Below are 54162 nucleotides of genomic sequence, written 5' to 3' on the forward strand. Positions count from 1 at the left end.
TTTCAGGCCGGGGGCTGACCGGGCTTTCCCGCGCGGGTCAGAACGTCCAGCACGAACAACCGGCAGGCGGTGCCAAGCCCGACGTCGGGCGGTCGTGCATGGTCGATTTCCGCGATCAGCGCCGCGCGGGTGGTGCCGCGCGCATGCGCCGCGCTGTCCAACGCCCGCCAGAATGCGGTTTCCAGACTGACCGAGGTGCGATGCCCGTCGATGGAAACCGACCGTTTGGCCGGCGCATCCATCGGCGGCAGATCAATCGTCACGCTTCACCCCGTCGAGATGTTTAGCCGCACGGTCGCGGTCGGCCTTCTCGGCCAGCTTCTGGGCCTTGCTGCGGCCGTGTTTCGCGGCATTGGCGTCGGCCTCGCGCCTGGCATCCGTGCGGGATTTCTGTTTGCGGAAACGGTTGAGGTTGGTGATTTGGGTCATTTGCGGGAAGGATAGCGAAAGTTGGCAGCGGCAGAAATGGCAGCAAAGCGGGAGGAAGTTTCCATTGGCTGTCTCGTTCCGAGTTAGAGCCTGATCTGCCTGACCGCGCCATCTGCATCACGTTCCCACTGCTGGACAAAATAAACAACCTCTTCAAGCGTTTCGCCCGGATGCGACGTCGTGCACAAAAACCGTGCATCGGAACTGCCATCGCCGACGACAATTTCATCAATAAGATCCTCGATTTTTTGGCAATCTGGTCCGACTATTGCCACAAGCGAGGCACCGTCCAGCAAGCAGCGTTCAACGAACGCCTCTAGACGTGAAGGGTCGGACAAGGGGCTGTGAAGAATATATTTAGGTGCACCCGGCATGGGCTGTAGCTTGGGGATATCCCGCTGAAGAAGCAAACTGAAAATGGGAGCAAGGCGGGCAGTTTCCTCGGATGGAGATCGCGCGGCGGCGCTGAACGGACCTTCGACGTGGCCGCGCCATACTGTGACCCAAGGAGGTGTCGGCAGCGGCTACCCACTGCCCTGAATTCAGCAAAAGGCGCGCCACAATGGGCGCGCCTTTTGGGGTTCGGTCAGATCAGTCTTCCGGCCCGATCATCAGCTCCGGGCGCACCACCTTGTCAAACGTCTCGCCATCGACGAAGCCGAGGTTGATCGCCTCTTCACGCAGCGTGGTGCCGTTCTTATGCGCGGTCTTGGCGACCTTGGTGGCATTGTCGTAACCGATGGTCGGCGCCAGCGCCGTGACCAGCATCAGCGATTCCTTCATCAGCTTGTCGATCCGCGCGATGTTCGCCTGCGTCCCTACGACCATATTGTCGGTAAAGGACCCCGCCGCGTCGCCCAGCAGTTGCATGCTCTGCAGCACGTTATAGGACATCATCGGGTTGTAGACGTTCAGCTCGAAATGCCCCTGCGAGCCGGCGATGGTCACCGCCGCATCATTGCCCATGACATGGGCGCAGACCATGGTCAGCGCCTCGGCCTGGGTCGGGTTGACCTTGCCCGGCATGATCGAGGAACCGGGCTCGTTTTCCGGCAGGATCAGCTCACCCAGACCCGAACGGGGACCCGAGCCGAGCAGGCGCAGGTCGTTCGCGATCTTGAACAGGCTCGCCGCGATGGTTTTCAGCGCGCCCGAAAAGAACACCATGGCGTCATGGGCGGCCAGCGCCTCGAACTTGTTCGGCGCGGTGACGAAGGGCAGGCCGGTGATCTTGGCGATCTCGGCGGCGATTTCCTTGTCCCAGCCCTTCTTGGTGTTCAGCCCGGTGCCGACGGCGGTGCCGCCCTGCGCCAGCTCGTAAATCTGCGGCAGGCACAGGTTTACCCGTTCGATCCCCATCCGCACCTGATGCGCATAGCCGGAAAATTCCTGCCCCAGGGTCAGCGGCGTCGCGTCCTGGGTATGGGTGCGGCCGATCTTGATGATGTCCTTGAACTCGGCCGATTTCGCCTCAAGCGCGGCGGCGAGCTTCTCGAGCCCCGGCAGCAGCACGTCGCGGGCCTGCATGCCGATGGCGACATGCATCGCGGTCGGGAAGGTGTCGTTCGAGGACTGGCCCATGTTCACGTGATCATTCGGGTGAACCGGCTTCTTGCTGCCCATCTCGCCGCCCAGAATCTCGATGGCGCGGTTCGAGACGACCTCGTTCGCGTTCATGTTCGACTGCGTGCCCGAGCCGGTCTGCCACACCACCAGCGGGAAATTGTCGTCGAACTTGCCCTCGAACACCTCGGTCGCGGCCTGCTCCATGGCCTGCCCGATCTTGGGGTCAAGCCGGCCTTCACGCATGTTCACCCGCGCGGCGGCCAGCTTGATCGCCCCCAGCGCCCGGATGATCGGGACCGGCTGACGTTCCCAGCCGATCGGAAAATTGATGATCGAGCGCTGAGTCTGCGCCCCCCAGTATTTGCTGGAATCGACCTCGAGCGGGCCAAAGCTGTCGGTTTCGGTGCGGGTGGATTTTGCCATGTCAGGACCCCTTCGGCGGATTTGCCGGTGTTCTAGACGCCGTGCCCGGGATTCGCAAACAGTATGCGAATGCATGCCGGCGACGCCGGCCCCTCCGCCCCCCGGTTCAGGCAGGTTCCTGACGAAAGATATAGACCCGCGCCGGCGGCAGGTTGTTCCAGATCCGGGGGCTTTTCACGTGGCGAAGCCCGAACTGTCGGCGCACGTTTTCAGATAGCGGAGCGACCGGGCTATAGGTGATCTGCACGAAGGGCGCGCCGGGCTTCATCATCCGCAGCGCGGCCCCGACGATCGCGGCCTGCAACGCATCGGGCATCGGCAGCGTCGGCACCCCCGAAATCACCGCATCCAGCGGCCCGCGCCCGACATTGACCATTTCCTGCGCCGGCAGGTTATGGACCCGGACGGTCGGGAACCGCTGCCGCAGACGTTCGCAGAAGGCCGCGTTCAGCTCGTAAAGCTCCAGCCGTTCGGGGGGCAGGTTACGGTCCAGAATCGCCTGGGTGATCGTGCCGGTGCCCGCGCCGATCTCGGCCACGGCCTGCATGGTCGGGATCACCACCCGCGCCATTTCGCGCGCGGTGGCGCGCCCGGTCGGCGCAATGGCGCGCACCTCTGACGGGCGACGCAGAAACTGGCGGATGAACAGCGACAGATCGGACAAGGCGGGTCTCCTGCAAAAGTGCCGAGACCGCCTTTATTGCCTGCAGGTGACAGGGTGATGACGGTTTATTTCCGCCACTTGTCCAGACTGACGACCTCGGCCCCGCTGCCGCCTTTCGGCTTGGTCGCGGGTTCCTCGACGGTGTCGTCTTCGTCAAAGCCGTCCTCGCCGTCCGGTTCGTCCTCATCCTCGTCCTCGACGTCTTGCGTTTCAAAGCGCAGGCCGAATTCGACCGAGGGATCGACAAAGGTGCGCAGCGCCGAGAAGGGAATCACCAGCGGCTCGGGCGAGTTGCCGAAGTTCAGCGTGATCGTGAACCCGTCCGGGTTCACGGTCAGGTTCGAGAACCAGTTCTGAATGACGATGGTCATTTCCTCGGGATAGCGGTCGCGCAGCCAGTCGGCGATCTCGACGCCATCTTCGCGGGTGTCGAAGGTGATGAAGAAATGATGCTCACCCGGCAGACCGTTTTCGGCCACACCCTGCAAAACCTCCGAGATCAGCCCCTGCATGGCGCGATGCATGAGGTTGCCATAGTCGATGGTTCGTGTCGGTGTGCGTGCCATTCGGCCCCCGTGTCTTTTGCCCGACCATAGGTCAGCCTCCCGGGGTTGGAAAGGCCTAAGGAACCGTTCCGGACATGACGAAGTACAGGATGCCGGTCAGGGCGGACAGCGCCAGAACCAGCGCCAGCGGCCAATGCAGGCGCAGCAGCAGGATCGCCGCGATCACCACCAGCGCCACCGCCGGCAGATCGACCGAGGCCAGATCGGGCAGCGCGAAGGGGCCAAGGCGCAGGCCGTTCGGCCGGGTGAAGATCACCTGAGCCGCGAACCAAAGCCCCAGCGAGGCGATCACGCCGACCGCCGCCGCGCTGATCCCGGCCAGCGCGGCGGACAGCCGCGGCAGGCTGGCCAACCGTTCGATATGCGGGGCGAATGCGATGATCCAGACCAGCGAGGGCACGAAGGTGACCCACAGGGTCAGCGCCGCCGCCGTCAGCGCCATGGCTGGCCCGCCCTGTGCGTGACCGGCCAGATAGGCGGCGAATTCGGTCACCAGAATCAACGGCCCCGGCGTGGTTTCGGCCAGCGCCAGCGCGTCGATCATCTGCGCCGTGGTGATCCAGCCAAGCGAATTGGCGATGGTCTGCACCATTGCCGCAAGTACCGTATAGGCACCCCCGAAGGTGACCAGCGCCAGACGGCTGAAATAAAGCCCGAGCGTGGTCAGGAATTCGCTTCCCGACAGCGCGACCAGCCCGACCGGCAGTATCCAGATCGCGGCGCCGATCATGAGAATGCCAAGACTGCGCCGGGCGTGTCCCTGCGCGGCCGGAACCTCGTCCGTGGCGGGGGCGGGGGGCAGGAAAACCACCCCCGCCACGGCCGCCATGATGACGACCAGCCAGAACGGGATCCCGGCGACCATCAGCGCGGCCAGCGCAGCCCCGGCGATGATCCGCTCGCGTCCGCCGGTCAGCGCCCGGCGCGACAGCCGCAACAGGGCCTCGGCCACGATGGCGACGACGGCGGCGCGCAGGCCCCAGAAGGCGGCGTCGACCAGCGGCAGGCTGCGATATTCGATGTAAAGCGCGGCCAGCGCCAGCACCACGGCCGCACCGGGCAGGATGAACAACCCGCCGCCGATCAGCGCCCCGCCGATACCGGCACGCCGCCAGCCGGCATAGGCGGCAAGCTGCGTCGCCTCGGGTCCCGGCAGGAACATGCAAAAGCTGAGCGCGCGCAGGAATGCCGGTTCGTCCAGCCAGCGCCGTTCCTCGACCAGTTCGCGGTGGATCAGCGCGATCTGCGCCGCCGGGCCGCCAAAGGACAGAAGTCCGATGCGACCGAACACTGACAACAATTCGCCATATCCGCCTGACATTTGCGCAGCATAACAGCGTGGGCTGAAGGATATGTAAATGAAACGGGGGAAAATGCAGGATTCTGTTGCCAGGCTCCTGCGGGCCCCGCCTTACGCTGCTAAGCGCAAGGAGTTAGGTTTCGGTTACTCGAACTGCTTACGCAGCCAGAGCGACCGGAGCACGGTTGTCGTTGGCAACTGTACTTTGCGCACCGATAACGGTGGTAGCTCACCGAGGCAAAGACATCCCCTTTACACGTTCGTCGATCCTGTTTCGGCCCCATGTTCCCCCAACGAGGGTGATTGGTGGAGCCGCCGGGTACCGCCCCCGGGTCCGATCCGCTTATTCCGAGCGCGTTTATGCCCATAGTCCGGGCGAACCCGGACCCACCGAATATAGGCGTGCGGGGAAGGGGCCGCAAGTGCCGCCGGGTCACGGGCAGATGTGCTGCCGCGCGGCCTCGGGCCCGGTCAGCTTCGCAGCTTCCGCCGCCAAGATGATCAGCCATCGTTGATACCGGGAAAGGTTTTCCGGGTGACATGGGCGCTCCGGTCCTCGGCCGAGACGGTAAAGGGCCGGACTTGCGGCAGGGCGATCAGGTCGGTCTCAGCCGTGCCGGGTGGGAAAGCTGCGGCGACGCGGCGGGCGAAGGTCTCGCTTGCGCCGGTCCGGGGCAGGTCACGGGCCAGTTCCGGCATCTCGGGCGGGGGCACAAAAAGCTGCGGCGCGATGGCAAAGCGCCACAGCGCCGTCAACACCAGCGGCGCCAGAAACAGGGCAACGGCGGCATTTCAGATCATGCCCTCGGACCCCGACTGCGGCGATTTCTGCGCTCAAGCGCCGCATGGTCTTGCGCCGCTCATCCTTCCGCGCTTTGCTTCGGGGATGAGCGACAGAACCATCCCCTCGACCGAGTCGCAACTGACCGACTCGCAGCTGGCCGCCGCCCTGCTGGGCGCCATCGAAAACCATGTGCTGCCGCTGACCCGGCAGGGCGTGGCCGCCGGCAACAAGATCTTCGGCGCCGCGTTGCTGCGCAAATCCGACGGCAGCGTGGTGCTGGCCGAGACGAATAACGAGACCGAAAATCCGCTCTGGCATGGCGAGGTGCATCTGCTGAAGCGCTATCGCGAGGTGGCGGGTCTGCCCCCGCCGGAACAGCTGATCTTCCTCAGCACGCATGAGCCGTGCAGCATGTGCCTGTCGGCGATCACATGGGCGGGCTTCGACAATTTCTTCGACTTCTTCACCCATGAGGACAGCCGCGACAGTTTCGCCATTCCGCATGACCTGAAGATCCTGAAAGAGGTTTTCACGCTCGATCCCGGCGGATACCGGCGCCAGAACGCCTATTGGACGGCGCGAAGCGTCGCCGAGGTGATCGACGGCGCCGATGCCGCGGCGCAGCCGGCCCTGCGCGCGCGGGTCAAGGCGATCCACGACGAATATGCGGCGCTGTCGGACAGCTATCAGGACGGCAAGGCGGGGAACGCGATTCCGCTGCGCTAGATGCATCATGCCCTGCTGACGGGTTATGTCAGGAGCGCCGTGCTAATTCCGGATCATGGTTTGATCGCAGGAGGGCACGATGTTCGTTCTGATCGGAGGGACGGGGCAGGTCGGCTCGGCGGCGGCGCGGGCGCTGCTGGCGAAAGGGCACAAGGTCACCGTCATCACCCGCAACCGCACGCACGGGGCCGGACTTGAAGCCGCCGGGGCGCGGGTCGCCGAAGTGGATATCCGCGACGTGGCCGCGTTGCGCGCGGTCCTGCAAACGGGCCGCCGCGCCTTCCTGCTGAACCCGCCGGCCGATCCCTCCGACGACACCGACCGGGAGGAGCGGCGGAATGTCGCGGCGATCATCGCGGCGCTGGACGGCTCGGGGTTGGAGAAAGTGGTCGCGCAATCGACCTATGGCGCGTTTCAGGGAACGGCCTGCGGCGACCTGACCGTGCTGCACGAGATGGAGGCGCGCCTGTCGGCCCAACCCATCCCGGTGGCGATCAATCGCTGCGGCTATTACATGAGCAACTGGGCCGCCATGGCCGATACCGTGCGCCATACCGGAATCCTGCCCAGCTTTTTCCCCGCCGATCTTGAACTGCCGATGGTCGCGCCCGAGGATCTGGGGCAAGCGGCGGCGGCGCGGCTGCTTTCCTCCTGCGAGGATGTCGGGCTGTGCCATGTCGAAGGCCCCGAACGCTATACGCCGCGTGATGTTGCAGATACCTTCGCCGCAGCCCTTGATCGGGTCGTCGCGGTCGAGGAAATTCCGCAGCCGGCGCTGGAAGCGACGTTCAGGTCATTTGGTTTTTCGAAGCCCGCTGCCGCTTCCTATGCCTGCATGACCCGGCGGTTGATCGATGGTCAGACCAAGGCCAGCACCCCGCCGCAGCGCGGGCGAACGAGCCTTGCCGCCTATATCCGCAGGTTGGTCGCGACCTAGCGATCCGGCGGGGTCCAGTCGGCGGGGGGCACCTTGCGGCGTTGCAGGCGCAGCGCAAGGCCGATGGCGACGCCCGCGCCGATGGCGATGGTCAGATCGGCGACGACGGTCAGCACCATGGTCATCAGCATCAGGAACTGGTCCGAGCGGCGTTCGGCCAGATAGGCGCGCCAGCGATGCGGCTCGGCCATGTTCCACGCGGTCAGGATCAGCAGGGCGGCCAGCGCCGGCAGCGCCAGCCGCCCGGCAAGCGGCGCCGCGACCAGCATCACGATCAGGATGGTCAGCGCATGGACGATCCCCGCGACGGGGGTCTTGCCACCGGCGCGCACGTTCGTCGCGGTGCGCGCGATGGCGCCGGTCGCCGGCAGCCCGCCGAACAGGGCCGAGCCGATATTGGCCCATCCCTGCGCCATGATTTCGGCATTGGGGCGGTAATTGCCGCCGATCATGCGGTCGGCGACCATGGCCGACAAAAGCGATTCGATCCCGGCCAGAAAGGCGATGATCAGCGCCGAGGGCAGCAGCTCGGCGATCAGGCTCAGGCTCATGGATGGCAGCGCGGGCATGGGCAGGCCGCGCGGCAGTTCGCCGAAACGGCTGGCGATGGTGTCGATCGGCAGGCTTGCCAGCGCCGCGACGGCCGAGGTCAGGCCGACCGCCACGATCAGCCCCGGGAAACGCGGCGCGGCGCGGCGCAGGATCACGATCAGCGCCACGGTCGCGACGCCGATCGCCAGCGATGTCAGTGACAGGGTGTCGCGGCCCTGCCACAGCGCGGCGACCTTGGGAAAGAAGGCGGCGGGCAGGTCGGCGATCTGCATGCCGAAGAAATCCTTCAACTGGCTGGTGGCGATGATGATGGCGATGCCGATGGTGAAGCCGTTGATCACCGGCTCGGGCACCAGACGGATCAAGTTTCCGGCCCGCAGCAGGGCCGCAACGATCAGGATCACCCCGGCCATAAGCGTCGCCAGAACCAGCCCGGCAAAGCCATGGGCGGCGATGACGCCATAGACCACCACGATAAAGGCCCCGGTCGGGCCGCCGATCTGGACCCGGCTGCCGCCAAGGGCGGAGATCAGGAACCCGGCCACCACCGCGGTGACGATGCCGGTCTGCGGCGCCGCCCCCGAGGCGATGGCGATGGCCAGACTCAGCGGCAACGCCACCATGGCCACCGTGACCCCGGCGATCAGGTCGGCCCGCAGCGTCGCGGCGTCATAGTCTTGCAATGTCGTCAGTATCTTGGGTTTCATTCCGGCCGCATCCGTTTGCCCGCACGCTGCGCCCCGCCGGGGGCGTTTTGCAAGCGAAAAGGCGGCCCCTGCGGACCGCCCTTAAGCATTGTGACATTTTGCCGTTGGGACATTTCACCGTCGGGCCCGGTCAGAACCCGGCTTTGATCTTCTCGAACTCGGCCAGTTGCTTTTCGCGCTGCGCGGGATCGTTCGGGGTCTGGGACAGCACGGGCGCGTTGATCGGACCCAGACCGGCGTCGACCAGCTCCTGCGGCGTGATCGAGGCCATTGCCTTCGGCACGGTCAGACCATAACCGATCGTGTCCAGAAGCCCGCGCGCGCCTTCGGGCGTCAGCCAGGCGTTGATGAAATCATAGGCCTTGTCTTCCTTGCCCGGGCCGTCCTTCAGGTTCACGAACCCGCAGAAGAAGTCGGACGAGCCTTCCTTGGCCTCGCGCTGGAACCCGACGGGATAGTCTTCCTGCTTCAAAAGCGTCGGGCCGTCGTTCCACGACCACGCCACATCCACCGCGCCCGAGGCCATCAGCTGGCTCATCTCGGCCGGGTCGGCCCAATAGGCCGAGACGTTCTTATGCGCCTCGCGCAGCCAGTCGGCGGCGGTCTTGAACTGTTCGTCGGTGACCTTGGTCCAGTCGGTCACGCCGGTCGCCAGATAGGCCAGCGCCCAGACGTCGTCGGCGCTGTCGGGCAGGCTGGTGCGACCCTGATAGGCGGGGTTGGTAAAGACCTGAAGCGTCGCCACATCCTCGGCCGGGACGTTTTCGGTGTTATAGGCGACGGCGGTGGCGCCCCAGTCGGTCGGGATGTACCAGACCCCGCCGTCATCCTTGAAAATCGGCGAGTTCAGGAATTTCGGGTCGATGTCCGCGAAGGCCGGGATCTTCGAGGTGTCCCAGGGCTCGATCAGGCCGGCGTCGCGGTATTTCGACACCATCTGCGAACAGGGGTGGGCGATGTCGGCCTTGAAGCCGGATGCGAGCTTTTGATAGGCCTCGTCGTCGTCGCCGTAAAAGGCGAATGTCGGGCTGTCGCCGTTCTTGTCGATATAGCCCTGGAAAATCACCGGCTCTTCAAACCCCGCCCAGTCGAAAACCGTAAGCTCAGGGTCGGCGGCGAATGCCGGGGCCGCGAGCAGGGCCAAGGCGGCGGTGGTACGAAACAATTTCATCGGCGCGTTCATGGACGGGATCATCGGCTGGGGCCTTTCATGCTGCTGGTCCCGGTCGACGCTAGCGGGCATCGCCGGTCCTATCAAGTAACCCTTGCATGGCGGATGCATTGCGGCCCAATTATGCGCGCGCCATCAGGGGATACCCATGCCATCCAACGTCTCGCCCGAACGGATCGCCGGTCATGACGTGCTGTTCGTCATGGCGGCAGAGGCCGAATACGGGCCGGCGCTGCGGGCGCGGATCAGCCCGTTGATGACCGGGGTGGGGCCGGTGGAATCGGCGGTCGTGCTGGCGGCTTATCTGGCGCGGATAAAAAACCTGCCGGATCTGGTCGTCAGCCTTGGCTCGGCCGGATCGGCGCGGCTGCCGCAAGGTGCGGTGTTTCAGGCCGGCTCGGTCGCCTATCGCGACATGGATGCGAGCGCCTTGGGCTTTCCCCGTGGCCAGACCCCGTTTCTGGACCTGCCGCCGGTGGTGCATCTGCCGCTGCGTCTGCCCGATGTGCCGGTCGCGAGCCTGTCGACCGGGGCCGATATCGTCAGCGGGCCGGCCGCCTATGCCCGGATCGCCGAGGATATGGTGGATATGGAAAGCTGGGCGGTGCTGCGGGCCTGCCAGCATTTCCGCCTGCCGATGATCGGTTTGCGGGGCATATCGGATGGCGCGGCCGAACTGTCGCATATCGGCGACTGGACGCAATATCTGCACCACATCGACCAGCGGCTGGCCGCGACGCTGGACGGGTTGGAGGATGGCTTGCGGGGCGGGATGCTCAGCGCATCCGCAACGCCCCGTCCAGCCTGATCACCTCGCCGTTCAGATAGCCGGTTTCGATGATGAAGCCGGCGGTGCGGGCGAATTCGACGGGATCGCCCAGCCGGCGGGGAAAGGTCACCTCGGCGGCAAGACTGTCCTGCACGTCCTGGGGCAGGCCGCGCAGCATCGGGGTGGCAAAGATGCCGGGCGCGATCGCGCAGACCCTGATGCCCACGCCGGCCAGATCGCGCGCCAGCGGCAGGGTCATGCCGGCAATCCCCGCCTTCGACGCGGCATAGGCCGCCTGACCCTTTTGGCCGTCAAAGGCCGCGACGCTGGCGGTGTTGATGATCACGCCACGCTCGGGCCCGTCGTTTTCCGCCATCGCGGCGGCGGCAAGACGCAGCACATTGAAACTTCCGATCAGGTTCACGTCGATGATGCGGCGAAAGCTGTCCAGCCGGTGCGGGCCATCACGGCCAAGCGTGCGTTCGCCGGCGACGATCCCGGCGCAGTTGACGCAGACCGAAATCCGCCCCATCGCGCCACGGGCCGCCGCGACCGCGCCCGCGACGCTCACCTCATCCGTCACATCGGTTTCGGTAAAGCCGGCACCGATGCTATCGGCGAACCGGGCGCCGGCCGGATCGCGGTCAAGGATATGGACGCTGGCGCCATGGCCGCGCAGATATTCGGCCGTCGCGCCGCCCAGACCCGAGGCGCCGCCGGTGACGATGGCATGGGCCTGATCAAGGTTCATCGCGCCCGTTCCTCGGCTGCCGGTTCGCCTGGCGGGTCACCATTTGCCCGAACTGCCCCCACCCGAGGAACTGCCGCCGCCAAACCCTCCGCCGCTGCTGCTGCTGCTACTGCTGCTGCTACTGCTACTGCGGCTGCTGCCGCTGCTGTAGCTGCCGAAACTGCTGCTGCCATAGCTTGCGGATCCATAGGCGGCGCCCCAGCGCACGCCGGAATAGCCAAGGCTGCTGACGCCGCTGACCGCCGTCGGTATCGCCTCTTTCACGCTCCAGCCGCAGACCGGGCAAGAGGTCGTGACGATCTTGCCGCCGGTCGCGACGCCGCCCGGCAGGGCGTCCGTTACCGCCTCGATATCCTGCCGGATCTGGTCGGATCCGCAATTCGGGCAAGTCTGAGGTTTCAGGCTGCCGCCGCTGGTGGCGCGACCGCGCCGGCGAAACCCGCGCAGAATCGACAAGGCGATGATGGCGAAAATGCCGAAGGGGGCGAAGGCAAGCACGCCGTTCAAAAAGCTGTCGAACGGTGATCTTGCCAGCGGGTTGGTGACGGCGGGCGCCGGGGCCGGTTGCCGTGGCGACGTGGGCGCCGGCATCGTGTCGGTGCCGCCGCCCTGGCCCGCCTTCGGCATGGCGATCTGGTCGATGACCGCCAAGGTGCCGTCGCGAATACCGCCCGAGATGTCGCCGGCGCGGAAAGCCGGCAGCATCACCGACTGCACGATCCGGCCGGCCATGTTGTCTTCTTCGCGCGGATAACCCGCGCCAAGCTGAATGCGGACCTCGCGGTCGCCGGCGCTGACCAGAACCATGAAGCCGTCGTTGCGTTCGGCGTTGCCGACGCCCCATTTGTTGAACAGGCGCAGCGCAAAGGGCGCGATGCCGTCCTGACCGCCGTAACGGGCAAGATCCTCGATGGTGACGACGGTGCCTTCGATCCCGGTCTGGTCGTGAAGCGCGATCAGCGCCTTGTCGATCGCCTCGACATCGGCGTTTTGCAGCAGGCCGGCGAAATCATTGATGCTGGTGAATTTCCAATCCGGCAGATCCTGCGCGGAAAGCGGCGCGAACAGCAGCAGCCAGAGGGCGATGGCCGCGACTGTGACGCGTCCGATCGCCCCCCGGCACCGCATCAGTAGGTCGCCACCGAGCCGCAGCCGCGCAGCGGGGCCTCGCCCTCGGCATAAAGGCTGACGCGGGCGTTGCCCGGACGGTTACCGGTGGAGCATTCGCCCCGGGTGATCTCGACAGTGACCGGCAACACGGCCGGGGTGGCGCGCATCTCGCCGCTCAGCACGGTCGTGCCGGAAGACGCATCGGCCGGCTGGGATTTGCCGTTCAGCATGCCGACCCATTGCTGGCTGCTGCCGGGCAGGGTCATCGTGGCGCTATACTTGTCTTTGCCGGTCGCGTTGAAATTCAGCGACCAGTTGTTGCCGCCGCCGGTGAATGCGGGAATCGCGCTGACCTCACCTTTTCCCTTGCCGGCCGGGCCGGTGGGCGCGTCGTCAAGATCGACGCAGCCGGTCATGGTGAAAAGCGCGGTTGCTGCCAGTACGGGCTTAAACAGAGAAAACATCTCAAATCCTTCGTTATTGAACAGTTGGTCAATTACTGACCGGAGTAGGGGCATGATCGCAGGGTGTCCACGTTCGCGCCCGTCACAATGGCGTCAGGACGGGGACCGTGGCAATCCCGCATCGCAGTCGTCCCTGTAGGGATTGGTCCAACGGGATCGGTCCAGCGGGATGAGGCCCGCGCGCGTCATCGCCGCTCAGCGCCAGTCGGGCAGCGTGTCGGGGCTGCCCGCGATCAGCGGATCGACCTTGCCGATGGCGTTTTCGTCCTTGCCGGCATAGTCGATGGCGCTCAGAACGGTCTGGATCGCCGCGATCCGCGCGCGTTTCTTGTCGTCCGAGCGGATCACCGTCCAGGGTGCGAATTTCTTGTGGCTGCGCTTCATGGTGTCGTTGATCGCGCGGGTGTATTCGTCCCACTTGCCCAGCCCGTCCACGTCGATCGACGACAGTTTCCACTGCTTCAACGGGTCTTTTTCGCGGTCCAGAAAACGCTGAAGCTGCTCGGCCCGGCCGACGTTCAGCCACAGCTTGACCAGATGGATCCCGTCCTCGACCAGCGATTTCTCGAAATCGGGAAGCTGGCGAAAGAACAGCTTGCGCTGATGCTCGGTGCTGAAGCCGAACACCCGTTCGACCAGTCCGCGATTGTACCAGCTACGGTCGAACAGGGCGATTTCGCCGGCCGCCGGCAGCCAGTCGACATAGCGCTGAAAATACCATTGCGTCGCCTCGCGTTCGGTCGGCTTCGGCAGCGCGACGATATAGGCGCTGCGCGGGTTCAGGTTTTCGCGCATCACCTCGATGGTGCCGCCCTTGCCGGCGGCGTCGCGGCCCTCGAACAGCACCACCAGCCGTTTGCCGGTGGTGGTCAGATCGCGCAGCATCTTGACCAGCTGGATCTGAAGCGGCTCGAGCAGCGCCTCGTATTCCTTGCCCTTCATCTGTTCCCGGTAGGGATAACCCGGGTCCAGAATCTCGTCCTTATGCGCGGTCTCGATGCGTTTGCGGACCCAGGCGGGGGCGCCATCCTCCAGATATTCGGTGATCGCGCCGACAAAGGGGATCGGGCTTGCAGCGGTTTTTTTGCTCATCATGTCCTCGGCTCTTTGCGGCCGAGTATGTGAGGGCGCGCGATGTTGGGCAAGCGGTTTACCGGACTGGGAATTTTGACCGCCTTGTCGACGATGCCGCAGGCGGCAGGGCCGCGGTGCATCTGTCCAAGTGGCGGGCGAGGCAACGGGCGGATGTTTCGCCAGTCATCGCAAGCCATGTCTCGCGCAATCCGGGCGCAGGAAGGCGCCGCGGGGAAAGGCGATGCCGGTGCGGCCGGGGCGGGTGATCTGGCGGTGTTCCGAAAGGATGATCGGGAACAGGTCAAGCGCATCGTCGCGATCCGGGGGCCGGCGCATAGCCGCACCCGAGGGCTGGACGGTCATCGACAGCCAACCCGCCGGCCGCAGATTGATCGGCCCGATCCCGCCCGAGGCGGGCCCGACTATCCAGCACGCGATATGGCGCCGGGCGGTCCGCCGGTTTCAGCCCCGAGAAGCAGGTTCCGCCCGGTCACGCCTTTGTCGCGGGCGATAACCGCGATAACGCGATGGACAGCGGGGCGACGGCCAGCCGGCTCGGCCGCGACCTAGCGTCCCACATCGTTCAGATCGAATGGCGTGGTCTGGTAGATCTCGTTCACCCAGTTGCCGTAAAGCAGATGCGCGTGGCTGCGCCAGCGGTTCATCGGCGCCCGCGCGGGATCGTCGTCGGGATAGTAGTTGGCCGGCACGTTGATCGGCTTTCCGGCGGCAACGTCGCGGTCATATTCCTCTTTCAGCGTGCCGGAATCATATTCCAGATGGTTGAAGATATAGAGCGCGCGGTGCCCCGTGTCCTCGACCAGACAGGGGCCGACATCGCCGCTGGCCAGCAGGGTTTTCAGTTCGGGCCGGGCGTCGACCTCATCCTGCCGCACTTCGGTCCAGCGGCTGACGGGGATCAGCATGTCGTCCGAAAAGCCGCGCAGATAAGGGCTGGCGGCGAACAGGTTGTCGTGGCGGAAACAGCCGAAAGCCTTGTGATCAAGGATATGCTTGGGAAGGCCGTGGAAATGCCAGGCCATCGCCATGCCGCCCCAGCAGACGCCGAATGTCGAATGGACATTGCTTTGGGTCCAGTCAAAGACCCGGCGCAACTCGTCCCAATAGGTCACCTCCTCGAAAGGCAGATGCTCGATCGGCGCGCCGGTGATGATCAGCCCGTCGAATTTCTCGCCCGATTCAGCGACCTCGGCGAAGGGGCGGTAGAAGGCGGCCATGTGGTCGGCGGCGGTGTTGCGGCTGTGGTGGTCCGACATGCGGATCAGCGACAGGTCGATCTGAAGGGGCGTGGCGCCGATCAGCCGGGCGAACTGGTTCTCGGTCTGTATCTTCTTCGGCATCAGGTTCAAAAGCGCGATGCGGATCGGACGGATGTCCTGCGTCGCGGCCCGCCCGGGCGACATGACCATGACGCCTTCGTTCGACAGGATGTCAAAGGCGGGCAGGTCCTCGGGCAGGGTGATCGGCATGGTGGTCTGGTCCTCAGTTTTGCGTCTTTGGTGACCGGTCGCGCTTGATCGCGCGGCCGATCAGGTCGTTGAAATCCTCGGGGCTCTGCACCTCGGCCACCTCTTCGGCGGTCACGGTGACGCCCCAGTTGCGGGCCATCGCGGCATAGCGAGGCTGGCGGTGGGCCAGCGCCCTTGCATATGTCCAGCGCACGAAGGCATCGGGATCCACCGAGTCGGGGCGCTGCCCGGTCTGGGTCAGATAGTCCTGCCAGGCCTTCGTCAGGAACGCGGGCTGGTAGTACATCGGCTTGGGCGCACGGTCGAAGCGGCGGATCAGGTCGGATGTATGTGCGTCCGAGCCCTTAATCCAGACCAGCAGCAGATTTGACGAAAGCGCCCGCAGAACCGGGTCATCGGGATCGTCCGGGTCCACCACCTCGCAGATCGACCCGCCCGAGTCGCAGACGAAATTCCCATAGCCGTAAAGGTCGCGCGCCCGGTCGATGAAGCGGGGCGTGTCCAGAAGCGCCGCGACCTCGGCCGCCATGTGCTCGCGCTGGCGGTGTTCGTATTCGGCGAAGGGCAGTCCGCCGCGCGCGGGATCGCCGGGCTTGCCCAGATAGGTCGACAGCGGCGCCAGATTGTCGAAGGTGATGTTCGAGGTGATATAGACCGAATCGGTCATCAGAAGATCGCGCAGGAACGGGTTCTTCATCGCCTCGCGCTTGAAATTGTCGGCGATCAGCTCGCCCATGTAGCGGGTGCCGATGCGGTAGTCGATCGAGTAGTGGAACCAGTCGCCCGACTGCCGCAGAAGGTTCGACAGATGGGTCTTGCCAAGCCCCGACATGCCGAACAGCAGCACACGCTTTTGACCGGCCGCTTGCCAGTCCGCGGCAGTATCGTAAATCATCGTCACCCCCGGTTTGCGACAGCCCTAGCGTCATCGCGCGCCGATATAAAGACCGCGATGAAAGCCGGGATGAAAGACCGCCGCGCGAAAGCCGGGACGCGAAAGACCGTTTGCATCGGCCCGGGCCTATTCGCGCCAGTAATCGGCGACCCATGTCGCGGGCATGAAATAATGCCGCAGATGGCGCGACACCCCTTCGCGGCGGCGGCCGTCGAAGGTCGCGGCCAGATGCTCGCGCGGGGTGTGTGCCGCGTCCTTGTCGCTCCACCGCCCGGCGATGGCGTCGGGCGGGTTCAGGCCGCCGGGGAAGATCACCACCTTGGTGCCGGACGGCAGGCGCGGCGGGCGCAGATAATTTAGCGGGAATGGCGGGATGCAGTGCCATTTGAAATGCGCGACCCAGCCCTTGGGCCAGAACTTGACCCCGCCCGGCGCGTTGCGGGTGACGAAACGCTGCTCGAACCTGAACTTGTCCGCCGCCGCCTGCGGATCGGCCTTGAAGATCCGTTGCAGGGGTTCCAGCTTGCCGACCGGCATCCGGTAGATCGAGGTCTGGCCCAGCTTTTCCAGCGGCGTGTTCGGGTTGCGCGCAAGGATCACGTCGGTGGGATCGCCATAGGTGAAGAAATCATCCATGTTGCCGGTGATGATCACATCAAGGTCGATGAACAGCACCACGCCCGTCACATCGCCCAGATCGCCCCACAACCGCGACTTGGGCCATTTGCCCAGCGTGTTCTTCGGCGCCTCATACTCAAAGACCGGCAGCGGCCGGGGCTCGATCTCGGTGCGCAGGCCCTCGGTCGCGTCGGTGAAGCAGACCAGCCGGAAGGGCGGGGTCAGGTGCCGCGACAGCATGCCGTAAAGCCGGTTGACGTATTCGGGGCCGTATTTCGTGCCCCATTTGATGCATATCACCTGTTTCATGATCCGGTTTGTCGCAGGAGAGCGGCAGCAGGGCAAGCCCGCTTGACAGTGGCCGAATCCCGTCTATAAGCGCGCACTTCATTGGTGTTGGTGGACCCCGCAAGGGGGAGCCTGTCGTCACGCCCGGCACGCGCCGGTCGGGAAAAGGACAACGCCCTTTTGATACGACACACAAAAGGAGATCAGCGATGACAAAACGCACCGCTGCCAAGTACAAGATCGACCGCCGCATGGGCGAAAACATCTGGGGCCGCGCCAAATCCCCGGTGAACAAGCGTGAATACGGCCCCGGCCAGCACGGCCAGCGCCGCAAGAACAAGCTGTCGGACTTCGGCACCCAGCTGCGCGCCAAGCAGAAGCTCAAGGGCTACTACGGCGACCTGACCGAAAAGCAGTTCCGCCGCATCTACACCGAGGCCGAGCGTCTGCGCGGCGACACCGGCGAGATGCTGGTCGGTCTGCTGGAGCGTCGTCTGGACGCGGTGGTTTACCGCGCGAAATTCGTGCCGACCATCTTCGCCGCCCGTCAGTTCGTGAACCACGGCCATGTGACCGTGAACGGCAAGCGCGTGAACATCGCCAGCTACCGCGTCAAGGAAGGCGACGTGATCGCCGTCCGCGACAAGTCGCGCCAACTGGCCATCGTGCTGGAATCGGTCGCCCTGACCGAGCGCGACGTGCCGGATTATCTGGAAGTCGACCATAACAAGATGACCGCGACCTTCGTGCGCATGCCGGTTCTGGGCGATGTGCCCTATGCGGTTCAGATGGAACCGAACCTGGTCGTCGAATATTACGCGAAGAACTGATCCGGCGCCGCCGCGACAGGAGCTTCTTTATTGGGGCCGCCCGTCGGGGCGGCCCTTTTCGCATTCCGGGGGCGGTTATGTGCTTCGCCCCCGTGTCGATCACCGGCTTTCCAAAACCCTGCGCCTGCGGCTAGAAGGGTGCGTCAATCAGGTAGGTGCCTATGTCCATCACTCCCCAACCCGGCATCATGGATATCGCCCTTTATGTCAGCGGCGAAAGCACGCTGACCGGGCACGCCGCGCCTTTGAAACTGTCCTCGAACGAAAACCCGCTGGGGTGCAGCCCGGCCGCGCAGGCGGCGTTCGCGGCGGCCGCGCGGGATCTGAACCGCTATCCCTCGACCGATCATGCGGGCTTGCGCGGCGCGATCGGTCAGGTGAACGGCCTTGACCCCGACCGGATCATCTGCGGCGCGGGCTCGGACGAGGTGCTGCAATTCGTGGTCCATGCCTTTGCCGGGCCGGGGGATGAGATCATCACCACCGAGCACGGTTTTTCGATGTATCCGATCCTTGCCCGCATGGTCGGCGCGACCCCGGTCACGGTGCGCGAGGTCGCGCGGCGGATCGACGTCGACGCGATCCTTGCCGCCGTGACCGACCGTACCCGGATCGTGTTCATCGCCAACCCGGCGAACCCCACCGGCACCATGCTGGCCGAAAGCGAATTGCTGCGTCTGGCCCGGGGGTTGCCGCCCGATGTCATCCTTGTCCACGATGGTGCCTATACCGAGTTCGCCGAAGGGTTCGACGGCGGCGTCTCGCTGGTCGAGCAATTTCCGAATGTGGTGATGACGCGCACCTTCTCGAAGATCCACGGGCTGGGCGGGTTGCGGATCGGCTGGGGCTATGCGGCGCGCGAGATCATCGAGGTGCTGAACCGCATCCGCCAGCCCTTCAACCTGTCCAGCGCCCAGCTTGCCGCGGCCGAGGCCGCGATGCGCGACACCGCCTTCGTGGCCGATTGCGCCGCCGCCAACGCCGCAATGCGTCAGCGTCTGCGGGCGTCGCTGATTCAGTTGGGCATCGGCTGCGACGAAAGCCACGCGAATTTCGTGCTGGCCCGGTTCGGATCGGCCGAACAGGCGGATGCGGCCGACGCGGCCCTGCGCGATGCGGGCATTCTGGTGCGCAAGGTCGGCGGTTATGGCCTGCCCGACGCGCTGCGGATCACGGTCGGCGACGCGGCCGGGGTCACCCGGGTTCTGGAGACACTCGGCGCCTTTATGGCCGACCGTGAAGAGGCAGGCAGATGACGGTTAAATTCAAGCGTGTGGCGCTGATCGGGCTGGGGCTGATCGCCGGCTCCATGGCCCATGCCATCCGGGCCGCGGGGCTGGCGGATGAAATCACCGGCTATGCCCGCAGCGCCGAGACGCGCGAGATTGCGCGCCAGATCGGCCTGTGCGATCGCGTGCTCGACAGCGCGACCGAGGCGGTCGAGGGCGCCGATCTGGTGGTCCTGGCGGTTCCGGTGGGGGCGATGGGGCCGGTCGCGCAGGAAATCGCGCCACATCTGGCGTCGGGTGCGATCCTGACCGACGTGGGTTCGGTCAAGCAGGCGGTGATTGAGGCGGTCGGGCCGCATGTGCCGGCGGGGGTGCATTTCATCCCGGGCCACCCGCTGGCCGGGACCGAGCATTCCGGCCCGCGTTCCGGTTTTGCGACGCTGTTTCAGAACCGTTGGTGGCTTCTGACCCCGCCGCCCGATACCGACCCGGTGGCGGTTCAGCGGCTGACCGATCTGATCCGTGCCATGGGCGCCAATGTCGAGATCATGGAGCCCGCGCATCACGATCTGGTCCTTGCCGTGACCAGTCATGCGCCGCACCTCATCGCCTACACGATGGTGGGGGTCGCCGATCACCTGCGCCGGGTGACCGAGGGTGAGGTGATCAAATACTCGGCCGCCGGTTTTCGCGACTTTACCCGCATCGCCGCCAGTGACCCGACCATGTGGCGCGACGTGTTCCTGACCAACCGCGAGGCGACGCTGGATATTCTGGGCCGCTTCACGGAAGAGCTTTTCGCCCTGCAACGCGCCATCCGGATGGGCGACGGCCAGCAGTTGCACGATTATTTCACCCGCACCCGCGCCATCCGTCGCGGCATCGTCGAGGCCGGGCAGGACACCAGCGCCCCCGATTTCGGCCGCAGCCAACCGCCCGCCGACGCGGCAGGCCCGGCGCCGAACCCGCCGGCGCAGAAAGCCGGTGAAAAACCGGTCGCATAGCCGCGCCGGTGCAATCGCAGGTCGAACGGAACCGTTGGGCGGCCGCCGGCGCCCGCTCCGCACTGAGGGATGCGCCCTGCGCGAACCCACCGGGCGCGCACAAGCAACCGTAACGCGAACAAAACCTTCGGCTGGCCGCCGGCGCCCGCTTTGCATCGGAGGACATGCGGACCTGCGCCACCCCGCCGGGCGCCCCCTTGCAGCCGTAACTTGAACAAAACCTTTTGCCGGCCACCCGCGCCGGTTCCATCATTGGGGGCGCGTGCCTGAGCGAACCCACCGACCGCGCCCGCGCAGCCGTAACTCGAACAACACCCTTCGGCTGGCCGCCGGTGCCCGCTCCGCATCGGGGGACATGGGGGCTTGCGCCAACCCGCCGGGCGCCAGCCTTATCGGAACAGGACCGGGGCGGGGCCAAGCGGCAGCGGCCCCAGCCGGATCTGTCCGTCCTGAAAATGCAGGGGCAGGCGCAATTCGCCCTCGGCGGCGGCGGGGAAGGTCGGGGTGGTGTCGCGTTTGGGTTGCTGCAATCCGGTCGGAATATCGGCAAGCGCCGGGTTGGCATCCGGATCGGCCGGCGGCTTTTCGACCGGTTCGGACCCGGACGCCGCCAATGTCCGGACCGCCGTCATCGCAAGCGGCACCATGTTCTGCCGGATCAGACCGGCATCTGCCGCCGCCTGCACCAGCCGGTCGGCATCCTTGGTGTAGATCATCACCACGCCACTGGGGCGGCCGGTATCATCCCCGGTCACCCGGCCCATCACCCGGGCCGACAGGTCGCCCAGCGACAGCTGCGATTGTTCAAGATCAAGGCCGATCAGCCGGGGCGGGCGCAGCCCCTCGCTGAACAGATCGCGGGCGGGGGCGTGGTCCAGCCAGACATCCGCCTGCCCCTCAAAGGTCAGATTGCCGGGAACGGGCAGGGGCTGACCCGTCAGCACGACCGGATCCAGCCCGGTCAGGGTCAGCCGGCTGCGATAGGTCGCGCCCGCGCCCTTGGGCGCATCATAGCCGCCGGGCACAAGCTCGGCGTCGAGCCGCATCGCCTGCATCAGCGGCGCGCCGTCGACCGAAACCGGCCCGGTGCCGGCGGTCAGGTTCGATATGGCCATGCTCAGCGTCGGCGAAAACCGCACCGATCCCGCAGCGGCCTGCATCTGCACGGGCACCTGTCTGCCGGCCAGCGTCAGGGTCTGGTCATCCGACGGGCTGAAGGACAGCTGGTTCAAGGCCTTCGGCGACAGCCACAGCATGGCCGAGCTTGCCGCCCAGCCCTCTGCCTCGGTATCGCCCAGACGCGGTGCTGTCATCTGCACGCCGATCCGCGCGGGATCGCGCAGCATCCGGACCTGCTGGACCTCAAAACCCGGATCGGTTTCGGCCAGGTTGCGCAGGCGGTTGGCCATCAGCCATTCGGTGCCGGCCCAGGCCAGACCCAGCACCACGGCGATTGCCACCAGCACGATCAACAGTTTGCGCATTCTTCGGTCCTTTTTCCCGCGACCTGCCCCGGCGGGGTTGAGATTTTTGCGGTATCGTGGCGATACTGACCGCCGATGCAAGTCAATGCTGATTCAAATATTGCACATCCTTCCGCAATGACAGACCAGCCGGAACTCTGGATATTCGCCTATGGCTCGCTGATGTGGGATCCCGGCTTTGCGCCGCAGGAAACCGCCATCGCCCGGCTGGAGGGGTACAGCCGCGCCTTCAGCATGCGCTCGATCCAGTATCGCGGCACGGTCGAGACGCCGGGACTGGTTCTGGCGCTGGAACGCGCCCCGGGCGCGCATTGTCTGGGGCTGGCGCTGCGCGTCCCGGACGATCAGCGCCAGCAGGTGCTGGCCGATCTGCGCGAGCGTGAGCTGATCACCAACGCCTATATCGAAACGCCGCTGCCGGTCACGCTGGCCGATGGGCGGGTGCGCACGGCGCTGGCCTATGTGATCGACCCGGCGCATTGGCAATATTGCGGCGGGATGGATTACGATCAGCAGGCGCGGATCATCTCGACCGCGCATGGCGGCCGGGGGCCGAACGCGGATTATCTGTATAACACCGTCAGCCATCTGGCCGAACTCGGCCTTGACGATCCCACGCTCAAGGACCTTGTGCAGCGGGTCAGGCGGCTGACCGGACAAGGTTAATCGGCCCGTCACGCGCTGCTTTGGCTTGGCAAGAGGGTGCGGGATTTCTATGGTTCAGCAAATCCCAACCGTGAGCAGGTGAGCCTTGTGACCGACATCTCTGGCCCGGCGGACAAGCCCGCAAGACACCCCGGCGCAGACCCAGCGGGCGGCGGCGCGGGCAAGCCGGGGCGGGCGGGCCGGGTCCTTGCCGCGCAACGGGTGCACAAGACCCCCGCCACTCCGCCGCGCTTCAGCCAGCCCGTGCGGCAGGTGTTCCTGATGCTGGTGGTGCTTGGCGCGGTCATTGCCGGCGGCTGGTTCGCCTATGGCAAGATTTACCCGATCTTTCAGATAAATCCGTGGCTTAACGGGGTGATCCTCAGCGTCTTTGTCATCGGCGTTCTGGCCTGTTTCTGGCAGGTCGCGCAGTTGATCAACTCGGTAAGCTGGATCGAGCGTTTCGCGGCGCGGCGCAGTTCGGCCTCGGTGGCGGGCGTGGCCACGGTCAGCCCCGAGGAACTGGCCGGTCCCGGCCACGCGCCGCGTCTGCTGGCGCCGCTCGCGGCACTTCTGGGGCCGCGCGGGCCGGTCGGCGGGGTGATCTCGGCAAGCTCGGCCGGGTCCATCCTTGAATCGGTCGCGACCCGCGTCGAAGAGGCGCGTGACATCACCCGCTATATCTCGAACCTGCTGATATTCCTTGGCCTTCTGGGAACCTTCTATGGGCTGTCGAACACCGTCCCCGGCGTCGTCGACACCATCCGCGCGCTGGCCCCGCAGGATGGCGAGACCGGGGCGCAGGTGTTTGACAAGCTGATGACCGGACTGGAAACCCAGCTTGGCGGCATGGGCACGGCCTTTTCATCCTCGCTTCTGGGCTTGTTCGGATCGCTGGTGGTCGGGCTGTTGGAGCTGTTCGCCAACCACGGCCAGAACCGCTTTTACCGCGAGCTTGAAGAATGGCTGAGCAGCTTTACCCGGCTTGGCATCGCCGGCGACGGCGTGGACGGGCTGGATCAGGCATCGGTCGCAGGGGTGCTGGACCAGATGACCGCGCATCTGAACGTCATGGCCCAGCAGGCTGAGTTGCGCGACCGCGCCGCCGCCGAAGCCGACCAGCGCATGGCCGATATGGCCGCCGGGATCGAACTGATCGCGCGGGTGCAGGATGCCGCCCCGGTGGCCGCCGCCATCGACCGGGTCAGCGCCGGGCAAAGCCGGTTGATCGAGATTTCCGAGGCCCAGACCGAATCGGTGTCCGAGATGCTGCGCAAGGGCAGCTTCGATGATCCCGAAAGCCGGATGCGGTTGCGCTCGATCGACGTGCAGATGCTGCAATTGCTGGAGGAACTCACCGCGGCGCGACAGACGCGCGCCGGTGATGGCGGCGCCGATGTGGCCCGGCTGACCGAAGCGGTCGAACGGCTGACCGCGACGTTGAACGCGCTTACCGTCGAATCCGACGCGGGCAATTCCGACAGGACCGACGGCTGATGCGCGCCGGGGCTCTGGGACGTCGTGGCGGCGCCGCCGGGCGCATGTCCCATACCGTCTGGCCCGGTTTTGTCGACGCGATGACCGCGCTTTTGATGGTCATCATGTTCGTGTTGTCGATCTTCATGATCATCCAGTCGGTTCTGCGCGACCAGATCAAGGCGCAGGACACCGAGCTTGAGGCGCTTGGCCAGAAGGTGGCGGGGCTAAGCAGCGCGCTGTCGGCCTCGGAACAGCAATCCTCCTCGCTCGAGGATCAGCTTGCGGCGTCGCAGGCGGCGGCCGAGGCGCGGATCAGGGCGCTGACCGGCGATCTGGCGGCACGGGACCGCGATCTTGGTGCGGCACGCGGCCGGATTACCGATTTCGAGGCCGAGGTCGCGGCGCTTCTTGCCGCGCGCGCGGCGGACCGGCAGGCGGCCACGGATACGCAGGCGCGGCTGGCGGCGGAAACCGCAGCGCAACAGCAGCGCGCCTCGGCGGCGGAACTGGCGCTCGCCTCGGCCCGGGATGAGGTCGACGCGCAGGCCGAAGCCGCCCGGCTGGCCGCCGCGCGGCGTCAGGCGCTCGATGCGCTGGTCGCCGATCTGCGCCGGCAAAATCAGGGCGCCACCGATCAGGTGACGGCGAAATCGCAAGAGCTTGCCGATGTGCAGGCGGCGCTGGATACGGCCAATGGCAAGATCGCCGCGATGGCGACCCAGCTTGCCGCCGCCCGGGCCGATGCCGCCAAGGGCGAACAGGCGCTGGCCAAGGCCCTGACCGATGCCGAGGCCGCGCGGATCGCCGATGCCGCCGCGGCCGAGGCGCTGCGCAAGAAACTTGAGGATTCCGGCACCGAACTGACCGCGATGACGCTGTCGCTGGAAGAAAGCCGCCGCAAAGCCGAAGAGACCCTGACGCTTTTGGCGGCTGCCGAGGCGGCGCGCGACCAACTGTCGGCCGACGCGAAAACCCAGGCAGATGCGCAGGCGGCGCAACTCGCGGCCGCCAAGGCGGCCCGGGATCAGCTTGCGGCCAGCGCCAGAACCGAGGCGGAACGGCAGGCGGCGCTGCTGAAAACCGCCAATGACACCCTGTCGCAGCAGCAGGCCCTGACCGCCGAGGATCGCCGCCGGATCGCGCTTCTGAACGAACAGGTCGCGGGGCTGCAAGCGCAACTGGGGTCGTTGCAGGCGGTGCTGGACACCACCGGCGCCGGCAAGGCGCAGGCCGATCTTCAGGTCGAAAAGCTGGGCGAGCAGCTGAACACCGCGCTTGTCCGGGTGGCCGAGGAACAAAAGGCGCGCGCCGCGCTTGAGGCCGAGGCGCGGGCCAAGGCCGAACAGGATCGCCAGCGCGCCGAGGACGAGGCCAAGGATCTTGCCCGTTACCGGTCCGAATTCTTCGGCCGGTTGTCGCAGATTCTGGCCGGGCGGCAGGGGGTGACGGTGGTCGGCGACCGCTTTGCGCTGTCCTCCGAGGTTCTGTTCGCCCCCGGCGAGGCGGATCTGTCCGCAGAGGGCAAGGCCCAGGTTGCCCGCGTGGCGCAGCTTCTGGGTCAGGTCGCGGCCGAGATCCCGAAGGGCATCGACTGGATTCTGCGGGTCGACGGGCATACCGACGACCAGCCGCTCAGTGGGCTTGGCCGCTATCGCAACAACTGGGAACTCAGTCAGGCGCGGGCGCTGGCGGTCGTGCGCTATATGGTCGACGATCTGGGCTTTCCGCCGCAGCGGCTGGCCGCGACCGGGTTTGGCGAATATCAGCCCGTCAACACCGCCAACACGGCCGAAGCCCGCGCCCAGAACCGCCGGATCGAGCTGAAACTGACCGAGCGTTAGTTCGCGCGCCCGCCCTCACCCGTGATGCCCTCACCCGTGACGCCCTCCCGTGCGACCGCGTGGCGATCCAGCGCCAGCGGCCAGTCGGCGCGAAACTCGGCATAGGCCGCATCGAACGCCGGGACAAGCGCGGGATCGGGATCGAAGCTGCCGGCGATGGCGGGTGCTGTCAGGGCGGAAAGATCGGCCGCACCCACCGCCAGCATGCCCAGGCGCGCGGCGCCGAATGCGGCCCCGGTCTCGCCGCCCTCGGGCCGGTCGATGGGCAGGTTGAGCGTGGTCGCCAGCAGCGAAAGCCAGTAATCGGACCGGGCGCCCCCGCCCATCGCCAGCAACCTGTCGACCGCGCCGCCGGCCGCGCGCATCGCCTCCAGACTGTCGCGCAGGCCAAAGCTGACACCTTCCAGCACGGCTTGGGTCAGGGCGGCGCGATCGGTCGCCGCCGAAAGGCCGGACAGCAGGCCGCGCGCCGTGGGATCGTTATGGGGGGTGCGCTCGCCCGACAGATAGGGCAGGAAGCGGACCGCGCCGGGCGGGCGCAAACCCGCGCCAGGCGCCGCCGTCAGTTCCGCCGTCAGTTCCGCCGGTCTGGTGCCGGTGATGGCTGCTAGCCACTCCAGCGAGGCCGAGGCTGAAAGCATCACCCCCATCTGATGCCAGCGTTCGGGCAGGGCGTGGCAAAAGGCGTGGACCGCGCTTTCGGGCGCCGGCAGAAAGCGGTCGGTCGCGGCGAAGATCACCCCCGAGGTGCCCAGCGACACGAAACCCGTGCCCGGCCCGACGATCCCGGCGCCGATCGCGGTCGCCGCATTGTCGCCGGCGCCACCCGCGATTACCGGGCTGCCCGCGATCCCCCAGCGCCCCGCCAGTTCCGCCCGCAATCTGCCCGAGGGCTGCGAGCCCTCGACCAGCCGGGGCATCTGGTCCCGCGACAAGCCGGTCGCCGCCAGTAACCTGTCCGACCAGTCGCGCCGGGCCGGGTCGAACCATGCGGTGCCCGAGGCGTCCGACATATCGCCCGCCATCTCACCGCTCAGCCAAAGACGCAGGTAATCCTTGGGCAACAGGACCTTGGCCACGCGGGCGCGGATTTCGGGCTCATGCGCGGCCATCCAGACCAGTTTCGGCGCGGTGAAACCGGCGAACACGATATTGCCGGTAATGGCGCGAAAGGCAGGATCGGCGTCCAGCGCCGCGGCCTGTTCGGCGGCGCGGCCATCGTCCCACAGGATCGCGGGCCGCAGCACCTGATCCGCCGCATCCAGACAGACCGCGCCATGCATCTGGCCCGACAGTCCGATTCCCCGCAGCTTTGTCAGCGGATGCGCGGCGGCGATCTGGTCAAGCGCTGCCTCGGTCGCCGCGATCCAGTCGGCCGGGTTCTGTTCCGACCAGCCGGGCCGTGGGCGCATCACCGTCAGCCCGGAGTGGCCGGTCGCCAGTACCGTCTGATCGCCGTCGATCAGAACCGCCTTTACCCCCGAGGTGCCCAGATCAATGCCCAGAAACATGCGCGACTCACATCCGTTTTCGCCACAGTGGCGCGGGCGCGCGGCATGGTCCATCGGTTTTCACCGCAAGACGCGCCCGACCCTGAGGCGCCCCCCCAATGCGCCCCCGGGCCGACCCCGAGGCAACGCCGAGGCGATCCCGGCCCGACCCCTGCGCGGACCACGGGCCGCCCCGCCTCACGCCGCCGTGGCTTGACCTCGGGCGGCGGCGGGGGCAGGGTCCGCGCGCATTTCCATAAGGTTGCCGATGACGCCCCGACCGTTCTCCCGTTACGAATTCCTGATCGCATGGCGCTATCTGCGCGCCCGCCGCGCGGAGGGCGGGGTCAGCGTGATGACCTGGATCAGCCTGATCGGTGTGGCGCTTGGGGTCGCGGCGCTGATCGCGACCCTGGCGGTCCGGGCCGGGTTTCGGGCCGAATTCGTCGATACGATCCTTGGCGCCAATGCGCATACCACCGTCTATCAACTGCCCATGCAGATCGCCGACGGGGTGACCGCGCCGGGCGTGATCAGCGATTATGACGCGCTGGCGGCCAAGATCGCCGCGCTGCCGGGCGTCACCCGCGCCACCCCGGTGGTGCGAGGACAGGTGATGGTGACGAACAACGACCGCTCGAACGTGGCCGAGGTTTACGGCCTTACCCTTGACGCGCTGAAGGCGATCCCGCGGGTCAACGATCCCGCGGTTGCGCAGGGCAATATCGAGGATTTCGACAAGGGCATCGCCATCGGTTCCGGCATCGCGCGCGAGCTTGGGGTGAATCTTGGCGACCGGATCCGGCTGATCTCGCCCGATGGGGCGCAGACCCCGATGGGGGTGACGCCGCGCATCAACGCCTATGAGGTCACTTATATCTTCACCGCCGGGCGCTATGACATCGACCGGACCCGGATCTATATGCCGCTGGCCGAGGCGCAAAGCTATTTCAACCGCGAGGATGTGGCCGACGAGATCGAGGTTTATGTCGGCGATCCCGAGCGTATCGACGACTGGACGCTGCCCTTGTTGCAGGCGGCCGGTGACGGGGCGCAGGTCTGGACCTGGCGGGACAGTTCCGGGTCGTTCCTGCGCGCGCTGGATATCGAGGATGACGTGATGTTCGTCATCCTTGCGGTGCTGGTGCTGATCGCGACGATGAACATCACCTCGGGCCTGATCATGCTGGTCAAGAACAAGGGCCGCGACATCGGCATTCTGCGCACCATGGGCCTGACCGAGGGCGCGGTGATGCGGGTGTTCTTCCTGTGCGGCGCCTTCACCGGCATCATCGGCACGATCGCGGGCGTGGTGCTTGGGGTGCTGTTCGCGCTGAACGTGTCGTCGATCATGGCGTTCGTCAACTGGATCAGCGGCGGCGGCGCATGGGATCCCTCGATCCGGGGGATCTACGAGTTGCCGGCGAAATTGCAGGCGTGGGATCTGTTCCGGGCGGTGGCGCTGGCGCTGTTCCTGTCCTTCGTCGTCACCATCTTTCCGGCTCGCCGCGCGGCGCGCATGAACCCGGTCGAGGCGCTGCGCTATGAGTGATGTTCTGACGCTTTCCGATGTGACCAAGACCTATAATCTTGGCACGCCCGCCGCCGTCGAGGTGCTGCGCGGTGTCGATCTGAGCATCGCCCGGGGCGAGGTCGTGGCGCTGGTCGCCCCCTCGGGGGCGGGGAAATCCACGCTTCTGCATATCGCCGGGCTGCTCGACACGCCCGACAGCGGGCAGGTGCTGCTGAATGGCCGTGACATGACCGGGCTTGGCGACCGGGCGCGAACCACCGCGCGGCGGGCCGAGCTTGGCTTTGTCTATCAGTTCCATCACCTGCTGCCGGAATTCAGCGCGGCCGAAAACATCATCCTGCCGCAGCTTGCCAATGGCGTCGGACAACGGGCCGCCGCCGCCCGCGCCGCCGACCTGTTGGGTCGGGTCGGTCTGTCGCATCGCGCCGACCACCGCCCGGCCGAACTGTCGGGGGGCGAGCAGCAGCGCGTCGCCTTTTGCCGGGCGCTGGCCAATCAGCCGGCGCTGTTGCTGGCCGACGAACCGACCGGAAACCTGGACCCCGAAACCTCGGACAAGGTTTTCGAGGTGCTGATGGCGCTGGTCCGCGAAACCGGTCTTTCGGCGCTGATCGCCACGCATAACCATCAGCTTGCCGCGCGCATGGACCGGGTCATCGGTCTGGGCGGGTGATCTGCGCGCGATTGGCGGGATGCCGCCGATCCAGGGCGATGGCTGCCGGTCGGGCTATGCCATTCCGGGCGCCGGGGCGTAGATGCAGGAAATGCCGCCAAGTCGGTTACGATAGCAGTCGGGCATGATACCAGTCGGTTATGATAAAGGATGTTCCCCGTGAAAGCTCTGGCCGCGCTCTGTGCCGTTTCGCTTGCTGTCCCCGCTGCGGCCGATCCGCTGGAAAGCTTCGGCACGGCGATGAAATACGGCCTGCCGCTGGCCGCCGCGGTCTGCGCGCAAAAGCAGCACCGGCTGGAGGATTTCGCGGTACGCGGGTTGATCCAGACGGCGCTGGTCTGGGGGATGAAGGAATATTTCGACGGGCAGCCGATCTCGCGCCGCCCGTCGGGCGAGGGCAAGGGCTTCCCCTCGGGCCATACCGCCGCTGCGAGTTTCGGCGCCGCCGATCTGGCCGGCAAATGCTTTGACGATCAGCCCGCGGCGGGTCTTGCCGCCTATGGCGCGGCCGGTCTGACCGGTTTCAGCCGCATCAGCGCGGGCGAACATACGCCGGCGCAGGTGTTTTCGGGCGCGCTGATCGGGATCAGCTTCGGGGCGGCGAATTTCGGCATCGGCACCGACGGGGCAAGCTTCAGCGTCGGGATGAAATTCTGACCCGCCCGCGCCATGGATAGCGGCCACGGTCACCGGCCCTGACGGACATGCGGATTTGAAAGCAAGGATCGGAGTGAGCCGCCCCGGCGCGCCGCCTATCTTCGCTTGCATGTTGTCACAAGGACCGGAAAGGTTGACTTGCCATGGAACACGAAATCTCGGTCACGGAACGCGACCCGCGCTGGCAAAGCGTCGTCGATCGCGACCCTGCAGCGGACGGCGCCTTCGTCTATGCGGTGGTGACCACGGGCGTTTATTGCCGCCCGTCATGCCCGTCGCGCGGGGCCAAACCCCGCAACGTGCGCTTTTTCACCACGGCCGCCGAGGCCGAGGCGGCGGGCTTTCGCCCCTGCCGGCGCTGTCATCCCAACGCGCAATCGCCCGCACAGGCGAATGCGGCGATCGTCGCCGCCGCCTGCCGGATGATCGAGACGGCCGATACCCCGCCGAAGCTAGACGAAATCGCCGCCGCGATGGGTGTCAGCCCGTCGCATTTCCACCGCCAGTTCAAGGCGATCACCGGGGTGACGCCGCGCGCCTATGGCGCCGCGCAGCGCGCTCGCAAGTTGAGGGCGGCGCTCGGGCGGTCCGATAACAGCGTCACCAGCGCGATCTATGATGCCGGCTATGGCTCGAACAGCCGGTTCTATGAGCGCGCGGGCGAGATGCTGGGGATGACGCCGACGATGTACCGCAAAGGCGGCAAGGATACCGACATCCGTTTTGCCATCGGGGAATGTTCGCTGGGGGCGATATTGGTCGCGCAAAGCGACAAGGGCATCTGCGCCATCGCGCTGGACGACGATCCCGAAAAGCTGGTGCGCGATCTGCAGGACCGGTTTCCGAACGCGAACCTGATCGGCGCCGATGCCGGGTTCGAGGCGCTGGTCGCCCGTGTCGTCGCCTTTGTCGAGGCGCCGGGCGTCGGCTTCGATCTGCCGCTGGATATTCGCGGCACCGCCTTTCAGCAACGGGTCTGGCAGGCGCTTCTGGCCATCCCGCCGGGCGCCACGGCCAGCTATGCCGATGTCGCGGAACGGATCGGGCGCCCCTCGGCGGTGCGGGCGGTGGCGCAGGCTTGCGGCGCAAATAACCTCGCCGTCGCCATTCCCTGTCACCGGGTGGTGCGCAGCGACGGCGCGCTGGCCGGCTATCGCTGGGGCGTCGATCGCAAGCGGGCGCTGTTGCTGAAAGAGGCGCAGGCATGAGCGTGGCTTTCGATCCGGCCGATGCAGGCCCGGCGGCGATGGATGCCGCCGCGGCGCGTCTGGCGAACCGCGACGGGGACGGGTTCACGGCGGAACTGGACGCGAACGGCTCTGCCCTGCTGAAAAACCTGCTGACCGCGGAGGAATGCGCCGCGATCGCCGGGCTTTATCCGCAAGAGGACCGGTTTCGCAGCCATATCCACATGGCGCGCCACGGTTTCGGCAAGGGAGAGTATCGGTATTTCAGATACCCGTTGCCGGATCTGGTGCAGGGGCTGCGCGGCGCGCTTTATCCGCATCTGGCCGGGCTTGCCAATCAGTGGAACGCCCGTATGGGGCAGGCGGCGCGGTTTCCCGCCCGGCATGCCGAATATCTGGCCGCCTGTCACCGGGCTGGCCAGACCCGCCCGACGCCGCTGCTGCTGCAATACGTCGCGGGGGATTTCAACTGCTTGCATCAGGACCTGTACGGCGATCTGGCCTTTCCGATGCAGGTCGCCATCCTTCTGTCGGACCCCGGCCGCGATTTCACTGGCGGCGAATTCGTCCTGACCGAGCAGCGCCCCCGCATGCAAAGCCGCGCCGAGGTGGTGCCGCTGACGCTGGGCGATGCCGTGGCCTTCGCGGTTCACAACCGGCCCGTGAAAGGCGCCAAGGGGTATTACCGCGTGAACATGCGTCACGGCGTCAGCCGGGTCCGCAGTGGACAGCGCCACACGCTGGGCATTATCTTTCACGATGCGAAATAGCCGGTCACCGATCCATCCGCCCCATTGACCGGGCGCGAGGAATAGGTAGTATCGCGCCTACGTCAGGGGAGTCCCGCCTTGGGGACTGAGAGGCTGACAAGACATGCCGTCAGGCATATCCGGTGAAGCGACCCTTTGAACCTGACCCAGTTGATGCTGGCGTAGGAAGACCGAAGGGCGATTCCCCCAAATCCACGACGGGGCGGTCCTTTCGGGCCGATGGGCCCTTTTGCGCAAATCCGCGCGGGCCCGATGGCCTGCTTCTTGCCGTTTCACTTGGGTCTTTTCGCAAGAGGAGACCGATATGAAAGACACCGTCCCCACCATCACCACCGGCCCGCTGCCCGCCTCGCGCAAGGTCTATCTGCAAGGCAGGATCCACGACATCCGCGTGCCGCTGCGCGAGATCGAGATCGCGACCGAGGAAAACCTGCGGGTCTATGACAGTTCCGGCCCCTATACCGACGCGGACCGCGCCGTCGCCATCGCCGACGGGCTGCCGGATGTCCGCGGCCGCTGGTTGCTGGACCGGGGCGATATCGAAAGCTATGCCGGGCGCGCGGTGACCTCGGCCGACAACGGTTTCGCCACCGGCACCCGGCTGACCCCGGCCTTCCCGCTGTCGCGGCCGCCGCTGCGGGCGCGGGGCGACCGCGCGGTCACCCAGCTTGCCTATGCGCGTGCCGGTGTCATCACCCCCGAGATGGAATTCGTCGCGATCCGCGAGAACGAGGGCCGCAGCGCCGCCTATCTGCGCGATGGCGACGCGATGGGCGCCGATCTGCCCGATCTGGTGACGCCGGAATTCGTCCGCCGCGAGATCGCCGAGGGCCGCGCCATCATCCCCGCGAACATCAACCACCGCGAGCTTGAGCCGATGATCATCGGCCGCAATTTCAAGGTCAAGATCAACGCCAATATCGGCAATTCGGCCGTCACCTCGTCGATGGAGGAAGAGGTCGAAAAGATGGTCTGGGCGATCCGCTGGGGTGCCGATACGGTCATGGACCTGTCGACGGGCCGCAACATCCACAACATCCGCGACTGGATCATCCGCAACGCGCCCGTGCCGATCGGCACCGTGCCATTGTATCAGGCGCTGGAAAAGGTTGGCGGCGTGGCCGAGGACCTGACCTGGGAAATCTTCCGCGACACGCTGATCGAACAGGCCGAACAGGGGGTGGATTACTTCACCATCCATGCCGGCGTGCGGCTGCACATGATCCCGATGACCGCGAAACGGGTGACCGGGATTGTGTCGCGCGGCGGCTCGATCATGGCGAAATGGTGCCTGCATCATCACCGCGAGAGCTTTCTTTATGAACATTTCGACGAGATCTGCGACATCATGCGCGCCTATGACGTCAGCTTCAGTCTAGGCGACGGGCTGCGCCCCGGCTCGATCGCCGACGCCAATGACGAGGCGCAATTCGCCGAGCTGCGCACCTTGGGTGAGCTGACCAAGATCGCCTGGGCCAAGGACTGTCAGGTGATGATCGAGGGGCCGGGCCATGTGCCGATGCACAAGATCAAGGCCAATATGGACGAGCAGTTGAAGCATTGCGACGAGGCGCCGTTCTATACGCTCGGGCCGCTGACCACCGATATCGCGCCCGGCTATGACCACATCACCAGCGCCATCGGGGCGGCGATGATCGGTTGGTTCGGAACCGCGATGCTGTGCTATGTCACGCCCAAGGAACATCTGGGTCTGCCCGACCGGGATGACGTGAAAACCGGGGTCATCACCTACAAGCTTGCCGCCCATGCCGCCGATCTGGCCAAGGGGCATCCGGGTGCGCGGCTGCGTGACGACGCGATCAGCCGGGCGCGGTTCGAATTCCGCTGGCAGGACCAGTTCAACATCGGGCTTGATCCCGACACCGCCCGGGAAATGCATGACGAAACCATGCCGGCCGAGGCGCATAAGCTGGCGCATTTCTGTTCCATGTGCGGGCCGAAATTCTGCTCGATGCGAATCAGCCATGACATCCGGGCCGAGGCCGAGAAACAGGCCGGGATGGAGCGGATGGCCGAACGGTTCCGTGAGGAGGGCGCGCTGTATCTGCCGGCGGACAGCGTGGAGCGGGTCGAATGATCTCGGTCCTTGGGGCGGGGGTGGCGGGGCTTTGTGCCGCCACCGCGCTTGCCGAACAGGGGCTGGCGGTCGAGGTGATCCTGCCCGACGATGCGCCGCGCCCGGCCTCGGCGCTGGCCGGCGGCATGCTGGCCCCGTTCTGCGAGGGCGAGATCGCGCCCGAGGTCGTGGTCGCGCGCGGGCAGGAGGCGATCGGCTGGTGGGCGGCGCGGGTCCAAAGCGTCAGGGCGCGGGGCACGCTGGTCCTTGCCCCGCCGCGCGATCAGGCCGAGCTTGACCGGTTCGCGCGGGCGACGCGCGGCCATGAATGGGTGCGTCCCGAGGCGCTGGAACCGGAACTCGCGGGCCGTTTCGCGCGCGGGCTGTTCTTTGGCGCCGAGGCGCATCTGGACCCGGCCGAGGCGCTGGCCACGCTGCGCGCGGGGTTGAAGGCGCGGGGGGTGCGGTTTCATCCCGGCCCCCCCCGCGGCACCCGTCTGGTCGATTGCCGCGGCCTTGGCGCCCGCGACCGGCTGGCCGACCTGCGCGCGGTGCGGGGCGAGATGGTCGAAGTTCTGGCGCCCGAGGTGACGCTGTCGCGGCCCGTGCGGCTTCTGCACCCACGCTTTCCCTGCTATATCGTTCCGCGCGGCGGCGGCCGGTTCATGATCGGCGCGACCATGATCGAAAGCAGCCGACCCGGCGGTGTCACGGCGCGGGCGGTGATGGAGCTTCTGTCGGCGGCCTATGCCGTCGATCCCGCCTTTGCCGAGGCCGAGCTTATCGGCACCGGGGCCGGGCTGCGCCCCGCCTTCCCCGACAATGTCCCGCGCCTGCGACAGGACGGCGACCGCATCCATCTGAACGGCATGTATCGGCATGGCTTTCTGATGGCGCCCGCCCTGGCCGGCGATCTGGCGCGGCTGATGACGAAAGAACTGACCCATGCAGATTGAACTGAACGGCCTGCCCGTCACCACCGATGCCGCGACCCTCGAGGCGCTGATCGCCGAACGGGGGCTTGACGCGGGTTCGGTCGCGACCGCCCTGAACGGCGCTTTCGTGCCGCGCGGCATGCGCCCCGCGACCCCGCTGATCCCGGGCGCGAAGGTCGAAGTCCTGTCACCGATGCAGGGAGGATAGGGGATGTTCTACAACGTTGATCTTGACAGCCGGCTGATGCTGGGCACCGCGCAATACCCTTCGCCCGAGGTGCTGCGGGCCGCGATCGCGGCCTCGGGTGCCGGCGTGATCACCGTCTCGCTGCGGCGCGAGGGCCGCGAGGGGGCGGATTTCCGCGCCATACTGGCCGAAAGCGGCGCCCGCATCCTGCCCAATACCGCCGGCTGCCACACCGTGCGCGAGGCCGTGACCACCGCGCAGATGGCGCGCGAGGTTTTCGGCACGGCCTGGATCAAGCTTGAGGTGATCGGCCATGCCGACACGCTGCAACCCGACCCCTTCGCGCTGGTCGAGGCGGCGCGCATCCTGTCCGCCGATGGCTTCGAGGTTTTCCCATATACGACTGAGGACCTGATCGTCGGCGAAAGGCTGATCGAGGCGGGGTGCCGCGTCCTGATGCCATGGGGGGCGCCGATCGGCTCGGGGCAGGGGTTGCGGAACCGCGCGGGGTTGGCCAGCATGCGGGCCCATTTCCCCGATGTTCCGCTGGTCGTCGATGCCGGTATCGGCACGCCCTCGCAGGCGATGGCGGCGATGGAGATGGGCTTTGACGCGGTGCTGCTGAACACCGCCGTCGCCATGGCCCGCGATCCCGTCGCCATGGCCCGCGCCTTTGGTCAGGCGGTCGCGGCCGGGCGGATCGCCTGTCAGGCCGGGCTGATGCCGCAGCGCGAGATGGCCGTGGCCTCGACCCCGGTTTTCGGCATGGCGGAGCTGGTCTGATGTGGCGTCCGGATCCGTTCTATCTGATCGTCGCGGATGCCGATGCGCTCGGCCGTCTGGTGCCGCTTGGGGTCCGGTTGGTGCAATTGCGCTTGAAGGACCAGCCCGAGGCCGAGACGCGCCGCCAGATCGGTTTGTCCCGCGACATCTGCGCCGCCCATGGCGCGCAGCTTGTCGTCAACGACCACTGGCAGGCGGCGCTGGATCTGGGCTGCGATTTCGTGCATCTGGGGCAAGAGGATATGGACAGCGCCGATTTCACGGCGCTGCGTCGCGGCGGGGTGCGGTTCGGCCTGTCGACCCATGACGAAGCCGAGCTTGACCGGGCGCTGGCGCTGGCGCCCGCCTATGTCGCGCTGGGGCCGGTCTATCCGACGCTTTTGAAAAAGATGAAATGGGGGCCGCAGGGGCTGGACCGCGTGCGCCGCTGGAAAGCCGCGGCCGGGGCGACGCCCTTGGTCGGGATCGGCGGTCTGACGCCCGAGCGCCTGCCGGGCCTGTTCGCGGCCGGGGCGGACAGCGCGGCGGTGGTCACCGACATCCAGCAGGCCGCCGATCCGGTGGCGCGTTGCCGCGAATGGATCCTCGCCACAAGGGAATGCGCGGTATGAGCCGCTATGCCCGTCAGATCTGCCTGCCCGGCGTCGGCGCGGCCGGACAGGCGCGGCTGGCCAAGGCCCGGGTTCTGGTGGTCGGCGCCGGCGGATTGGGGGCAAGCCTGCTGCCGGCGCTGGCGGGTGCGGGGATCGGGGAGTTGACGATCATCGACGGTGATCGCGTCGAGGAAAGCAACCTGCATCGCCAGACCCTGTTCCGCATGTCCGATCTGGGCCGTCCGAAAGCCGAGGTCGCCGCCGAAACCCTGACCGGGTTGAACCCCGATTGCCGGATCGTGCCGGTCGTGGGCTGGCTTGATCCCGCAAACGCCCACGCATTCCTGCGGGGCGCGGATGTGGTGGTCGATGCCGCCGACATGTTCGCGGTGACCTATGTGCTGTCCGATCTGTGCCATGCGCTGCGAAAGCCGCTGATCAGCGCCTCGGTTCTGGGAACGGCCGGTTATGTCGGCGGGTTCTGCGGCGGCGCGCCCAGCTATCGCGCGGTTTTTCCCGACCTTCCGGCGCAATTGCAGAGCTGCGCCACCGGCGGCGTGATGGGTCCGGCGGTTGCGACAATGGGCGCGTTGCAGGCGCAGATGTGTCTGGCTATTGTTCTTGGGCACAGGCCCAGCCCGCTGGGGCAGGTGATCTCGGTCGATCTGGGGAACTGGCGGCTGTCCGGCTTTCGCTTTGATTTCGCACCCGAGCCCCCCCGTCCCACCCCCGCCATCGTCGCGGAACCGGACCTGCGCAAGGATGATCTGGTCATAGAACTGCGCGGAGCCGAGGAATTGCCAGTTTCACGATTGCCCATGGCGGCGCGGCTGACCGCCGAGGAAATCGCCCGGCTTGAGCCCCGGCAGGATCAGCGCGTGGTGTTCGTCTGCGCGACCGGGCTGCGGGCATGGCGGGGGGCCACGGCGTTGGCGGCGCGCGGGCATCCGGACGTGGCGATACTGGCGGACCGAGGATGAGCGCGCCGGTCCTGATCATCGGCGGCATGGATTCAAGCGGCGGCGCCGGGGTTCTGCGCGATGCGGCGACGGTCGCGGCTCTTGGCGGCGACAGCCGTGTCGCCGTGACCGCGGTCACCGCACAAAGCGACCGCGCGGTCAGTGCCGTCCATATGGTGCCCCCGGCGGTGGTCGCCGCCCAGATCATCACCGCCGCGCAAGGGCCGATCGGCGCGGCCAAGGTCGGGATGCTGGTAACGCGCCGGATCGTCGAGACGGTGGCCGAGGTTCTGCCCGACGCGCCCTTGGTCCTTGATCCGGTGATCCGATCCTCATCCGGCCGCACGCTTCTGGATTCGGGCGGGGTCAGGGCGCTGATCGCGACGCTTCTGCCGCGCACGACCGTGCTGACCCCCAATCTGCCCGAGCTGGCGGCGCTGGCGGCCCAGGTCGACCTTGCGGCGGATGCGGCGGAACCGGCGATCGCCCGCGCGCTGCTGGCGCAGGGTTGTCAGGCGGTGCTGGTCAAGGGCGGTCATGCCGATGCCGGCGATATGGCCGAGGATCGACTTTATCTGGGCGGCGGCGATCCGATCCGCCTGACTGCGCCCCGGATCGGGATCCGCCTGCGCGGCACCGGCTGCTTTCTGGCCAGCGCCATCGCCCTTTATCTGGCGCGCGGCGACAGTATCCCGGAGGCGGCGGGACGGGCGAAGCAGGACATGCAGGCGCGCTTTGTCAGCGTTGCGACGGCGGCCGAGCCGGGCTAGCCGCGGGTAAATTTGCGCCGCGCATCCTGCGCAATGCCGTGCTGCATCTCCAACAGGGCGATCTCGCGCATCGCGGCGCGGCGTTCGGCCGGGTCCTCGAGTGACCGCAGCACGTCCCATGCCGCGATCAGCTTCTTTTTCAACAGGATTTCTTCGGGGACGGCGCCGGCTTCGGCGGCGATCCGGTTCAACGTGTCGTCGGTCGTCTCGCGCAGGGTGGCCGGGTCAAGCGGGCGGCCTTCGCCGGCAAGCCCCTTCAGCTCGCCCCGCGCGGCGGCCGCGTCGATCCTGCGCCGGGCAAGATCGTCGAACCATGCCATTACAGCGCCTTCAACTGCGCAAGCGCGGCGCGGGTCCGGGCCAGATCGTCGTCGAGTGCCCGCAATTTCTCGCGGGTTTCCTCGATCACCTCGGGGTCGGCGTGCTCGGCGAACCGGGGGTTGTCCAGACGCTTGCGCAGACCATCGGCATCCTTCGTGGTCTTTGCCGCCGATTTTTCCAGCCGTGCGGCCTCGGCACCCGCGTCGATCACATCGCCGATCGGCAGCGCAAAGGACGCGCCCGGAGCGGCGACGGCGATCATCCCCTTGGCCGCCGCGCCGTCGACGGGCGCGTTGACGCGGGCCAGACGCTCGATCAGGGGCGCGTTGGCGGCAAGCGCGGCGCGGGCGGCATCGTCGGCCTCGGTCACGATCAGATCGAGCTTCGCGCCGGCCGGAACGCCCATCTGGGCACGGGCCGAGCGGATGGTTTCGATCAGTGTGATGACCCAGTTCATCTGGCGGTCGGCATCGGCGTCGATCAACTCGGCCCCATAGACCGGCCAATCGCCCCAGACCAGCATCTTTGGCCGATCCCCGGTCAGCGCCCACAGTTCTTCGGTCACGAAAGGCATGATCGGGTGCAGCATCAGGAAGCACTGGTCCAGCACCCAGCCCATGGTGGCGCGGGTTTCGTCGGCATATTCGCCGTCGAACAGGGGTTTCGAGAACTCCACATACCAGTCGCAGACCTTACCCCAGACAAAGCCGTAAAGCCCGGTTGCGACATCGTTGAAGCGATAGCTTTCCAGAGCCTCGTCGGTGGCCTGACGGATGCGGGCGACCTCGCCGATGATCCAGCGGTTGACGGTGTGGCGCGGGTTCGGGCGCTCGCCGCCGCCGCGCACGCCGTTCATTTCGGCGAAACGGGTGGCGTTCCAGATCTTGGTGACGAAATTGCGGTTCGCCTCGACATGTTTCGGCGCCAGCTTCGGGTCGCGGCCCATCGCGGCCATGCTGGTCAAGGTGAACCGCATGGCGTCGGCGCCGAATTCGTCGATCAGCACCAAGGGGTCGATGACGTTGCCTTTCGACTTCGACATCTTGGCGCCCTTTTCGTCGCGCACCAGCCCGTGGACATAGACGGTGTGGAAGGGGACCTGTCCGGTGACTTCCAACTGCATCATCATCATCCGGGCGACCCAGAAGAAGATGATGTCAAAGCCGGTGACCAGCACATCGGTCGGGAAATACTTGCGCATTTCCGGCGTGTCCTCCGGCCAGCCGAGCGTGCCGATGGGCCAGAGACCCGAGGAAAACCACGTATCCAGCACATCGGGGTCGCGCCAGACCGGATAGACCAATTTCGTCGGATCCTGCGACAGGTTGTAATCGGCCAGCCCCTGCGCAAAGGCGTCGACCGCCGCCTGACGGTCGGCGACCTCGATCACGCGGGCGACCTCCAGCGGTTGCGGCAGACCGGCGATGTCGTCGCGGAATTTTTCCCGCACCGCGTCGAAATCCGGCGCGGCGTGGTGGAAATCGCCCTTCTGAACCAGACCTTCGACCAGAAGCTCGAACAGCTCGACCTCATCCAGCGCGCCGTCGCCGTCGTCATCCTCGAAAGCGGGGGGCTGCAGGTCCAACCCGTACCAGACCGGGATCTGATGCCCCCACCACAACTGGCGCGAGATCGTCCACGGCTCGATATTTTCCAGCCAGTTGAAATAGACCTTTTTGTGCTGTTCCGGCAGGATCTGGGTGCGGCCGTCGCGGACCGCCTCCAGCGCCGGGCCGACGATGCGTGCGGTATCGACGAACCACTGATCGGTCAGCATCGGCTCGATCACCACGCCGGAACGGTCGCCGAACGGCTGCATGATCGGTTTGGCGTCGACCAGCGGGCGGCGTTCCAGATGCTCGGCCCCGGTTTCCTTGTCGATTTCCTTGTGCAGATAGGTGACCGCCAGCCCCTCGGCGTTGATCTGGTCGATCACGCGGCTGCGGGCGTCATAGCGGTCAAGGCCGCGCAGATCCTCGGGCACCAGATTCACGTTTGAGACGTCGCCCACATCCTCGCCCCGGGCGGCGCGGGTGGCGATTTCGGCGCTTTCCTCATAGGACAGACCGTCCTCGCGCATCGCGCCCTTGGTATCCATCAGCGCGTAAAGCGGGATGTTGTTGCGGGTCGCGACGCCGTAGTCGTTGAAGTCATGCGCGCCGGTGATCTTGACCGCGCCCGAGCCGAAATCGGGGTCTGGATAATCGTCGGTGATGATCGGGATCAGGCGCCGGTTCTCCTTGGGCCCAACCGGAATTTCGACCAGTTTTCCGACGATTGGCGCATAACGTTGATCCGATGGGTGAGCCGCGACCGCGCCGTCGCCCAGCATGGTTTCGGGGCGCGTGGTGGCGATCGAGATATAGTCGCGGGTCTCGCGCAGGGTGACGTTGCCGTCTTCGTCACGCTCGACATATTCATAGGTCTCGGGTTCGCCAGTGTCAGGATTGGCCGCCAGCGGGTATTTGAAATGCCACATATGGCCGGGGGTTTCGCGGTTCTCGACCTCCAGATCGGAAATCGCGGTCTCGAAATGCGGGTCCCAGTTCACCAGCCGCTTGCCGCGATAGATGATGCCCTTGTCGTAAAGATCGACAAAGACCCGGATCACCGCGTCGTGGAAATTGCCTTCCTGACCTGCGGGCGCGCCGGGGGCGCCGGACATGGTGAAGGCGTTCCGCGACCAGTCGCAAGAGGCGCCGAGGCGCTTCAACTGGTTGATGATGGTATCGCCGGATTCCTGCTTCCACGCCCAGATCTTTTCGACAAAAGCCTCGCGCCCGATCTGCCGCCGGTTCGGCTCCTGCCGCTCGGCCATGCGGCGTTCGACCACCATCTGCGTGGCGATGCCGGCATGGTCCTGACCGGGTTGCCACAGCGTGTCGAAGCCGCGCATTCGGTGCCAGCGGACCAGAATATCCTGCAGCGTGTTGTTCAGCGCGTGGCCGATATGCAGGCTGCCGGTCACGTTCGGGGGCGGGATCATCACGGTAAAGGTCTCGGCCCGCGAGGCATTGGCCCCGGCGGCGAAGGCATCGGTCTTTTCCCACTCGGCCGCGATCCGCGCCTCGGCGGAAGTGGCGTCGAAACTTTTATCCATGGTCATCGGCGTTCCCCTTGTCGGGCCATGGTCTAATGCCTGCGCGCGCCAAGGCCAAGGGTGTTTGGAATGCCGGTGAGGGCGCGCGGGGGGGGCGCACCAAGCCGCCCGCTATCGGAACCGGGCGGGCATCTGATCCTGAAACGGGAACATGTCGAAATAGGGGCGCGCCTCGTCCAGAACACGGGCAAAGGCGGGAAGCGCCAGAAGCCGTTCAAAATAGCCGGTCAACTGCGCATGGCCGTCGAACGGCTGGAGGATACCGGCGTAGAAAAGCGCCGGCGCGGCGGCACAATCGGCCAGCGTGAAAGCGGGGCCGGTCGCCCAATCCTTGCCGATCAGATGCCGGTCGAGCACGCGGTAGGCTTGGTCCAACTGCTTCCGCGCCTCGGCCGCGATCTCGGCGGCGGCGGATTCGGACAGGAACAGCCGCGCGCTGACGATGCGTTGCATGGGATCGTGGACGTAAAAATCGAACACCCGGTCCCAAGTCCGCACGTCAAGCGCGTTTTCCTTTGGGATCAGCGGCGCCGGACCGGGCCGGTTCTGGTCCAGCCATTCGATGATGACCGAGGTTTCGGCGATGGTCGCGCCGCTGGCATCGTCGCGCAACGCCGGCATTTTGCCCAGCGGCGTCAGACCGGCCATCAGGTCGCGGTCGGATTGCTGCGACAGGTCGATCAGGCGCGGGGTGAACGCGGTGCCGTTCGCGTAAAGCGCGACCAGCACCTTCCAGCAGGCCGATGCGAGGGGGTGATAGTAAAGCGTCAGGGTCATTCCATTCTCCTCACATGTTGGCGCGCGCGATCAGGCCCCGCCATTGAACGCCGCGCGCATCGTCGCGATGTCCAGCTTTTTCATCTGATACATCGCCTGACGCGCCCTTTCGGATGCCTCGGCGTCGTCGGAAAAGGTCATCCGCATCACCTCGCGCGGGGTGATCTGCCAGGACAGCCCCCAGCGGTCGACCAGCCAGCCGCACTGGCTTTCCCGGCCGCCATCGGCGGTCAGCGCGTTCCACAGCCGGTCCGTCTCGGCCTGATCGTCGGTCATCACGGAAATCGAGGCGGCCGGCGTCAGGGTGAAATGCGGGCCGCCGTTGAGGATCATATAGGGCACGCCGGCAAGCGTGAACGTCACCACCAAGGCCGGGGTCTTGCCGCCCTTGAAGCGTTCGGGATTGTCCAGCACGCTTCCGGGAATGAGGTCGGTATAGAAGCGCGCCGCGGCCTCTCCGTCCTTGTCCATCCGCAGGCAGGTGCGGACCGCCGATTCAGATGCATTGGGCATGGGGCGTCCTTTCAATAGCTGAGCTTCGGATACCAGTCGGTCCCGCGCCCCTCGGGCGTCAGGTCGAGGATGTTCCACAGGGGTGCGATATCAAGCGTGCGCGGATCCTGACCCGGATCGGCGGCGCCGGCCGGCATTTCACCGACATAGAAATAGCGCACCTCGTCGCCATCGCGGCGATAGACGGCCAGCGCGGGCACGTCATAGCCGCTCGTGCCGTCAAGCCCGGCCAGATCGGCGATGTAATCGTCGCCCACGGTCTGGACGAATTCCGTGTCCTTCCAGCCGCGTTCGGCCGCGAAGGCTTGCATCCGCGCGACCGGGCTGCGCGACAGCACCTTATAGGCGGCGCGCTGTCTGATGTCGTTGGCGTTCCCGTTCACCCCGCCGATCCAGTTGGTGCACATCGGGCAGGGGCGTTCGCGTTCCGGGCCGAACATCCAGAAATAGGTGATCAGCGTGTCATGGTCGCCGAACAGGTCGATCAGGCCCCGTTCGGTGCCGGTTTCGTCGATGAAGCGATAGTTCTTTTCGACCAACGGGCCTTCCGGCAGCGCCTGCCGCTGTTCGGCGACACGGGTCGCAAGCCGCCGCAACTCGATCTCTTGGGCCAGCAGGGCCTTTCGGGCCTTGGTATAGTCGGGGGTTTCGCCGGGCAGGCCGCGGGTGCGCAACTCGGCCAGTTCGGTGGCGGGTTTCAGTGCGTTTTCGTCCATCATGGTTTCCTCCGCCGATGTGAAAGGGTCCGGGCCGTGATGACCCGGACCGCATGGATTACTTTTCGGCGCCGACGATGGCGAAGGCCGCGCCCTGCGGGTCGCTGGCGATGGCGATCCATGCCGGGCCGGGGACCTCCTGAGGGCCGAAATGGACCTGGCCGCCGGCGGATTTGATCGCGTCGATCTTGGCCACGACGCTGCCGCCGACGCCGAAATAGGGTAGCCACGCCGGCACCGGCGAATTGCCTTGCGGCTGGATCGCGCCGATGTCGGTGCCGTTCTGGCGGATAAGCTGATAGGTGCCGCCGCCCGGGCAATCGCCCATGTCCATGGCTTCGCCCTTGGTCCAGCCGAACAGCTTGGAGTAGAAGGCATAGGCCGCCTCGGGATCGGGGGTCATCAGCTCGTTCCAATTGCCGTGACCGGCCTTTTTTTGGTCGAAGGCGCCTTCGCCCCGTTCGGCCTTGGCGCGGTCGGCCTCGCTCATCCCGCTCATGTCGGGTTGCAGGATGCCGAACACCGCGCCCTGCGGATCGGCGGCGACGGCATAGCGGCCGGTATTGGGAATATCCGCCGGTTCGACGTAAAGCCGCCCGCCTGCCGCCTTGATGTCGGCGGCCGTCCGGTCGCAATCGTCGACGGCGAAATAGATCACCCAGTTCGGCGGCGGCGGGCCAACCTGATCGGCATTCGACATCATGCCCGCGACCATCTCGGACCCGGCGCGGGCAAGGCGGTAATCAAAGCCCTCCATTCCGGAATCGGTGACGGTCCAGCCAAGAATCTTGCCGTAGAATTCACCGGCCTTGTCCAGATCGCCGGTGCCGAGTTCGTACCAGCAGGGGTTGCCTTGATAGTTCATGATAAGTCTCCCGTTCCGAAATATCAGCTTGCGGCGACGGCGGCCCTGGCCTTGTCCGCCGCCTTCCAATGATCCATCTGCGCGTCATAGGCGCGCTGAAAGCCCGGGCGCGCCTTGGCGCGGTCCAGATAGGCGCGCAGCCCCGGAAAGCCGTCCAGCACACCGTCATGGTCGATCTGGCGCAAGGTGTCGGCCATCAGGATGTCGCCGGCGGTGAACTGATCGCCCAGCAGCCATTCGCGTCCGTCCAGCTCGCGTTCCAACTGGCCAAGCCGCAAGTCCATGCCGCGCCGGGCGTGTGCCAATTGCGCGTCGGTCGCGCCGGGGCCGAAAATCTCGGGGTAATCCCGTTGCAGGATCATCAACAGCCAGTGCCCGGTCGCGATCTCGACCGTGTTGAGGGCCGAGATCACCCATTGCGTGACCTCGGACCGCCGATCGGGCGGCAAAAGCGGTGTGCCCTCGGCCAGATGCAACACGATCGCGCCGCTTTCGAACAGGGTCAGATCGCCATCGCGGATGGCCGGCACCTGCTGATAGGGCTGGATCTCGCGATGCGCCTCGGTCTTTTGGGCACCGGGAACGGTCTCGACCTGATAGGGGCGGCCGGCTTCCTCGGCGGCCCAGCGGGCGCGGATGTCGCGCACGAAACCGCGCGGAAAATCCGGCACCCAGTCCAGCGTGACGATGGTAAGCGGGCTCATTTCGTTTCCTCCTTCGGGCCGACGACCGCGAAATGCGCGCCGACCGGATCCCGGGCGATGGCGATGAAGGCGCCGCCCGGGACCTCTTGGGGGCCGTCGATGATGCTGCCACCGGCATTCGTGATGCGCTGGATGGCGGCATCGACGCCATTGGTGCCGAAATAGGGCAGCCAGACCGGGCTGGGCGCGTCGCCAAGGCCCATCATCGCGCCGATATCGGTGCCCTGATGCGCGAAAAGCTGATAGGTGCCCATTGCGCCCATGTCGACGGCGCGGGATTTCGTCCAGCCGAACAGCGCCGAATAGAAGGCAAAACCCGCCGCGGGGTCGCTGGTCATCAGCTCGTTCCAGTTGCCGTGACCCGGCTTTTTCTGGTCGAAGGCGCCGGTCTGTTCGGCCTTGGCCTTCTGCGCGTCGCTCATCTGGCTCATGTCCGGTTGCAGGATGCCAAAGCGCGCGCCCTGCGGATCGGCGACGATCGCATAGCGGCCGGTGCCGGGAATGTCCTTGGGGTCAACCGGAACCTCGCCGCCGGCCTTGAGGATCGCCTGAACCGTGGCATCGCAATCATCGACCGCGAAATAGATCAGCCAGTGCGCCGGCTCGGAACCTGCCGAAAGGGCCAGACCTGCGACCATCTCGTCGCCGGATTTCGCCAGCAGATAGTCGTTGCCCGGCTGGCCCGCATCCTGCGTCGTCCAGCCCAGCACCTTGCCGTAGAATTCGGCCTCGGCCGGGGGCGTGCCGGAAGTCAGCTCATACCAGCACGGTCTGCCTTGAAACTTGGTCATCGTTGCCTCCTTGGGTTGACGGGTCGGTTGCTTGCCGCCTTGCGGCGCAGAACGGGCTTAATTCGGCGGCGGAGTCGCGGGATCCTCGCTGGATACCATCCACGCGGTTCCGAAACGGTCGCGGCACATCCCGAACCCGGCCGAGAAGAACGTCGCGCCGAAGGGCATCGTCACCTTGCCGCCGGCCGCGAGCTTGTCGAACAGGGCTTTGGCCGCGTCCGGGCCATCGCGCCAGACCGCCACGGAATCGGCCCGCGCCTCTGGCTGCGGATTGCCGTCGGCATCACGCTCGCCGAATTGGGGCGGCATGTCGGCGCCCATCAGGAAAGTGCCGTCCGGGGCCGTCAGCTGCGCGTGCATGACCCAGTTCTGCTGGTCTTGCGGCAGCGTCGGCATGCCGTCACCGGGCGGGATCTCCGAAAAGCGGTGCATCGCCACGGTTCCGCCGAATACCTCGCCATAAAAGGCGAAGGCATCGGCGCATTGACCGGCGAAGGACATATAGGGGGTGAAGGTCATGATAGCTCTCCTCAGGATTTGGCCGAATCGAAGATCGTCTCGAAGCCGCCCCAGATCATGCGCTTGCCGTCAAAGGGCATTTCGGGGAATTCCTGCCCCTCCATATCGGCCTCCATCTGCTTCGCGGCCTCTTCGCAGGTGGTGCGGTCGGGCCATGCGGTCCAGCTGAACAGCACCGCCTCGCCATCCTCGGCCTTGGTGGCGCGATACATGTCGGTCTGCTTGCCGCGGGGCACGTCGACGCCCCAGTTTTCGGCGATGCCGAGACAGCCGTATTTGCGGAACATCTCCCACGCATCCTTGGCCATCTTCTCATAGGTGGCCTTGTTCTTTTCGGGAACGGCCAGCAGGAAGCCCTGATAATAGGGCGCACCCTGCGGCTGACCCGCTTCCATCAGCGGCGCGAACCCGCCGAAGATCATCCGGCTGCCGTCGAAGGGCATTTCGGCCATCGCGGCCATCTCGGGATCGCTTTCCATATTCTTCCACGCGGTGTCGGCGGTGGCCCGATCGGGCCATTCGACCCAACTGAAAACGACGGTTTCATCGTCCTTCGCCGCGACCGCGCCCTGAAAATCAGTGACTTTGCCCTTCGGTACATTGGCGCCCCAGGTCTCGATCATGCGTGTCGCGCCGTATTTCCGCATCAGCGGCCAGGCAACCCGCAGATGGTCGAGGTATTTCTGGCGATTGGCGGTCGGCACGGCGGCGATGAATCCGGTGTAATAGGTCATCTTCATTCCTCCGGTTTGCGGTTTCTCCGAATCACACTATCTCACTTGAAGTAGTAAAAAACAACTGATAGTATCAAATCATGACCAAACACAGCGAAACACCGCGTATCCGTTATGACGAGGGCTGCCTGGCGGCGCATGCGCTGAACCTGATCGGGGATCGCTGGGCGCTTCTGGTGGTGCGTGAATTGATGTTCGCGCCGAAGCGCTTTCAGATGATCCGGGCGGGTTTGCCGGGCATCACCGCCTCGGTCCTGACCCAACGTCTGGCGCAGTTGGAAAGTGCCGGGGTGGTTCATCACGACGCGAAGCTCGGCATCTATTCGCTGACGCCTGCGGGGCAGCGGCTGCTGCCGGTTCTGGAATCGCTGTGCCGCTGGGCGCTGACCGTGCCCGGCCACGACCATACCCGGTTCATCAGCCCCAGCGCGCTGATGATCTCGATGGGGGTGTGTCTGATCGCCGACCGGGCCAAAGGCGTCACCGCGACCGCCGGGTTCGATTTCGGCGCTGAGGCGTTCGAGATGCGGGTCGCGGACGGTCGGGTAGGGACCATTGCGGTCGACCGGCCCGATACGCCCTTCGTTCTGAAAGGCACCGGCAATGCGCTGGCCTATGTGACCTATGGCGCGGCGCCCTTGGCGGCGATGATCGCCAAGGGCTTTGCGAATGCCTCGGGCGACCTGACCGCGGCGCAGGCGTTCATCGACCTGTTCAGACTGGAAAAGACGGCGTGAGCCAGCCGCAGCCGGTCACCGGCGGGCGGGCTGTCAGAGGGGTTTCAGACGTTTTTTCAGACGTTTTTTCAGACGGCGCGATCCATCTTGGTCGACAGATGGATCAGGCTTTCCGAGGATTTGATCCCCTCCAACCCCCCGATCTTGTCCAGCACATCGTCAAGCTGGCTGGTCGATTGCGCGGCCAGTTGCAGCAACAGATCGACGCGGCCGCTGGTGGTGTGGATGCGCTCGACCTCGGGGAAAATCTTCAGCCGCGACAGGATGGCGGCCTGCGCGCGCGGCTCGATATTCACCAGCACCGTGGCGCGGATGCGGGTATGACGCGCGGTATCGCCCAGTCGCAGCGTGTAACCGGCGATGATGCCCGAGGTTTCCAACCGCTCCAGCCGCGCCTGAATGGTCGAGCGCGCGACCTTCAGCCGCCGCGCCAGCACCGCGACCGACATACGGGCGTCATTACTTAGTTGTCCAATGATGCTACGATCCAGTTCATCCACGACACACCCGGCATTTTGACGATGGTTTTCGGCAATTTAGCGGGACTGCGCTACATTTCCAATCTTTTGATCGGTGAAATCGGAACTCATATGGCGCATCTTTGTTTTCAACGCTTATGGCAGAGGGAATCCAACGTATGGGACACAACAAGACCGTCTGGGAAAATCCCGCCGATCTGATCCGCGCGACGCGGCCCGAAAACCCGGTGATGGTTTTCGCTCCGACCGTCCTGCAGGATACGGCAAGGCGCTTTTTGTCGGGATTTCCGGGGCTTGTGACCTATGCGGTCAAATCGAACCCGGCCGAGGCGGTGATCGAAAATCTGGTCGCCGCCGGTCTGCGCGGCTTTGACGTGGCCTCGCCGTTTGAAATCGACCTGATCGGACGGCTCGCCCCCGACGCGGCGCGGCATTATCACAATCCGGTCCGCGCCCGGGCCGAGATCGCCCATGCCGTCAAGGCGGGGATCCGGTCATGGTCGGTCGATTCGCATTCCGAACTGGACAAGCTGCTGGCCAATGTGCCGTCCGACGGGGTCGAGATTTCGCCCCGCTTCAAGCTGCCGGTGACGGGCGCGGCCTATGATTTCGGCGCCAAGTTCGGGGCGACGGCCGAACTGGCGGCCGAGCTGCTGGCCAAGGTCGCGCAGGCCGGCTTCATCCCCTCGCTGACCTTCCATCCGGGCACGCAATGCACCGATCCGATGGCCTGGGACACCTATATCCGCACCGCGCGCGAGATCTGCGACGCGGCCGGCGTTCCGGCCCGGCGGCTGAACGTGGGCGGCGGTTTCCCGTCGCACCGGGTCCATGGCGTCGTCCCCGATCTGGAGGCGATTTTCACCCTGATCGACGAAACCTCGACCGAGGCTTTCGGTGCCGACCGCCCCGAACTGGTGTGCGAGCCGGGCCGAGGGCTGGTCGCCGATGCGTTTTCGCTGATCACCCGGGTCAAAGCGGTGCGCGATGATAACCACGTCTTCCTGAATGACGGGGTTTATGGCGGGCTGACCGAATTGCCGATCATCGGCAACATCGACCGGCTCGAAGTGCTGAAACCCGACGGCACGTCCCGCGGTCCCGATGAAATGGGCCGCACCGTTTTTGGGCCGACCTGCGATTCGGTGGACCGTCTGCCCGGCGAATTGTCCCTGCCGGCCGAAATCGCCGAGGGTGACTATGTCATCTTCCACGGCGCCGGCGCCTATTCGACAGTGACGAATACCCGTTTCAACGGCTTTGGTCTGATGGGCCATGCCACGGTGATGTCGCTGGACGCCGCCGTCTGAACCGGGCAGGGGCTTGACCCCGGCAATACTGGCGCAGAACCAGCGCGCATTGGGGGTGGCCGTTCAGGCCACCTCGTCCAGATTGCGGGTCGGGTGAATGCCAAGCCGTTCGCAGACTGCGCGGGTCAGTTCGGGACGGTTCAGCGTGTAGAAATGCAACTGGTCCACGCCGCCCCTGATCAGATCGCTGCACAGGTCGACACAGATGTCGGTCGCCAGTTGCGATTCCCGGTTGTCGCGGATCGCCTTTTCAAATGCCTCTTCGGCCCATAGCGGCACCGAGGTGCCGCAGCGCGCGGCGAATCGTTTCGCCCCGCCCCAGCTTTGGATCGGCAGGATGCCGGGGATGATCGGCACATCTATGCCCGCTTTCTGGCAGGCGTCGCGGAACCGGAAATAGGTATCGGCATCAAAGAAGAACTGGGTCATGGCGCTGGTCGCGCCCGCATCGACCTTGCGTTTCAGCCACGCCACGTCGGCCGCGGTGTCGGGGCTGTCCGGGTGCGGCTCGGGGTAGGCGCCGACGCGGATGGTGAAATCGCCGCGCTTGGCGATCGCCGCGACCAGCTCGACCGAATTGGCGAAGCCCTGCGGATGCGGCACGAAACGATCCTGGCCTTGCGGGGCATCCCCGCGCAGCGCCACGATTTCCCGGACGCCCGCCTGCGCATAGCTGTCGACGATGGTCATGGTTTCGTCCCGCGTCGCATCGACACAGGTCAGATGCGCCGCCACGTTCAGCCCGTAATGGCTGGCCAGCGCCGTCACCGCCTCATGCGTCAACTGCCGCGTGGTGCCCCCGGCGCCATAGGTCACCGACACGAAAGCGGGGTCCAGCGGCGCAAGGGCGCGCGCGGTCTCCCACAGCCGGAAAGAGGCATCCAGCGTCTTGGGCGGGAAGAACTCAAAACTGATTTCGGGCGGGGCTGACATCGTGGCGGTCCTTTCGATCGGCGGTCTTTCTTGCACAGCATCCGGCGTGAGTCTAATTCATAAACTGCAACATCGTTATGAGGCCTGCTCAATATGCATCTGGAGCTTCGCCACCTGCGGACCGTGCGGGCGATCCACCGGCAAGGTGGTCTGGCCCGCGCGGCCGAGACCTTGAATATCACCCAATCCGCGCTGTCGCACCAGATAAAGGGCATCGAGGAGCAGGTGGGGGTCGAACTGTTCCTGCGCAAGTCAAAGCCGATGCGCCTTTCCCCCGCCGGCATGCGGCTGCTGCGGGTGGCCGATCAGGTGCTGCCCCTGATCGCCGCCGCCGAGGCCGAGTTTCAGGCGCTGGAAACCGGGCGCGCCGGGCGGCTGCATGTGGCCATCGAATGCCATGCCTGTTTCGACTGGCTTTTTCCGGTGATGGAGCAGTTCCGCCATGCCTGGCCCGAGGTCGATGTCGATATCCGCGCCGGGCTTTCCTTCGGCGCTCTGCCGGCCCTGACCCGGAAAGAGGTCGATCTGGTCATCTCGGCCGACCCCGAGGCATTGCCGGACATTCAGTTCAGCCCGCTGTTCGACTATGCGCCGACCTTCGTCGCCTCGGCCCAGAACCCGCTGGCGCGGAAGCTTGAGATCGAGCCCGGGGATTTCGCCGATCAGACGCTCATCACCTATCCCGCCGCGCGGAACCGGCTAGACGTGTTCACCCAGTTCCTGACCCCGGCACGGGTCGAGCCCGCCGCGATTCGGCAGGTCGAGCTGACCGCGATGATCCTGATGCTGGTCGCGTCGGACCGTGGTGTCGCGGTATTGCCCGACTGGGTGCTGCGCGAGGTGCGCTATTCCACCGATTACGTGACCCGGCCTCTGGCTGGTCAGCCGATCAAGCGCATGTTCGCCGCCACCCGGACCGAGGACGCCTATCTGCCCTATATCGCCAATTTCCAGCGCCTGTGCCGGACCGAACCCGTGCGCCTGCAGCGCGGCTGACCCCGCTTGCAAATTCCCCTTAATTGGGGACCGTGTGCTTAGCTTTCCCGCACCGTTGTCTTAGGGTTTCTCGCAGCAAATTTTTCGCTGACGAATTGGCCCGTCTTGGCACTCCGTGCGGAGCCCGTTGACCCGCCACCGCGCGTCTCGGTTACTGTGGTGGCTGGATGCGATTTCGCATAGGTCTGTTTGACAAATCGTCCGCTCGAAGCGCTTCTAGACATTTTTCCGGTCATGACAATCTCCATATATTGTAGGTATGATTCTATTGGACTCAATATAATGTAACATATTCAAAATTTTCCGACAAAGAAAAATCGCGAAATGCTTGGCAATGCGCGCTGTGCATCATATGAGGCTCGCTTGAACGATGGAGCTGGACCATGCAAAGCGCCAATATGAATGTGATGATCAAGGCTGCCCGCAAGGCGGGGCGCAGCCTGGTCAAGGATTTCCGCGAGGTCGAGAACCTTCAGGTCTCGGTCAAGGGGGCGGGTGATTTCGTCAGCCGCGCCGACCGCGAGGCCGAGCGGATCATCAAGGAGGAATTGCGCGGCGCGCGGCCGACCTATGGCTGGCTGGGCGAGGAAACCGGCGAGGACAAGGGCGAGGATCCGACGCGGCGCTGGATCGTGGACCCGCTGGACGGCACCACCAACTTTCTGCACGGGCTGCCGCATTGGGCGATCTCGATCGGGCTGGAGCATAAGGGGCAGGTTGTCGCCGCGGTGGTTTTCGATCCCGCCAAGGACGAGATGTTCACCGCCGAAAAGGGCAATGGCGCGTTCATGAACGACACCCGCATCCGGGTCTCGAACCGCCGTAACATGATCGAATCGATCATCGCGACCGGCCTGCCGTTCGGCGGCAGGGGCAGCGTGCCGATGGCGGTCAAGGATCTGGCCCGGCTGATGCCCGAAACCGCGGGTGTGCGGCGCTGGGGCGCGGCGGCGCTGGATCTGGCCTATCTGGCGGCCGGGCGCGTCGACGGATATTGGGAACGGCTGACCTTTCCGTGGGACAAGGCGGCGGGCATCCTTCTGGTGCGCGAAGCCGGCGGGTTCGTCGAATCCATCGACGAAGGCACCGATGTGCTGGACGAGGGCGGCATCGTCGCCGCCAACGCGCAGCTTTTCCCGCGTTTCGCCGAGCTGATCCGGGGCATCAACTAGACCGCCCGGCCGCCCGGCGCGTTCAGTCCTTGGCCCGGTCCGAGGGGTGGTTCACCCCGTCGACCCATTCCACCTCGCCCAGATCGCACGGGTTGACCCCCTCCAGCGCGGCGGCATTGACGCCGTATTCGTTCGGATTGCTGCGCCGCTGATGGTGGGTATAGATGCCGCAATTCGCGCAGAACCAATGTTTCGCCGTATGCGTGCCGAACTGGTACAGGCTCAGTGCCTCGGCGCCGCGGATGATCTTTATCCCCCCGCGCGGGGCGGTGACCGCGATGGCGCCGCGACGCCTGCAGAATGAACAGTCGCAGCGCGTGGCGCTGGCCAGCCCCTCGGGGACAAGGGTGACGGCAAGCTCGACCGCGCCGCAATGACAGGTCAGCCGGTGATCGGGGGCGATCTTTGGCAGGCTCATCGTCTGACCTCGGGGATGCGGGTCTGGCGATAGCTGATCGGATCATGCGGCGGCCGGCCGTGGGTGCGGTTCCAGAATTGGACGCCGCCGCGGCGCAGGAACAGGGGCACGGTCAGGACGATACCCGCGATGAAGCCGCCGGCATGGGCCCAATAGGCCACCCCGCTGTCCCCGCCCATCATCGAGTAACCGCTGACCAGTTGCAGCCCGAACCATGCCACCAGCATGACCCAGGCCGGGATGGTGAATATCTTGACGATGATGATGATGATCGCCAGCACATCCACCTTGGCCTTCGGGAACATCAGCAGATAGCCCCCCATCACGCCCGCGATCGCCCCCGAGGCGCCGACCATCGGCACCGAACTGTTGGGATCGGCCAGAATCTGCGCGCCGGCCGCCACCAGACCACAGGCGAGGTAGAACAGCAGAAACCCGAGATGGCCCATCTGGTCTTCCAGATTGTCGCCGTAGATCCACAGAAACAGCATATTCCCGGCGATATGCATCAGCCCGGCATGCAGAAACATATGGGTGATCAGACCCCACAGATATTGGCCATGGGTCACCGCGATCGGATAAAGCGCAAGCTGGTCCCACAACCCGGTCATGCCGCCGGCCCATGGCGCGGTCAGGATGAACATGAGCGCATTGGCGAAAATCAGC

At 65.9% G+C, this 54162-nt stretch carries 60 protein-coding genes and 1 other RNA gene (2 of these 61 running past the window's edge); 26 read left to right on the forward strand and 35 right to left on the reverse strand.

Going from position 1 to position 54162, the window contains the following annotated elements:
- A protein-coding gene (gene olsA, locus ACFSCT_RS15450; protein ID WP_379144174.1) for a lyso-ornithine lipid O-acyltransferase crosses the window boundary here: on the forward strand, positions 1-18 show its 3' portion. The gene continues 828 nt to the left of window position 1, outside the view; the window shows 18 of its 846 coding nt (coding positions 829-846); the start codon falls outside the window, past its left edge; it ends in the stop codon at positions 16-18.
- Here the strand turns inward: olsA and ACFSCT_RS15455 are convergent.
- From ACFSCT_RS15455 to ACFSCT_RS15495, 9 genes are all read right to left on the reverse strand, one after another.
- Positions 3-242: a ribbon-helix-helix domain-containing protein gene (locus ACFSCT_RS15455; RefSeq protein ID WP_379144408.1), complete on the reverse strand. Its 240-nt coding sequence runs from the start codon at positions 240-242 to the stop codon at positions 3-5. The two genes, olsA and ACFSCT_RS15455, sit on opposite strands and share 16 nt — an antisense overlap.
- 10 nt (positions 243-252) lie before the next feature.
- Entirely contained in the window at positions 253-429 is a 177-nt protein-coding gene (locus ACFSCT_RS15460; protein WP_379144175.1) for a DUF4169 family protein, read from the reverse strand.
- An 83-nt stretch (positions 430-512) separates the two neighbouring features.
- Complete coding sequence (locus ACFSCT_RS15465; protein WP_379144177.1) at positions 513-725, reverse strand: hypothetical protein; 213 nt, start codon at positions 723-725, stop codon at positions 513-515.
- Positions 726-1020: 295 nt separating this feature from the next.
- On the reverse strand, positions 1021-2418 hold the full coding sequence (gene fumC / locus ACFSCT_RS15470) for a class II fumarate hydratase (protein ID WP_379144179.1): 1398 nt from the start codon (positions 2416-2418) through the stop codon (positions 1021-1023).
- Between the two features lie 106 nt (positions 2419-2524).
- On the reverse strand, positions 2525-3082 hold the full coding sequence (locus ACFSCT_RS15475) for a class I SAM-dependent methyltransferase (RefSeq protein ID WP_379144181.1): 558 nt from the start codon (positions 3080-3082) through the stop codon (positions 2525-2527).
- A gap of 65 nt (positions 3083-3147) precedes the next feature.
- Entirely contained in the window at positions 3148-3648 is a 501-nt protein-coding gene (locus ACFSCT_RS15480; protein WP_379144183.1) for an SspB family protein, read from the reverse strand.
- Between the two features lie 55 nt (positions 3649-3703).
- The gene (gene chrA, locus ACFSCT_RS15485) at positions 3704-4939 is read right to left on the reverse strand and encodes a chromate efflux transporter (RefSeq protein WP_379144410.1); all 1236 of its coding nucleotides are present in this window, start codon (positions 4937-4939) and stop codon (positions 3704-3706) included.
- A gap of 81 nt (positions 4940-5020) precedes the next feature.
- Positions 5021-5374: a transfer-messenger RNA gene (gene ssrA / locus ACFSCT_RS15490) on the reverse strand.
- A 75-nt stretch (positions 5375-5449) separates the two neighbouring features.
- Positions 5450-5707, reverse strand: coding sequence for a hypothetical protein (locus ACFSCT_RS15495; protein ID WP_379144185.1), 258 nt, complete (start codon positions 5705-5707; stop codon positions 5450-5452).
- A gap of 127 nt (positions 5708-5834) precedes the next feature.
- On the opposite strand from ACFSCT_RS15495, the gene ACFSCT_RS15500 reads away from it, so the two are divergent.
- Both ACFSCT_RS15500 and ACFSCT_RS15505 read left to right on the forward strand, forming a co-directional pair.
- Positions 5835-6458 (forward strand): nucleoside deaminase, encoded by a 624-nt coding sequence (locus ACFSCT_RS15500; RefSeq protein WP_379144188.1) that lies wholly within the window; start codon positions 5835-5837, stop codon positions 6456-6458.
- A 79-nt stretch (positions 6459-6537) separates the two neighbouring features.
- Complete coding sequence (locus ACFSCT_RS15505) at positions 6538-7395, forward strand: NmrA family NAD(P)-binding protein (RefSeq protein ID WP_379144190.1); 858 nt, start codon at positions 6538-6540, stop codon at positions 7393-7395.
- On the opposite strand, the gene ACFSCT_RS15510 is transcribed toward ACFSCT_RS15505, so the two are convergent.
- The gene (locus ACFSCT_RS15510) at positions 7392-8654 is read right to left on the reverse strand and encodes a SulP family inorganic anion transporter (RefSeq protein ID WP_379144192.1); all 1263 of its coding nucleotides are present in this window, start codon (positions 8652-8654) and stop codon (positions 7392-7394) included. The two genes, ACFSCT_RS15505 and ACFSCT_RS15510, sit on opposite strands and share 4 nt — an antisense overlap.
- A gap of 130 nt (positions 8655-8784) precedes the next feature.
- Positions 8785-9825, reverse strand: coding sequence for an extracellular solute-binding protein (locus ACFSCT_RS15515; protein WP_379144193.1), 1041 nt, complete (start codon positions 9823-9825; stop codon positions 8785-8787).
- Positions 9826-9973: 148 nt separating this feature from the next.
- On the opposite strand from ACFSCT_RS15515, the gene ACFSCT_RS15520 reads away from it, so the two are divergent.
- Positions 9974-10633, forward strand: a complete 660-nt coding sequence (locus tag ACFSCT_RS15520; RefSeq protein ID WP_379144195.1) for a 5'-methylthioadenosine/S-adenosylhomocysteine nucleosidase — start codon at positions 9974-9976, stop codon at positions 10631-10633.
- Here ACFSCT_RS15520 and ACFSCT_RS15525 read toward each other — a convergent pair.
- The 8 genes from ACFSCT_RS15525 to ACFSCT_RS15560 form a co-directional block, all read right to left on the reverse strand.
- Entirely contained in the window at positions 10602-11345 is a 744-nt protein-coding gene (locus tag ACFSCT_RS15525; protein ID WP_379144197.1) for an SDR family NAD(P)-dependent oxidoreductase, read from the reverse strand. The two genes, ACFSCT_RS15520 and ACFSCT_RS15525, sit on opposite strands and share 32 nt — an antisense overlap.
- Positions 11346-11381: 36 nt before the next feature.
- Entirely contained in the window at positions 11382-12473 is a 1092-nt protein-coding gene (locus ACFSCT_RS15530) for a TPM domain-containing protein (protein ID WP_379144199.1), read from the reverse strand.
- A complete protein-coding gene (locus tag ACFSCT_RS15535; protein WP_379144200.1) occupies positions 12473-12919 on the reverse strand; it encodes a hypothetical protein in 447 nt (148 codons plus the stop codon). Before ACFSCT_RS15535 ends, ACFSCT_RS15530 begins: the two co-directional genes overlap by 1 nt.
- Positions 12920-13114: 195 nt before the next feature.
- The gene (ppk2, locus tag ACFSCT_RS15540; protein WP_379144202.1) at positions 13115-14011 is read right to left on the reverse strand and encodes a polyphosphate kinase 2; all 897 of its coding nucleotides are present in this window, start codon (positions 14009-14011) and stop codon (positions 13115-13117) included.
- A 165-nt stretch (positions 14012-14176) separates the two neighbouring features.
- Positions 14177-14356 carry a hypothetical protein gene (locus tag ACFSCT_RS15545; protein ID WP_379144204.1) on the reverse strand — a complete coding sequence of 60 codons (180 nt, stop codon included), beginning with the start codon at positions 14354-14356 and terminating at the stop codon, positions 14177-14179.
- A 203-nt stretch (positions 14357-14559) separates the two neighbouring features.
- Entirely contained in the window at positions 14560-15483 is a 924-nt protein-coding gene (locus ACFSCT_RS15550) for a homoserine O-succinyltransferase (protein ID WP_379144205.1), read from the reverse strand.
- Positions 15484-15496: 13 nt separating this feature from the next.
- Positions 15497-16378 carry an ATPase gene (locus ACFSCT_RS15555; RefSeq protein WP_379144208.1) on the reverse strand — a complete coding sequence of 294 codons (882 nt, stop codon included), beginning with the start codon at positions 16376-16378 and terminating at the stop codon, positions 15497-15499.
- A 126-nt stretch (positions 16379-16504) separates the two neighbouring features.
- Positions 16505-17308 (reverse strand): glycosyl transferase, encoded by an 804-nt coding sequence (locus tag ACFSCT_RS15560; protein ID WP_379144412.1) that lies wholly within the window; start codon positions 17306-17308, stop codon positions 16505-16507.
- 185 nt (positions 17309-17493) lie between these two features.
- On the opposite strand from ACFSCT_RS15560, the gene rpsD reads away from it, so the two are divergent.
- The 3 genes from rpsD to ACFSCT_RS15575 all read left to right on the forward strand — a co-directional run bounded on the left by rpsD (position 17494) and on the right by ACFSCT_RS15575 (position 20347).
- Positions 17494-18114: a 30S ribosomal protein S4 gene (gene rpsD, locus ACFSCT_RS15565; protein ID WP_379144210.1), complete on the forward strand. Its 621-nt coding sequence runs from the start codon at positions 17494-17496 to the stop codon at positions 18112-18114.
- Positions 18115-18275: 161 nt separating this feature from the next.
- The gene (gene hisC, locus ACFSCT_RS15570) at positions 18276-19370 is read left to right on the forward strand and encodes a histidinol-phosphate transaminase (protein ID WP_379144212.1); all 1095 of its coding nucleotides are present in this window, start codon (positions 18276-18278) and stop codon (positions 19368-19370) included.
- Positions 19367-20347 (forward strand): prephenate/arogenate dehydrogenase family protein, encoded by a 981-nt coding sequence (locus ACFSCT_RS15575; protein ID WP_379144213.1) that lies wholly within the window; start codon positions 19367-19369, stop codon positions 20345-20347. Before hisC ends, ACFSCT_RS15575 begins: the two co-directional genes overlap by 4 nt.
- Positions 20348-20736: 389 nt before the next feature.
- Here ACFSCT_RS15575 and ACFSCT_RS15580 read toward each other — a convergent pair whose 3' ends face one another.
- Positions 20737-21831: a DUF2125 domain-containing protein gene (locus tag ACFSCT_RS15580; protein ID WP_379144214.1), complete on the reverse strand. Its 1095-nt coding sequence runs from the start codon at positions 21829-21831 to the stop codon at positions 20737-20739.
- A gap of 117 nt (positions 21832-21948) precedes the next feature.
- On the opposite strand from ACFSCT_RS15580, the gene ACFSCT_RS15585 reads away from it, so the two are divergent.
- The 3 genes from ACFSCT_RS15585 (at position 21949) to ACFSCT_RS15595 (ending at position 25796) form a co-directional block, all read left to right on the forward strand.
- Positions 21949-22497: a gamma-glutamylcyclotransferase gene (locus ACFSCT_RS15585; RefSeq protein ID WP_379144215.1), complete on the forward strand. Its 549-nt coding sequence runs from the start codon at positions 21949-21951 to the stop codon at positions 22495-22497.
- A gap of 87 nt (positions 22498-22584) precedes the next feature.
- Positions 22585-23973, forward strand: coding sequence for a biopolymer transporter ExbB (locus ACFSCT_RS15590; protein WP_379144217.1), 1389 nt, complete (start codon positions 22585-22587; stop codon positions 23971-23973).
- Positions 23973-25796, forward strand: coding sequence for a peptidoglycan -binding protein (locus tag ACFSCT_RS15595; protein WP_379144219.1), 1824 nt, complete (start codon positions 23973-23975; stop codon positions 25794-25796). Before ACFSCT_RS15590 ends, ACFSCT_RS15595 begins: the two co-directional genes overlap by 1 nt.
- On the opposite strand, the gene xylB is transcribed toward ACFSCT_RS15595, so the two are convergent.
- Complete coding sequence (gene xylB / locus ACFSCT_RS15600; RefSeq protein ID WP_379144221.1) at positions 25793-27307, reverse strand: xylulokinase; 1515 nt, start codon at positions 27305-27307, stop codon at positions 25793-25795. The two genes, ACFSCT_RS15595 and xylB, sit on opposite strands and share 4 nt — an antisense overlap.
- A 241-nt stretch (positions 27308-27548) precedes the next feature.
- On the opposite strand from xylB, the gene ACFSCT_RS15605 reads away from it, so the two are divergent.
- From ACFSCT_RS15605 to thiD, 12 genes are all read left to right on the forward strand, one after another.
- On the forward strand, positions 27549-28838 hold the full coding sequence (locus tag ACFSCT_RS15605) for a lipoprotein-releasing ABC transporter permease subunit (RefSeq protein WP_379144223.1): 1290 nt from the start codon (positions 27549-27551) through the stop codon (positions 28836-28838).
- Positions 28831-29493, forward strand: coding sequence for an ABC transporter ATP-binding protein (locus ACFSCT_RS15610; RefSeq protein WP_379144226.1), 663 nt, complete (start codon positions 28831-28833; stop codon positions 29491-29493). The genes ACFSCT_RS15605 and ACFSCT_RS15610 overlap by 8 nt, the downstream gene beginning before the upstream one ends.
- Positions 29494-29643: 150 nt before the next feature.
- Entirely contained in the window at positions 29644-30150 is a 507-nt protein-coding gene (locus ACFSCT_RS15615) for a phosphatase PAP2 family protein (protein WP_379144229.1), read from the forward strand.
- A 143-nt stretch (positions 30151-30293) separates the two neighbouring features.
- A complete protein-coding gene (gene ada, locus ACFSCT_RS15620) occupies positions 30294-31358 on the forward strand; it encodes a bifunctional DNA-binding transcriptional regulator/O6-methylguanine-DNA methyltransferase Ada (RefSeq protein WP_379144231.1) in 1065 nt (354 codons plus the stop codon).
- Complete coding sequence (locus tag ACFSCT_RS15625) at positions 31355-32107, forward strand: 2OG-Fe(II) oxygenase (RefSeq protein WP_379144232.1); 753 nt, start codon at positions 31355-31357, stop codon at positions 32105-32107. Before ada ends, ACFSCT_RS15625 begins: the two co-directional genes overlap by 4 nt.
- A gap of 304 nt (positions 32108-32411) precedes the next feature.
- Complete coding sequence (gene thiC / locus ACFSCT_RS15630) at positions 32412-34205, forward strand: phosphomethylpyrimidine synthase ThiC (RefSeq protein ID WP_379144234.1); 1794 nt, start codon at positions 32412-32414, stop codon at positions 34203-34205.
- Positions 34202-35140, forward strand: coding sequence for an FAD-dependent oxidoreductase (locus ACFSCT_RS15635; protein WP_379144236.1), 939 nt, complete (start codon positions 34202-34204; stop codon positions 35138-35140). The genes thiC and ACFSCT_RS15635 overlap by 4 nt, the downstream gene beginning before the upstream one ends.
- The gene (gene thiS / locus ACFSCT_RS15640) at positions 35130-35327 is read left to right on the forward strand and encodes a sulfur carrier protein ThiS (RefSeq protein WP_379144238.1); all 198 of its coding nucleotides are present in this window, start codon (positions 35130-35132) and stop codon (positions 35325-35327) included. The genes ACFSCT_RS15635 and thiS overlap by 11 nt, the downstream gene beginning before the upstream one ends.
- A gap of 3 nt (positions 35328-35330) precedes the next feature.
- Positions 35331-36089: a thiazole synthase gene (locus ACFSCT_RS15645; protein ID WP_379144240.1), complete on the forward strand. Its 759-nt coding sequence runs from the start codon at positions 35331-35333 to the stop codon at positions 36087-36089.
- Positions 36089-36700: a thiamine phosphate synthase gene (locus ACFSCT_RS15650; RefSeq protein WP_379144241.1), complete on the forward strand. Its 612-nt coding sequence runs from the start codon at positions 36089-36091 to the stop codon at positions 36698-36700. Before ACFSCT_RS15645 ends, ACFSCT_RS15650 begins: the two co-directional genes overlap by 1 nt.
- On the forward strand, positions 36697-37662 hold the full coding sequence (locus tag ACFSCT_RS15655) for a ThiF family adenylyltransferase (RefSeq protein ID WP_379144243.1): 966 nt from the start codon (positions 36697-36699) through the stop codon (positions 37660-37662). Before ACFSCT_RS15650 ends, ACFSCT_RS15655 begins: the two co-directional genes overlap by 4 nt.
- Entirely contained in the window at positions 37659-38411 is a 753-nt protein-coding gene (gene thiD, locus ACFSCT_RS15660; RefSeq protein WP_379144245.1) for a bifunctional hydroxymethylpyrimidine kinase/phosphomethylpyrimidine kinase, read from the forward strand. Before ACFSCT_RS15655 ends, thiD begins: the two co-directional genes overlap by 4 nt.
- Here the strand turns inward: thiD and ACFSCT_RS15665 are convergent.
- The 10 genes from ACFSCT_RS15665 to ACFSCT_RS15710 all read right to left on the reverse strand — a co-directional run bounded on the left by ACFSCT_RS15665 (position 38408) and on the right by ACFSCT_RS15710 (position 47451).
- A complete protein-coding gene (locus ACFSCT_RS15665) occupies positions 38408-38731 on the reverse strand; it encodes a DnaJ family domain-containing protein (protein ID WP_379144247.1) in 324 nt (107 codons plus the stop codon). The two genes, thiD and ACFSCT_RS15665, sit on opposite strands and share 4 nt — an antisense overlap.
- Entirely contained in the window at positions 38731-41838 is a 3108-nt protein-coding gene (locus ACFSCT_RS15670; protein ID WP_379144249.1) for a valine--tRNA ligase, read from the reverse strand. Before ACFSCT_RS15670 ends, ACFSCT_RS15665 begins: the two co-directional genes overlap by 1 nt.
- Before the next feature lie 105 nt (positions 41839-41943).
- Positions 41944-42609: a glutathione S-transferase family protein gene (locus tag ACFSCT_RS15675; protein WP_379144251.1), complete on the reverse strand. Its 666-nt coding sequence runs from the start codon at positions 42607-42609 to the stop codon at positions 41944-41946.
- Between the two features lie 30 nt (positions 42610-42639).
- Positions 42640-43122: a VOC family protein gene (locus ACFSCT_RS15680; RefSeq protein ID WP_379144253.1), complete on the reverse strand. Its 483-nt coding sequence runs from the start codon at positions 43120-43122 to the stop codon at positions 42640-42642.
- A gap of 11 nt (positions 43123-43133) precedes the next feature.
- The gene (locus tag ACFSCT_RS15685; protein WP_379144254.1) at positions 43134-43838 is read right to left on the reverse strand and encodes a DUF899 family protein; all 705 of its coding nucleotides are present in this window, start codon (positions 43836-43838) and stop codon (positions 43134-43136) included.
- Between the two features lie 58 nt (positions 43839-43896).
- Positions 43897-44703, reverse strand: a complete 807-nt coding sequence (locus ACFSCT_RS15690) for a VOC family protein (protein WP_379144256.1) — start codon at positions 44701-44703, stop codon at positions 43897-43899.
- A 23-nt stretch (positions 44704-44726) separates the two neighbouring features.
- Positions 44727-45407, reverse strand: coding sequence for a glutathione S-transferase family protein (locus ACFSCT_RS15695; protein WP_379144259.1), 681 nt, complete (start codon positions 45405-45407; stop codon positions 44727-44729).
- The gene (locus tag ACFSCT_RS15700; protein ID WP_379144260.1) at positions 45404-46198 is read right to left on the reverse strand and encodes a VOC family protein; all 795 of its coding nucleotides are present in this window, start codon (positions 46196-46198) and stop codon (positions 45404-45406) included. The genes ACFSCT_RS15695 and ACFSCT_RS15700 overlap by 4 nt, the downstream gene beginning before the upstream one ends.
- Positions 46199-46255: 57 nt before the next feature.
- A complete protein-coding gene (locus tag ACFSCT_RS15705) occupies positions 46256-46717 on the reverse strand; it encodes a VOC family protein (protein ID WP_379144262.1) in 462 nt (153 codons plus the stop codon).
- Between the two features lie 11 nt (positions 46718-46728).
- The gene (locus ACFSCT_RS15710; RefSeq protein ID WP_379144264.1) at positions 46729-47451 is read right to left on the reverse strand and encodes a DUF1428 domain-containing protein; all 723 of its coding nucleotides are present in this window, start codon (positions 47449-47451) and stop codon (positions 46729-46731) included.
- Between the two features lie 80 nt (positions 47452-47531).
- On the opposite strand from ACFSCT_RS15710, the gene ACFSCT_RS15715 reads away from it, so the two are divergent.
- The gene (locus tag ACFSCT_RS15715; protein WP_379144267.1) at positions 47532-48188 is read left to right on the forward strand and encodes a winged helix-turn-helix transcriptional regulator; all 657 of its coding nucleotides are present in this window, start codon (positions 47532-47534) and stop codon (positions 48186-48188) included.
- A gap of 68 nt (positions 48189-48256) precedes the next feature.
- On the opposite strand, the gene ACFSCT_RS15720 is transcribed toward ACFSCT_RS15715, so the two are convergent.
- Positions 48257-48688: an Lrp/AsnC family transcriptional regulator gene (locus ACFSCT_RS15720; RefSeq protein WP_379144270.1), complete on the reverse strand. Its 432-nt coding sequence runs from the start codon at positions 48686-48688 to the stop codon at positions 48257-48259.
- Positions 48689-48825: 137 nt separating this feature from the next.
- Between ACFSCT_RS15720 and ACFSCT_RS15725 the strand changes: the two genes are divergently transcribed.
- Positions 48826-49977, forward strand: coding sequence for a type III PLP-dependent enzyme (locus ACFSCT_RS15725; RefSeq protein ID WP_379144272.1), 1152 nt, complete (start codon positions 48826-48828; stop codon positions 49975-49977).
- Between the two features lie 63 nt (positions 49978-50040).
- On the opposite strand, the gene metF is transcribed toward ACFSCT_RS15725, so the two are convergent.
- Complete coding sequence (metF, locus tag ACFSCT_RS15730) at positions 50041-50910, reverse strand: methylenetetrahydrofolate reductase [NAD(P)H] (RefSeq protein WP_379144273.1); 870 nt, start codon at positions 50908-50910, stop codon at positions 50041-50043.
- Positions 50911-51003: 93 nt separating this feature from the next.
- Between metF and ACFSCT_RS15735 the strand changes: the two genes are divergently transcribed.
- On the forward strand, positions 51004-51906 hold the full coding sequence (locus ACFSCT_RS15735; protein ID WP_379144276.1) for a LysR family transcriptional regulator: 903 nt from the start codon (positions 51004-51006) through the stop codon (positions 51904-51906).
- Between the two features lie 383 nt (positions 51907-52289).
- Positions 52290-53078 (forward strand): inositol monophosphatase family protein, encoded by a 789-nt coding sequence (locus tag ACFSCT_RS15740; RefSeq protein ID WP_379144278.1) that lies wholly within the window; start codon positions 52290-52292, stop codon positions 53076-53078.
- Positions 53079-53100: 22 nt separating this feature from the next.
- On the opposite strand, the gene ACFSCT_RS15745 is transcribed toward ACFSCT_RS15740, so the two are convergent.
- Positions 53101-53496 (reverse strand): GFA family protein, encoded by a 396-nt coding sequence (locus tag ACFSCT_RS15745; protein ID WP_379144279.1) that lies wholly within the window; start codon positions 53494-53496, stop codon positions 53101-53103.
- Positions 53493-54162 carry the 3' portion of a rhomboid family intramembrane serine protease gene (locus tag ACFSCT_RS15750; protein ID WP_379144282.1) on the reverse strand. Its footprint extends 56 nt past the window's final position, so the window shows 670 of its 726 coding nt (coding positions 57-726); its start codon lies beyond the right edge, outside the window; it ends in the stop codon at positions 53493-53495. Before ACFSCT_RS15750 ends, ACFSCT_RS15745 begins: the two co-directional genes overlap by 4 nt.

The organism is Paracoccus pacificus (genome assembly GCF_042680785.1).
Lineage (GTDB): Bacteria > Pseudomonadota > Alphaproteobacteria > Rhodobacterales > Rhodobacteraceae > Paracoccus > Paracoccus pacificus.

Bases quoted from the DNA above. Each gene is read 5' to 3' on its own strand.
- ACFSCT_RS15455 (WP_379144408.1), bottom strand. From the start codon at position 242: ATGGATGCGCCGGCCAAACGGTCGGTTTCCATCGACGGGCATCGCACC.
- ACFSCT_RS15460 (WP_379144175.1), bottom strand. From the start codon at position 429: ATGACCCAAATCACCAACCTCAACCGTTTCCGCAAACAGAAATCCCGC.
- fumC (WP_379144179.1), bottom strand. From the start codon at position 2,418: ATGGCAAAATCCACCCGCACCGAAACCGACAGCTTTGGCCCGCTCGAG.
- ACFSCT_RS15480 (WP_379144183.1), bottom strand. From the start codon at position 3,648: ATGGCACGCACACCGACACGAACCATCGACTATGGCAACCTCATGCAT.
- ACFSCT_RS15500 (WP_379144188.1), top strand. From the start codon at position 5,835: ATGAGCGACAGAACCATCCCCTCGACCGAGTCGCAACTGACCGACTCG.
- ACFSCT_RS15505 (WP_379144190.1), top strand. From the start codon at position 6,538: ATGTTCGTTCTGATCGGAGGGACGGGGCAGGTCGGCTCGGCGGCGGCG.
- ACFSCT_RS15510 (WP_379144192.1), bottom strand. From the start codon at position 8,654: ATGAAACCCAAGATACTGACGACATTGCAAGACTATGACGCCGCGACG.
- ACFSCT_RS15515 (WP_379144193.1), bottom strand. From the start codon at position 9,825: ATGAAATTGTTTCGTACCACCGCCGCCTTGGCCCTGCTCGCGGCCCCG.
- ACFSCT_RS15520 (WP_379144195.1), top strand. From the start codon at position 9,974: ATGCCATCCAACGTCTCGCCCGAACGGATCGCCGGTCATGACGTGCTG.
- ACFSCT_RS15525 (WP_379144197.1), bottom strand. From the start codon at position 11,345: ATGAACCTTGATCAGGCCCATGCCATCGTCACCGGCGGCGCCTCGGGT.
- ACFSCT_RS15530 (WP_379144199.1), bottom strand. From the start codon at position 12,473: ATGCGGTGCCGGGGGGCGATCGGACGCGTCACAGTCGCGGCCATCGCC.
- ACFSCT_RS15535 (WP_379144200.1), bottom strand. From the start codon at position 12,919: ATGTTTTCTCTGTTTAAGCCCGTACTGGCAGCAACCGCGCTTTTCACC.
- ppk2 (WP_379144202.1), bottom strand. From the start codon at position 14,011: ATGAGCAAAAAAACCGCTGCAAGCCCGATCCCCTTTGTCGGCGCGATC.
- ACFSCT_RS15545 (WP_379144204.1), bottom strand. From the start codon at position 14,356: ATGACCGTCCAGCCCTCGGGTGCGGCTATGCGCCGGCCCCCGGATCGC.
- ACFSCT_RS15550 (WP_379144205.1), bottom strand. From the start codon at position 15,483: ATGCCGATCACCCTGCCCGAGGACCTGCCCGCCTTTGACATCCTGTCG.
- ACFSCT_RS15555 (WP_379144208.1), bottom strand. From the start codon at position 16,378: ATGATTTACGATACTGCCGCGGACTGGCAAGCGGCCGGTCAAAAGCGT.
- rpsD (WP_379144210.1), top strand. From the start codon at position 17,494: ATGACAAAACGCACCGCTGCCAAGTACAAGATCGACCGCCGCATGGGC.
- hisC (WP_379144212.1), top strand. From the start codon at position 18,276: ATGTCCATCACTCCCCAACCCGGCATCATGGATATCGCCCTTTATGTC.
- ACFSCT_RS15575 (WP_379144213.1), top strand. From the start codon at position 19,367: ATGACGGTTAAATTCAAGCGTGTGGCGCTGATCGGGCTGGGGCTGATC.
- ACFSCT_RS15580 (WP_379144214.1), bottom strand. From the start codon at position 21,831: ATGCGCAAACTGTTGATCGTGCTGGTGGCAATCGCCGTGGTGCTGGGT.
- ACFSCT_RS15585 (WP_379144215.1), top strand. From the start codon at position 21,949: ATGACAGACCAGCCGGAACTCTGGATATTCGCCTATGGCTCGCTGATG.
- ACFSCT_RS15595 (WP_379144219.1), top strand. From the start codon at position 23,973: ATGCGCGCCGGGGCTCTGGGACGTCGTGGCGGCGCCGCCGGGCGCATG.
- xylB (WP_379144221.1), bottom strand. From the start codon at position 27,307: ATGTTTCTGGGCATTGATCTGGGCACCTCGGGGGTAAAGGCGGTTCTG.
- ACFSCT_RS15610 (WP_379144226.1), top strand. From the start codon at position 28,831: ATGAGTGATGTTCTGACGCTTTCCGATGTGACCAAGACCTATAATCTT.
- ACFSCT_RS15615 (WP_379144229.1), top strand. From the start codon at position 29,644: ATGTTCCCCGTGAAAGCTCTGGCCGCGCTCTGTGCCGTTTCGCTTGCT.
- ada (WP_379144231.1), top strand. From the start codon at position 30,294: ATGGAACACGAAATCTCGGTCACGGAACGCGACCCGCGCTGGCAAAGC.
- ACFSCT_RS15625 (WP_379144232.1), top strand. From the start codon at position 31,355: ATGAGCGTGGCTTTCGATCCGGCCGATGCAGGCCCGGCGGCGATGGAT.
- thiC (WP_379144234.1), top strand. From the start codon at position 32,412: ATGAAAGACACCGTCCCCACCATCACCACCGGCCCGCTGCCCGCCTCG.
- ACFSCT_RS15635 (WP_379144236.1), top strand. From the start codon at position 34,202: ATGATCTCGGTCCTTGGGGCGGGGGTGGCGGGGCTTTGTGCCGCCACC.
- thiS (WP_379144238.1), top strand. From the start codon at position 35,130: ATGCAGATTGAACTGAACGGCCTGCCCGTCACCACCGATGCCGCGACC.
- ACFSCT_RS15645 (WP_379144240.1), top strand. From the start codon at position 35,331: ATGTTCTACAACGTTGATCTTGACAGCCGGCTGATGCTGGGCACCGCG.
- ACFSCT_RS15650 (WP_379144241.1), top strand. From the start codon at position 36,089: ATGTGGCGTCCGGATCCGTTCTATCTGATCGTCGCGGATGCCGATGCG.
- ACFSCT_RS15655 (WP_379144243.1), top strand. From the start codon at position 36,697: ATGAGCCGCTATGCCCGTCAGATCTGCCTGCCCGGCGTCGGCGCGGCC.
- thiD (WP_379144245.1), top strand. From the start codon at position 37,659: ATGAGCGCGCCGGTCCTGATCATCGGCGGCATGGATTCAAGCGGCGGC.
- ACFSCT_RS15665 (WP_379144247.1), bottom strand. From the start codon at position 38,731: ATGGCATGGTTCGACGATCTTGCCCGGCGCAGGATCGACGCGGCCGCC.
- ACFSCT_RS15670 (WP_379144249.1), bottom strand. From the start codon at position 41,838: ATGACCATGGATAAAAGTTTCGACGCCACTTCCGCCGAGGCGCGGATC.
- ACFSCT_RS15675 (WP_379144251.1), bottom strand. From the start codon at position 42,609: ATGACCCTGACGCTTTACTATCACCCCCTCGCATCGGCCTGCTGGAAG.
- ACFSCT_RS15680 (WP_379144253.1), bottom strand. From the start codon at position 43,122: ATGCCCAATGCATCTGAATCGGCGGTCCGCACCTGCCTGCGGATGGAC.
- ACFSCT_RS15685 (WP_379144254.1), bottom strand. From the start codon at position 43,838: ATGGACGAAAACGCACTGAAACCCGCCACCGAACTGGCCGAGTTGCGC.
- ACFSCT_RS15690 (WP_379144256.1), bottom strand. From the start codon at position 44,703: ATGAACTATCAAGGCAACCCCTGCTGGTACGAACTCGGCACCGGCGAT.
- ACFSCT_RS15695 (WP_379144259.1), bottom strand. From the start codon at position 45,407: ATGAGCCCGCTTACCATCGTCACGCTGGACTGGGTGCCGGATTTTCCG.
- ACFSCT_RS15700 (WP_379144260.1), bottom strand. From the start codon at position 46,198: ATGACCAAGTTTCAAGGCAGACCGTGCTGGTATGAGCTGACTTCCGGC.
- ACFSCT_RS15705 (WP_379144262.1), bottom strand. From the start codon at position 46,717: ATGACCTTCACCCCCTATATGTCCTTCGCCGGTCAATGCGCCGATGCC.
- ACFSCT_RS15710 (WP_379144264.1), bottom strand. From the start codon at position 47,451: ATGACCTATTACACCGGATTCATCGCCGCCGTGCCGACCGCCAATCGC.
- ACFSCT_RS15715 (WP_379144267.1), top strand. From the start codon at position 47,532: ATGACCAAACACAGCGAAACACCGCGTATCCGTTATGACGAGGGCTGC.
- ACFSCT_RS15725 (WP_379144272.1), top strand. From the start codon at position 48,826: ATGGGACACAACAAGACCGTCTGGGAAAATCCCGCCGATCTGATCCGC.
- metF (WP_379144273.1), bottom strand. From the start codon at position 50,910: ATGTCAGCCCCGCCCGAAATCAGTTTTGAGTTCTTCCCGCCCAAGACG.
- ACFSCT_RS15735 (WP_379144276.1), top strand. From the start codon at position 51,004: ATGCATCTGGAGCTTCGCCACCTGCGGACCGTGCGGGCGATCCACCGG.
- ACFSCT_RS15740 (WP_379144278.1), top strand. From the start codon at position 52,290: ATGCAAAGCGCCAATATGAATGTGATGATCAAGGCTGCCCGCAAGGCG.
- ACFSCT_RS15745 (WP_379144279.1), bottom strand. From the start codon at position 53,496: ATGAGCCTGCCAAAGATCGCCCCCGATCACCGGCTGACCTGTCATTGC.